Annotated in this window: 34 protein-coding genes and 2 pseudogenes (2 of these 36 cut by a window edge); 18 read left to right on the top strand and 18 right to left on the bottom strand. The window is 71.2% G+C overall.

Going from position 1 to position 57,671, the window contains the following annotated elements; translation table 11 throughout:
- The 8 genes and pseudogenes from IF55_RS36060 to IF55_RS23390 all read left to right on the top strand — a co-directional run.
- Positions 1-1,411, top strand: partial view of a hypothetical protein gene (locus tag IF55_RS36060; RefSeq protein WP_030884214.1) — the 3' end only. Its footprint begins 2,411 nt before the window's first position; only the last 1,411 of its 3,822 coding nucleotides appear in the window; its start codon lies off the left edge, out of view; its stop codon occupies positions 1,409-1,411.
- Positions 1,412-1,562: 151 nt separating this feature from the next.
- A complete protein-coding gene (locus IF55_RS23415) occupies positions 1,563-2,003 on the top strand; it encodes a YbaB/EbfC family nucleoid-associated protein (protein WP_030884211.1) in 441 nt (146 codons plus the stop codon).
- A complete protein-coding gene (locus IF55_RS23410) occupies positions 2,000-2,341 on the top strand; it encodes a hypothetical protein (RefSeq protein ID WP_030884207.1) in 342 nt (113 codons plus the stop codon). The genes IF55_RS23415 and IF55_RS23410 overlap by 4 nt, the downstream gene beginning before the upstream one ends.
- A 3-nt stretch (positions 2,342-2,344) precedes the next feature.
- Positions 2,345-3,208 carry a type VII secretion system-associated protein gene (locus IF55_RS23405; RefSeq protein ID WP_051776169.1) on the top strand — a complete coding sequence of 288 codons (864 nt, stop codon included), beginning with the start codon at positions 2,345-2,347 and terminating at the stop codon, positions 3,206-3,208.
- Positions 3,209-3,290: 82 nt separating this feature from the next.
- Positions 3,291-11,819, top strand: a complete 8,529-nt coding sequence (locus IF55_RS23400) for a WXG100-like domain-containing protein (protein ID WP_483855348.1) — start codon at positions 3,291-3,293, stop codon at positions 11,817-11,819.
- Positions 11,816-14,944 carry a hypothetical protein gene (locus tag IF55_RS23395; RefSeq protein WP_157857236.1) on the top strand — a complete coding sequence of 1,043 codons (3,129 nt, stop codon included), beginning with the start codon at positions 11,816-11,818 and terminating at the stop codon, positions 14,942-14,944. The genes IF55_RS23400 and IF55_RS23395 overlap by 4 nt, the downstream gene beginning before the upstream one ends.
- A gap of 91 nt (positions 14,945-15,035) precedes the next feature.
- Positions 15,036-15,770: pseudogene (locus IF55_RS41515) on the top strand (scabin-related ADP-ribosyltransferase); the annotation flags it as partial.
- A gap of 354 nt (positions 15,771-16,124) precedes the next feature.
- Positions 16,125-26,441 (top strand): hypothetical protein, encoded by a 10,317-nt coding sequence (locus IF55_RS23390; RefSeq protein ID WP_157854390.1) that lies wholly within the window; start codon positions 16,125-16,127, stop codon positions 26,439-26,441.
- A gap of 223 nt (positions 26,442-26,664) precedes the next feature.
- On the opposite strand, the pseudogene IF55_RS41510 reads toward IF55_RS23390, so the two are convergent.
- A pseudogene (locus IF55_RS41510) lies at positions 26,665-26,805 on the bottom strand (DUF6193 family natural product biosynthesis protein); the annotation flags it as partial.
- 143 nt (positions 26,806-26,948) lie between these two features.
- On the opposite strand from IF55_RS41510, the gene IF55_RS23385 reads away from it, so the two are divergent.
- The 6 genes from IF55_RS23385 to IF55_RS23360 all read left to right on the top strand — a co-directional run bounded on the left by IF55_RS23385 (position 26,949) and on the right by IF55_RS23360 (position 33,286).
- Positions 26,949-27,827 (top strand): SCO4651 family lipoprotein, encoded by an 879-nt coding sequence (locus tag IF55_RS23385; RefSeq protein ID WP_030884196.1) that lies wholly within the window; start codon positions 26,949-26,951, stop codon positions 27,825-27,827.
- Positions 27,828-28,506: 679 nt separating this feature from the next.
- Positions 28,507-29,364 carry a helix-turn-helix domain-containing protein gene (locus IF55_RS39505; RefSeq protein WP_037965564.1) on the top strand — a complete coding sequence of 286 codons (858 nt, stop codon included), beginning with the start codon at positions 28,507-28,509 and terminating at the stop codon, positions 29,362-29,364.
- 182 nt (positions 29,365-29,546) lie between these two features.
- Positions 29,547-29,756 (top strand): hypothetical protein, encoded by a 210-nt coding sequence (locus tag IF55_RS37530; protein WP_078645039.1) that lies wholly within the window; start codon positions 29,547-29,549, stop codon positions 29,754-29,756.
- A gap of 99 nt (positions 29,757-29,855) precedes the next feature.
- Positions 29,856-30,533, top strand: a complete 678-nt coding sequence (locus tag IF55_RS37525) for a MauE/DoxX family redox-associated membrane protein (protein ID WP_078645037.1) — start codon at positions 29,856-29,858, stop codon at positions 30,531-30,533.
- 429 nt (positions 30,534-30,962) lie between these two features.
- Positions 30,963-32,849, top strand: a complete 1,887-nt coding sequence (locus tag IF55_RS23365; RefSeq protein WP_078645032.1) for an ABC transporter ATP-binding protein — start codon at positions 30,963-30,965, stop codon at positions 32,847-32,849.
- The gene (locus IF55_RS23360; RefSeq protein WP_048832344.1) at positions 32,846-33,286 is read left to right on the top strand and encodes a S26 family signal peptidase; all 441 of its coding nucleotides are present in this window, start codon (positions 32,846-32,848) and stop codon (positions 33,284-33,286) included. Before IF55_RS23365 ends, IF55_RS23360 begins: the two co-directional genes overlap by 4 nt.
- 194 nt (positions 33,287-33,480) lie before the next feature.
- On the opposite strand, the gene IF55_RS23355 is transcribed toward IF55_RS23360, so the two are convergent.
- From IF55_RS23355 to IF55_RS23320, 8 genes are all read right to left on the bottom strand, one after another.
- Positions 33,481-34,299, bottom strand: a complete 819-nt coding sequence (locus IF55_RS23355) for a GNAT family N-acetyltransferase (protein ID WP_030884178.1) — start codon at positions 34,297-34,299, stop codon at positions 33,481-33,483.
- Positions 34,296-34,862 (bottom strand): amino acid permease, encoded by a 567-nt coding sequence (locus IF55_RS23350; RefSeq protein ID WP_030884175.1) that lies wholly within the window; start codon positions 34,860-34,862, stop codon positions 34,296-34,298. The genes IF55_RS23355 and IF55_RS23350 overlap by 4 nt, the downstream gene beginning before the upstream one ends.
- A 437-nt stretch (positions 34,863-35,299) precedes the next feature.
- Complete coding sequence (locus IF55_RS23345; protein ID WP_030884172.1) at positions 35,300-36,151, bottom strand: class II fructose-bisphosphate aldolase; 852 nt, start codon at positions 36,149-36,151, stop codon at positions 35,300-35,302.
- A 137-nt stretch (positions 36,152-36,288) separates the two neighbouring features.
- Complete coding sequence (locus IF55_RS23340) at positions 36,289-37,257, bottom strand: DMT family transporter (protein WP_030884168.1); 969 nt, start codon at positions 37,255-37,257, stop codon at positions 36,289-36,291.
- Positions 37,254-38,246: a BadF/BadG/BcrA/BcrD ATPase family protein gene (locus tag IF55_RS23335; protein ID WP_030884165.1), complete on the bottom strand. Its 993-nt coding sequence runs from the start codon at positions 38,244-38,246 to the stop codon at positions 37,254-37,256. Before IF55_RS23335 ends, IF55_RS23340 begins: the two co-directional genes overlap by 4 nt.
- 48 nt (positions 38,247-38,294) lie before the next feature.
- Positions 38,295-39,452: an SIS domain-containing protein gene (locus IF55_RS23330; RefSeq protein ID WP_030884163.1), complete on the bottom strand. Its 1,158-nt coding sequence runs from the start codon at positions 39,450-39,452 to the stop codon at positions 38,295-38,297.
- Complete coding sequence (locus tag IF55_RS23325) at positions 39,449-40,744, bottom strand: D-tagatose-bisphosphate aldolase, class II, non-catalytic subunit (protein ID WP_030884161.1); 1,296 nt, start codon at positions 40,742-40,744, stop codon at positions 39,449-39,451. Before IF55_RS23325 ends, IF55_RS23330 begins: the two co-directional genes overlap by 4 nt.
- Positions 40,745-40,951: 207 nt before the next feature.
- On the bottom strand, positions 40,952-41,743 hold the full coding sequence (locus IF55_RS23320) for a GntR family transcriptional regulator (protein WP_030884158.1): 792 nt from the start codon (positions 41,741-41,743) through the stop codon (positions 40,952-40,954).
- Between the two features lie 449 nt (positions 41,744-42,192).
- Between IF55_RS23320 and IF55_RS23315 the strand changes: the two genes are divergently transcribed.
- Positions 42,193-44,265 (top strand): glycoside hydrolase family 36 protein, encoded by a 2,073-nt coding sequence (locus IF55_RS23315; RefSeq protein WP_030884155.1) that lies wholly within the window; start codon positions 42,193-42,195, stop codon positions 44,263-44,265.
- A 171-nt stretch (positions 44,266-44,436) separates the two neighbouring features.
- On the opposite strand, the gene IF55_RS23310 is transcribed toward IF55_RS23315, so the two are convergent.
- The 3 genes from IF55_RS23310 to IF55_RS23300 form a co-directional block, all read right to left on the bottom strand.
- Entirely contained in the window at positions 44,437-45,252 is an 816-nt protein-coding gene (locus IF55_RS23310; protein ID WP_030884152.1) for an SDR family NAD(P)-dependent oxidoreductase, read from the bottom strand.
- Positions 45,253-45,379: 127 nt separating this feature from the next.
- A complete protein-coding gene (locus IF55_RS23305; RefSeq protein WP_030884147.1) occupies positions 45,380-46,816 on the bottom strand; it encodes an MFS transporter in 1,437 nt (478 codons plus the stop codon).
- Positions 46,817-46,909: 93 nt separating this feature from the next.
- Complete coding sequence (locus IF55_RS23300) at positions 46,910-47,197, bottom strand: Atu4866 domain-containing protein (RefSeq protein ID WP_030884144.1); 288 nt, start codon at positions 47,195-47,197, stop codon at positions 46,910-46,912.
- Positions 47,198-47,335: 138 nt separating this feature from the next.
- Here IF55_RS23300 and IF55_RS23295 point away from each other — a divergent pair, with 138 nt between their 5' ends.
- Positions 47,336-48,190: a helix-turn-helix transcriptional regulator gene (locus IF55_RS23295; RefSeq protein WP_030884142.1), complete on the top strand. Its 855-nt coding sequence runs from the start codon at positions 47,336-47,338 to the stop codon at positions 48,188-48,190.
- Between the two features lie 129 nt (positions 48,191-48,319).
- On the opposite strand, the gene IF55_RS23290 is transcribed toward IF55_RS23295, so the two are convergent.
- Positions 48,320-48,697, bottom strand: coding sequence for a nuclear transport factor 2 family protein (locus IF55_RS23290; protein WP_245661348.1), 378 nt, complete (start codon positions 48,695-48,697; stop codon positions 48,320-48,322).
- Complete coding sequence (locus IF55_RS23285) at positions 48,694-50,064, bottom strand: FAD-dependent oxidoreductase (RefSeq protein WP_245661347.1); 1,371 nt, start codon at positions 50,062-50,064, stop codon at positions 48,694-48,696. The genes IF55_RS23290 and IF55_RS23285 overlap by 4 nt, the downstream gene beginning before the upstream one ends.
- 520 nt (positions 50,065-50,584) lie before the next feature.
- Here IF55_RS23285 and IF55_RS23280 point away from each other — a divergent pair.
- Positions 50,585-51,556: a helix-turn-helix transcriptional regulator gene (locus IF55_RS23280; RefSeq protein WP_030884135.1), complete on the top strand. Its 972-nt coding sequence runs from the start codon at positions 50,585-50,587 to the stop codon at positions 51,554-51,556.
- Between the two features lie 50 nt (positions 51,557-51,606).
- Here the strand turns inward: IF55_RS23280 and IF55_RS23275 are convergent, their stop codons facing one another.
- The 4 genes from IF55_RS23275 to IF55_RS23260 form a co-directional block, all read right to left on the bottom strand.
- Entirely contained in the window at positions 51,607-53,127 is a 1,521-nt protein-coding gene (locus IF55_RS23275; RefSeq protein WP_030884131.1) for a carotenoid oxygenase family protein, read from the bottom strand.
- A gap of 524 nt (positions 53,128-53,651) precedes the next feature.
- Complete coding sequence (locus IF55_RS23270) at positions 53,652-54,317, bottom strand: hypothetical protein (protein ID WP_037965484.1); 666 nt, start codon at positions 54,315-54,317, stop codon at positions 53,652-53,654.
- A 48-nt stretch (positions 54,318-54,365) separates the two neighbouring features.
- Entirely contained in the window at positions 54,366-55,286 is a 921-nt protein-coding gene (locus IF55_RS23265; protein WP_030884125.1) for a 5'-methylthioadenosine/S-adenosylhomocysteine nucleosidase family protein, read from the bottom strand.
- Positions 55,283-57,061 carry a hypothetical protein gene (locus IF55_RS23260; protein WP_030884123.1) on the bottom strand — a complete coding sequence of 593 codons (1,779 nt, stop codon included), beginning with the start codon at positions 57,059-57,061 and terminating at the stop codon, positions 55,283-55,285. Before IF55_RS23260 ends, IF55_RS23265 begins: the two co-directional genes overlap by 4 nt.
- Positions 57,062-57,146: 85 nt before the next feature.
- Here IF55_RS23260 and IF55_RS23255 point away from each other — a divergent pair, with 85 nt between their 5' ends.
- Positions 57,147-57,671: the 5' portion of an NUDIX hydrolase gene (locus IF55_RS23255; protein WP_030884120.1), read on the top strand. It continues 195 nt past the right edge of the window; only the first 525 of its 720 coding nucleotides appear in the window; it begins with the start codon at positions 57,147-57,149; its stop codon lies beyond the right edge, outside the window.

The raw sequence follows: 57,671 nt of genomic DNA, 5'->3' as shown, positions 1-57,671 counted from the left end.
CGCCCCCGTGGGCTCGCCGACCGGCGCGCCGCAGGGCGGCGCCGGCCTCAGCCTGGACGGTACCGACCTCGTCGGGCAGCCGGCCCAGGCCGACGGCGCGGACGCCTCGGCGGAGCCGGCGACGGCGGCGCCCGGGACGAGCGCCCAGGCGGCCGCGGACACCGGGGCGTTCGGCGACGGCGTGCTGAACGGCCTGCCGTTCCTGGCATCGGCATGGGGCGCCGCCATGGTGGGTCAGGCCGCGCAGGCCGCCGGCTCCTGGGGTGCCGCGGGACAGCCGGCCGCGCCGACGTCGCGGACCGGCGTCGCGACCGGCGCCCACGCCGCCACCACCGGCCCCGCCGCGACGCCGTCCGGGGTTCCTCAGGCGGATCAGAGCACAGCCCCGGCGCCGCAGGCCGCGCCGGGCGTTCCTGCGACAGCGGCGGCCTCCGCCCCACAGGCCGCGCCCAACCAGGCCGCGTCGTCGACGCAGAGCCCGCCGACGCCCGCGCAGACGCAGACGAGCCGCGAGGCGCCGGAGGCCGTTCACCAGCCGGAGCCCTCTCCGACCGTCGCACCCGTCCAGCAGGCGTCGGCGGCTCCGGCCCAGACGCCCGCCGTGTCCCCCGCCACGTCCCCCTCCGCTCAGCGGGCGGCGGCCCAGTCGGCGTCCGTCCCCTCGCGCGCCCCGGCGGCCGGCACCGAACCGGCGGCGGCCTCCGCCGCGTCGGCACCAGCACCAGCACCAGCACCAGCTTCGGCTTCGGCTTCGATGCCTTCGCTGTCGTCCGTCTCGGCACCGGCTTCCGCGTCCGTACCAGCCACGGCGCCTGCAGCCGTACCGGCGCCGGCACCGGTGTCTCCGTTCGCGTCCGCCCCGGCGGCGCGCGCCTCGACGGCCTCGACCTCGACGCAGGGGCACCCGACAGCGGACACGGCGGACTCCCGGAGCACGCCCTCCGCCGCGTCCCAGACGGCCGGTGAGGCCGGTGAGGCCGGTGAGTCCGACGAGGCCGAAGCGTGGGACGCCTCGCTCCTTCCGCTGCTCGGGGGGAAGGGGAGCAGGTCGGACGGGGCGTCCGACGCGGATGCCGGGCTCCTTCGCGAGGAGCAGGTGGGCGCTGCCGGTGTGGTCGGCGCGAGTGCGTACATGACCGCTCGTGGTGCCGGCGCGGACCAGGCGTTCGCCGAGCCGACCCGGCCCGCCTGGCGTCCCAAGCCCGCCGCCGAGGGGGCCCTGCCGCGCCCCGAGTTCGCCTGCTCGGGGGCCGAGCCGGAGAAGCGGTCCGCCGCCGACCCCGCGGACACCGACGCCGAGAAGGACGACACAGCTCGGGGCAGGGGCAAGGGCAGGTCCAAGAAGCGCGACGAGGAGGGCGGGAGCAGCGTCGCCGACCTGCTGCGGCAGAGCGAGGACATCTGGGGGTGACGGTTGGAGGCTGGCCAAATAGGCAGAATCGCCTGTCCGCGCAGTCAAGATCATGTGCTCTGCGGCCGGTCCGGCACGTCACCCACGGTTGGCTGGTCGGCGGGACCGGCCGTCTGGGCGCAGTGCACAGCGTTGAGTTGAAGGGAATGGAATGTCGACTCCGTACGATCAGCAGATCGAGGATCTGCTGGCCGAGTACCGCGACGCGCGTGAGCAGGCAGTCGACACGCGCCGGCAGATCAACGAGATTCAGGCCACGGTGACCGCGCCCCGGCAGGTGGTGAAGGCGACGGTGGGCGCGCAGGGCCAGGTACTGGCGCTGGACTTCCCCACCGGCGCCTACCGCAACATGGCGCCGAAGGACCTGTCCAGGGTCATTCGCGCCACCCTCGACCAGGCCAGGGCCAAGGCGTTGGCGCAGGTGATGGAGGTGGCCGTGGAGCGGCTGCCCGAAGGCATGACGCCGGTCGACATGGTGCGGGGCAACTTCGACCCGCGGGACGTGATGCCGAAGGACATCCGGCTCCCGGACGCGGTGAAGGAGTACGTCGAGCACGGCTTCGGCCCGAAGCGCGGAGGAGTCCGGTCATGAGCGGATCGAGCGAGCCGGTGCGGGTCGACACGGAGAAGCTGCGGGCGGCGGAGCGCAAGTTGCTGGAGCTGACCAACCACGTGCGGTCGGCCGCCGAGAGATTCCAGTCGGACAGCGAGTCGTACGGCGACGTGATCGGTGACGACAAGAACGGCAAGAAGTTCCACGGTCAGTTCGACGGCCCGCACCAGGACGCCGTCAGCGCCGGGCTGGACGCCGCCAAGCTGGCGGAACGGACCACCGGCGAGGTGGGACAACTGGTCCGGGCGCTGGAGAACGTCGAACAGCACTCGACCGAGACCGGTCGGCGGCTGACCGCGCGAAACTCCGACGGGTAGCCGATGAGCGGCGCATCCGAGGAGGCGGCGGCCGCACGGCCCGCCGCCTCCGCGGCCCTCTCCATGGTGCCGGTCGCGGCGGAGGACAGCGGCCCCGCCGCGGGCTCCGGAGGGCGTGCGTCCCGGGACGCACGCGGCGCGTCCGCCGGTGCGGTGGACGGCGCGAGCGCCGATGGCGGGATGCCTCCGGTTCCGGACCATGTGCGGGAGGCCGCCCGGTCGGCCCCGGACCACTGGTTCGGCATGATCGACCCGGCCTGGTCCGGCGCCGGCGCCCCGCCGGTGTGGGCCATGGCCGGCGAGTGGCGTTCGGACTCCCGGGGCGAGGTCGTCGAGTGGCGTGACAACGAGCAGTACCGCCCCTCGCCCGTCGCGCTCGGCTGGGCCGGCCCCACGGACCCGGTGGACGCCGCGCTGCAGTTGGCGGCGACCGGTTACGGCCGGGCCGACGCGGTGACGCGGGAGCTGGCGTCCGCGGAGGTGGCGGTGTTCGTCGCGCCCGGCGGCGGTCTGCTGTCCGCGGTGTCGCCGGACGACGAGTCCGCCGTCGTGCCGGTCTTCACCTCCCCGGACCACCTGCACAACGCCGGGCGGCTGTCCTTCCAGACCCTTCGGGCCGCCGAGCTGCTCGACCGGTTGCCGGAGGACCATGTCATCTACCTCAATGCCTCCGGTCCGGTGAGCATGACCGTGGAGCCGGGGATGCTGCGGGAGGCGGTCGAGGCCGTCGGCACGGTGAACGAGGAGGACGGCTGGCTGGGAGCGCTGGACGACATCCTGCCGGTCGTGCGGCCGGAGACCCCGACGGACGGCGGGGCTCCGGTGGACGGCGGGACGCCGCGGCGTTCCGCGGAGGAGCTTTCCTGACCATGTTCGGTCCGGTCCTGGCGCCCTCGGGGCTTGTGCCGTCGCGTGCCCTGCCGAGGGGAGGCGCGTCGGCGTGAGCATCATGATGCCGAGCGGGCTGAAGTGGGTCGCCGACCTCGCGGGCGGCGAGTGGCCCGAGGCCGACGAGGACAAGTGCTGGGAGCTCTCCCAGCGGCACAAGGACTACGCCGCGGACATGCGCAGTGCCGCGGCGTCGGCCAGGGAGGCGCTGGCGGACTTCAAGGCCGGTGTCACCGGTGGTACGGCGCAGCAGTTCGCGGCGTTCCTTGAGAAGATGGCCGCCAATTACGAGCAGGTCGCGGACTCGGCGGACGAACTGGGCGACAACCTGGACGAGTTCGCGCTGAACGTGCAGTACTCCAAGATGATGATCTTGGCGATGCTGGGGTGGATGGCGGCCGAGATCGCCTTCTTCGCCTGGTGGGCCCCGGAGGCCCTGCCGGAGATCTACGCCCAGGGCCGGCTGGCGATCGGCATGATCATGCGCCGCCTGTTGATGGCGACCGGGGTCAACGCGGCGGTCGGTGCGGGACTGTCGCTGGGAATCCAGGGCATCCAGTTCGCTCTGCACCGGCGCCACTCGCTGGACTGGAAGGAAGTGGGCGTCGCCGCGGGGGCCGGGGCGATCAGCGGTGCGATCACGGGCGGCCTCTTCGCCGGGGCGGGCCTCAGCAGGATCGGGCAGAAGACCATCAGCACGCTGCTGGGCAAGATGCTCGTGGGCGGCGCCGGCGGCGCGGCGTCCATGGCGGCCACCAACGCGGCGTTCGACATGGACGGTTCACCCCTGCTGGGTTTCCTGGCGGGTGCGGTGGGCGGTGCGATCGGCCACATCCCGACGGCTAAGGCCAACTTCAACGCCAAGTACGGCGGTTTCCGTTCGTACTTCGGCAACTTCAGGAACCCCCCGGCGCTCGACCTGCCCGATCTGGGGGCCGGGTCGGGCAAGGGCGGATTCAAGGACATCGGATTGGTCAACCGCGGTCCGAAGGTCCGCAACGGCTACTGGGAGCTGGGCAGCGACGGCGGGTCGGTGCGTGAGGGCCGATCGGGGCCGCCCGGGGAGGACGGTCGTCCGTACAGCTCGTCGGGGCTCTCCGGCGACAGCCGGACCCTCCTGCCGGGCCGGAACGGCGGCGCGACCGACGGCCTCTCCGTGGACGCGCCCACCTCGTCACGTGGTTCCGGGTACAGCCCGGCGGTGTTCTCCGGGTTCTCCGGTGACAGCCGGACGCCGCTGCTGCGGGGCGCCGGGGACGGCTTCTCCACTGAGGCGCCCCCCTCGTCGCGCGGTACGAGCTCGGAGTCGTCTTCCGGTCCGGCCACATCGGTCGGCTACCCGGCGACCAGGGACGGGTCTTCCTCGACGTCGAGCGGCTCTTCCTCGGGCGGCCAGGGGGGCCGGGGCGGTCCGGGTGGTCGGCGAGGGGCCGGGGGGCGCGAGGACCACGCGAGCGGGTCGGGCGTCTCGTCCCTTTCGGGCAGGAGCGGTGTCGACGGCCTCTCGGAGGTGTCGAGGCCCGACGGCGACGACGGGACGCCGAACGTCCGGGAAGCGCCCGGCAGGTCCGGCATCGACGCGCCGTCGGAGAGCGGCCGTGTCTCCGCGGGGACGCCGTTGACCCCGGACAACCTGGCCGGGGTCCCCGGCCCTCGGAGCGGACGGTTGGACTCGTGGCTGGACGGCGCCGAGCACGCCGAGGCGCCGCGGAGCGAGGCGCCGCAAGGCGAGCACGGCCTGCCGAACTTCGAGGGGCCGGCCCGGCAGTTCGGACAGGAGGGCCTGGCCGGGTTCGACAGGCCCTCGCACCACCCGTCCGCGCCGGAGCAGCACGTCGTCACGGGCGACGGCCGGGGCCCCGGGGCGCCGCGGCCCTCGCACGAGGTGAGCGAGCAGGGCCACCACGGGGCGGGGAAGGGCGTCGCCTCCGGGAGTGTGGACCGTGGTGGGCCGGGCCCGAGTGCCGTGGAACCGGTGCGGTCCTCACACCAGGACGTACCGGCCGAGGGCGGGCCGCAGGGCGCGCGGCCGGTCGAGGAGACGGGCCAGGGCGGCTCGCAGACGGCGCACGGCGGGCCTGACGAGGGTGTGCGCCAGGTCCACGACGCGCCGGGTCAGGGCGTGGCGGACCGGTCTTCGCGCTCCGAGGGGCAGGGCACGGGGCAGGAGGGAGGCGGCGTCTCCGGCGGGCTCACGGGCGCGCCCGTGAGCACCGGGGCCTCCTCGCGTCCCGCCGAGACGGCGCCGAGGGGAACCGGGCCGACCGCCCGGGAGCGTCAGGCAGAGCAGGTGGAGCGCGTAGAGGACGTCACCGACGCGGCTGGTGGACACCAGGTCGAGCGCTACCCCGGCTTCGATGAGTCGAACGGCCCGTGGCAGCCGGTCGCGTCGCCGGTGGAGCGGGGCGGCGGCCTGTCGGCCTCCGGGCCGAGCGGTCCCCGGTCCGCTGACGCCCCGAGCGCGTCGGCGGGCGGACCGCCCTCGAACGGCGCGCGGGGGGCCGCGACTGGTCCCGGCGGCGCGCAGCTCCCCGGGCAGGGCCTGGTGCGGGAGGCGCCCGGCGGCCCGTCCGGAGGCGCCGGCACGTCGCGTCCGGTGACAGGGCCCGGGGCGCTCAGCCTGTCGTCGGACCGGCCGTCGGTGAGTTCCGAGGGCCCGGCACAGGGCTCCACGAGGTCCGGTGCGTCCGGTGCGTCCGAGGCGGGCACGGGGGACTCCACCGGTCAGCGTCCGGCGACCGGCGGGACCGAGCGGACGCGGCAGACCCGTCCGGCGGCCGGCCCTGAGGCCCGCTGGTCGCAGGATGACGAGACGTTGGCGGGCTCCGAGAGCGCCGAGAGCATGGCGCCGAGTTCCTCGGAGTCGAGCGTGTTCGGCGACGCGGATTCCGCCGGGCGGCGAGCGGGATCGGCGGCGACCTCGGTCGCCGGGGATACATCGCACGAGGAGTTCAGGGCCCCCGACGCGCCGACTCATGATCCCGGCGAGAGCAATCCGATGCGGGACGCGCCCGACGCGCCCAACACCCCATTGACGGGTATGGCGGAGATGGGGGAGGGGCTGGCGCAGCGGTCGGATGCCTTGGACCAGGTGGCCCGGGAGTCCGGGATGGGCCGCGGCATACGTCGCGGGTTCACCGACGACATCGACGAGGCGATCGCCCGCAGGCAGTGGACCTCGGCGGTTGATCACCTGTCCGCGTTCCGGCAGGCGACCGGCGCGTACGTGCTCGACCAGCGCCTGAGGGCCTTCGACAGCCATATCGAGCACGGCTTCGACCGCTTCGAAAAGCTCGGTGCGGACCGTGCGGAGTGGCAGGCCAAGGTCAACGCCGTCCAGGAGGCGCAGCGCGGCGACGACCTGGACCGGACGGACGCGGCCCTGCGTGACTACACCAACTTCGTCGAGCAGCAGCTGCCGGCCGAGGTGCTGATCGGCAGGGACGCGGCGCAGCCGTACGACGCCGTACTTGAGGACCTGCGGCGTGAGCTGGCGCAGACCTCGGACCCCCGTCGGGCACGGGACATCGGATCCGAGCTGAACGAGCTCCTGGACACCGCCGAGATGCGGGACCGGCTCGACCAGCTCCGCCAGGACCGCACCGATGAGGTGGAGACGGCACTGCTGCGCCGGATCGAGAACGCCGCTACCCAGGAGCAGGCGGCGCGAGCGATGGAGCAGCTTGAGCAGCACCGCGCAGATCGGGAGTGGCAGGACCGCCTGGACAGCATCTTCGCCGACGAGGCGGAGGAGGCCGGTACCGGAAGCGGTCGTACGCCGGTTTCCGATGACGACCTGCGAGCACGTTTCGACATGCTGAAGGGTGACCAGGACGATCACGCGCGGGGGCTTCAGGCCCGAGTGGACGGGGACGACGCGCAGGACGCGGCCCGCGCGTTGGAGGAGCTGCGCGAGTACCGGGTCGATCAGGGCCTCCAGGAGCGGCTGGAGCGCCTGAAGCTCGGCGCGGAGCGCGAAGCGCCGCCGAGTGAGGAGGAACTGACCGGGCGTCTGCATGCCCTCGGCGAGGGGCAGGACGACCGGCGCACGGCACAGCTGCGCCAGGAGCTGCGGGACGCGTCGGACAGTGCGGCGGCGGAGCGCAGGTATGACGCGCTGCAAAAGCACCTGGGCCGCCTGGAGAGGGGCCGACTGAAGAATATCGATCAACTGCGGGGAAAAATAGAGGAGTTGCAGGCCCAGCGGAACGATGCGCTGGTGAACGCCATGCCGCGAGACCCGGGCGCGGACACGGAGGGCGTCGGCGCCGGGCGCGGCATCGGTGAGCCGCCGGAGCGGCGGCCGGACCCCGAGTCCGGGACGGTCGCCGAGCTGCAGAGCCGCATCGACGGGCTGCGGGAACAGCTTGATGCCGCTCTCACCCAACGGGAGCACCGGCAGGCGCTCGACGAGGAGTTGAGCCGACCCGTCGAGCGACCGGACGACGGCCGGCTGGACCGCATCGTCGACAAGGGCCTGGGACGGGACGAGGACCGTGGGGACGGCAGCCCCGATTCCTCCGGCGAAGCTGCTGTCTCACAGTTGCCGAGTCTTCATGACCTCCTCAAGGACGAGGGCCTGTCGGGTGCGGCTCGCGCCTCCTCCGAGGACGGTGACGGGCTGGGTTTGCCGAGTCTCGACGACTTCCTTGAGAACAAGAACCTCTCGGGTTCGCCCGGCGGTCGTTCCGACGACGATGCCCCTTCGGAGGCGCCGGGGGGCGCGGGGCTCGCGGAACCCGTCGGGGGCTCGCGCCCGGCGGACGACCCGACCGGATCAGGGGCCCGCGCGGGCGACGGCGTGCCCGCCGGGAGCAGCCGCGAACCGGAAGGCCCCGCGACGAGGGACGAGCCCGGTGACACCGTTCCCGGCGAGCAGCTCATGATGGCTGAGCGGACACCCGAACTGCCTCGGGAGCGTCCCCAGGAGCTTCCTCAGGGGCCGGCCGCCACCAGCAGCCGGGCCGCCTACGAGGCGCTCGCCAACGAGGCGCGGCAGAAGGCGGAGGCGCTGTCGGGCGCCGCCGGCGAGGCGCCCGTCGCAGAGGGCGCTTCCGCGCCGGGCGACCGGCGGGGTCACCGGCCGCCGACGCTGGAGGACGCTCCGGAGGAGCCCGCGGACCGGACGGAGTCGCCCGCGCCCGCCGGACACACGTCCGACGTGACGCGGGAACACGAGACGGCGGGGTCCGGGACGGGCGAGCCGGAGGCCGTACCCGTCGCCGCCCGGACGCACGCCGACGAGCCCGCTGCGGACTTCGGGGGGGAGCGGGAACGAGGACAGGAACAGGAACGAGGACAGGAACAGGGCTCCTCGCCCGTTCGGACCGGGACCGCGACCGCGCTGGACGACATGCGTGCGTCCGCCGCCCGGCGGGACGAGGCGTACCGCGCGTTCGACGCATTCCTGGCAACCCGCCCCGACCTCGCCGGCCCGGCCGGCCCGGTGGACAAGGTCCGCGAGTGGTTCGCCGACGCCTCGATGGAACAGGGGCGGGGCACCGGCTTCGACGAGCTGACGCCGCAGATCGACGACCAGCTCAAGGCAGCGCAGCGGGAACGGTTGGCCCATGAGGCGGCCCAGAAGGTTTTCGAGGATTACGTCGAGCCGGTGACGCGGTCGGGGCCTTCCTTCCGCGGACGGTGGTTCTCGGAGACCCCTCAGGCCCAGGAAATTGAGGACGCGTTCATGGCCGCCGCGGTGCCACGGGTCGCCGAGGCCGGGACGCGGCAGGAAGCCGGGAACGGCGGCCGGCTGGACGTGGAGAACGGCCCGCTGCGCGACGTCGTCGCGGACTTCCGCACGCGCTTCGAGCAGGCGTACCAGGACTGGAGCGCCGACCACGCGGCGAAGACGGCGTTCGATTCGGCCACCTGGCTGCACGGCAAAGACGGCGCCTCGGACCTCGCCCTGGGCACCGCGCGGGGGGACTACCAGGCCATCGACTGGTACCGGCACCAAGTGGGCCGGATGGAGCAGGACTTCATCGAGGGCTGGAACGCGGCGGGGCGGGACGCCGCCGACGTACGGCAGCCCGGCATCGAGCAGACGGCCCACGAGGACGCTCAGGGACAGGAACGGCAGGAGCAGACCCAGGCCGCGAACGATGCCGCGCGGCGGGTCGAGGAGGAGCGGGACCGCCTCGCCCAGGACCTCCGGCGCAACGCACTGGACCTCATGGCGCAGGCTCGCACCGGCGGCCACTTCGACCAGCAGCTGAAGCAGATCGCGGACTCCGCCTCTCCGGGCGACTGGCACCCGCAGGTCTTCGGCTGGTACAGGAAGGAGCGCCAGGCCCTCCTTGAGGAGTTCACCGAGGACTTGCGCGGGATGGGGCCGCGCGCCTGGGACGGACTGTCCGCGGACTTCGAACAGCGGCTCGCCGCCTTGCAGAAGGCCGGTCGCGACCGCGACCTCGCCTACCAGGAATTCGCCACTCTCGTGGGCGAGTCGGCGGCGGCCGGGACGGCCCCGGAGCGGCCCGACACGCACCAGTGGATGGCGGACCGGACCGACGAGCTGCGTGACGCCTACGTAACGGACCGGCTGGCGGAGAAGGCCGCGGAGCAGGCGGAGGCATGGCGGAGCCAGGACACCACCGGCCGGCGGCCCGAGCTCGTACCGGCCCCCTCGCACATCGGCGCGGACGACTGGCGGAACGCCGCGTGGCAGGACGAGCAGATCCGGATCTACGGCAAGTACGACGCCGAAGTGGAGCAGGCGGCCGAGGACTTCGGCGCTGAGCAGCAGTCCGCCGAGCGGATCGCCGCCGAGGACGGGGTGGTGGAGCAGACGGCGCCGCGGGAAGGCCCGTTCGCGCTCTCCGACGAGCAGCGGCTCGCCTTCGACGCCGCCTACGTCGCCTGGGCGGCGGGGCCCGAAGGGCACCTGGTCCCCGAGGGCCTCCGGGACCAGGTGCGCCGAAGCACTCTCGACGGCCGTGCCAGGGAGGTCTTCACCGGGGCCGACGACACCCGGGATGTGCCGGGGAGACTGGCCGACACGTTCACCCGTGAGGGGGTGCGGCAGACGGTCCTGGACCGCGCGCGCCGGACCTTCGACGCCATCCTGGGCGACGCGCAGGAGGCTCTCGACAAGATCAGTGCCCCCGATATGGGGCAGTACCTGGCCGACGCGTTCCTCCGCGAGGGTGCGCGGCAGAAGGCGCTGGGCGCCGACGACGCGCTGACCGCGTCCGGGCAGCACGGCGAGGAGCGGGACCCGGCCTTCGAGGCGGCGGCGGCCCATGTGTGGCCCCTGCTCGAAGAACGTCTCTCCAGCGCCGTGGAGGAGACCCTGCCCACCGGCCCCGGTCTCCGCGACAACCTGCGGGACACCCTGGACCTCGGCACACGGAAGTGGCGCCAGGAGCTCGGGTGGGCGAAGCAGGCGCTGGCCGCGCGCGTCGTCTACGAACAGGCGCGGGAGCGCGTCGAGCAACGTCTGAGGGACATCGCGGAGCAGCCCCAGGAGCACCTCGACGCCGACGGTCACGCCCAGTTCGCCGCGTTCGAGGCCGAGGCGCGCGAGGCGGTGGCGGCCGGTCCCGGTGCGGTGGGACGTTCGCGGTTCTACGCGAGCGGCCTGCACCTCGCCCCGGAGAGCTGGGACGCGCTGCGGGCCGAGGCGCGGAACACGCTGGACGAGGCGTTCCGCGGCACGTTCGACGACATCTCCGTCGGCGACAGCACCCGGACGCGGACCGGGCGTCTGACCGCCTGGCACGAGCAGGCCGACAGGGTGCTCGGCGGACTGCCGGAGCGCGCCGCCCATCAGGCGATCCGTGAACACCTCGTGCACGACGCCATGGAGCGGTCCGGCGAGGCACTGGAATCCTGGCAGGAGCAGCACGGCGGGAACGCGATGTCCTCTCCGCGCCTCGGCGATCTCACCGGTGCCCCCCTGACCCCTGGCGTCCGCGACAGCGTGCGGGCGGGCCTGACCCGTGACGTCCTCGGCCTGTACGACGACCACTTCGACGGCGCCGAGTTCGGTTCCGATGGCCGCGGCGGCCGGATGAGGGCCTTCCACGAGGCCCTGCGGAAGCTGACCGGGCAGGAGGAGCTGAGCGCGCGCATCCTCCGCGAGTCCACCTGGCAGGCGGCCAGGGAACAGGGCGAGCGCGTCTTCAGTGACACGCTGGCCGGCTGGCAGGAGGCCCACCCGTCCCGCGTGCTCACCGCGGACGAGATCGCGCGGGCTCGCGAGGGGCACGAGGAGCGCGTACAGGCCGCCTTCGGCTCCGTCATCGGCCAGGGGCTCTTTCCGCCGGGGGAACTGTCGGCCAAGACCGGGCCGTGGAGCGCCGCACTGCGCGACATGGCCGGCCTCCTCCCCGGTCACCTCGCCTTCGAGGCCGAGGAGGGGGCCGCGCTGCACGCGGCGGGACGGGCGTTCACGACGCTGCGGGGCGACCGTGCCATGGCGGCGGACCGTCTGAAGGACATCGCCGACAACTTCCGCGACGACTGGATCAACGCTCGCAAGCTGTGGGCGCCCCGCACCCTTTCCGACACGTGGGGGCAGCGGGAGGCGGCCGGCACCGACGCCTTCTCGGCGGGCCGGGCCGCCGGTTGTGGCATGCGGTGAAGGAGGAGTTGAAGCGCCTGCACCATGAGCATCTGGATCCGCCCGCGGTGGAGGATTTGCGGGACCTGCTCGCCGACCGGCCTATCGGGTTCAAGAACGCCGACAGCCGGGAGCTGGGTGCGTATGTCGCGCTCGGCATGGTCCAGGACGGGATCGCGGCTCGCGCCGGCGCGGCTCGGCCGTGGTTCTCGGGGCTGCTGCGGGGCGGGGGTTCCGGGCGGGAGAAGGAATTCACCTTCCCGATGGCCAAGGACGGCGTCTCTGAAATCGGCGAATTCATGAAGGATGTCGTGGCGGTGGGGCCCGACGGGGACACGTCCAAGCTGACCATCGAGATGAAGGACGTGTACACAGGGCCGGACGGTGAATATCACCGGACGGTCGCGAGTGCGATCGAGGCCCGGCAGAAAGCGGGCCAGCCGATTCCGGATGATGCGGACCCGGAGGAGATCGATGGCTTCGTGCAGCAGGTCGCCATCGCTGAACCGATCTTCGGTGTGGCCAGCACGCTGCCGGGTGAGAATTACGCCGACCGGCAGGAATTGTACCGCCACGAACTCCAGTTGGAGGAGGCGTTCGAGGGAATATCCGGTGCGGCGGGAAGTGCTCCGAGTATTCCCCTCCAGAAATTCCTTCCGGAAGGCTGGACGATCACGGAGGAGGGCCAAGGCTGGAAGATCGGGCCGCGGCCGATCGGGGACTGGCCGGGCTCGCACGACCACTTCAACGAGGGCGTGCGTCCGAGTGTGGGGCATTCCTTCCTGCGGTATGTGTACGAGAACACCTGGCGGGATCAGAGCCATGGCTACTACACGAAGGATCATCTGGGCGACGCGCTGAAGTTCGCCGATCTCGGTGCCGCCAGGCAGCTTGTCCGGGAAGCTCGCGGCGAGGACTTCGGTCATGAGGAGGTCGCGGACGCCATCGGGATGCTGGACGGCCTTCCCGATGCCGCTGTGCAGGCCCGCCGGTTCCATGACGCCGTCGTGTATGTGACGGCGGCCATGATGGTCAGCGGCCGTCTCGGAAACGCGCTTTGGAAGGCTCATGCCGCGGTGCTTCCGCGGCATGAGCTCTATGAACTCTTCGACGCGCTTCCGGAGCGTACGCAAAATGACTTGAAGGACTCCGCCGAGGAGCGGCTGGAGGACTTCGACCGGAGCATCCAGGCCAGGATTCCGGACGCGGCGGACATCTATTACAAGCGCATGGGGCTGCGGAAGCCTGAACCGGAGGAGGCCGTCCAACCGCTGGATTACAATCTGCCGGATTTCGAGGGCACCGTGGAGGATCTGCTCCTCACCGGATTCGGAGTTGCGGATGACTTCGTCATTCTGGAAGAACAGCTTGGTCTGACCATGCTTCCGGATCTGGACGAGGGAAAGGCCGTGCTGGAACTGCGCTCCGTCGGTAAGCGGCACGTCACGGCGAAAGAGTCGCAGGGCTACGACCTGGGGCTGTCGGGGAAGGTCCGGGAGCTGGAGCCTTGGGCGGAGCGTTTGGCGCATCCGTCCCGCGAGGATCTGGCCCTGAACGAGAAGGCGCGTGAATGGCTGCGGCTACCGGCCGAGGACCGGCGGAGCACCCCGTGGGCGGGTGCGGGGTCTCGTGACGGATTCGCGGCCACAATGCCCCCGTCGCAGCGGCCGGAGGGCCTGCGGCTGGGCAGCGGACCACTGCGGGGCGGGGCTTCCGGTTCTCAGGGGGGCGCTGGCCTTCCGCCGTTGCCCAGGGGGGATGAAGACGGAAAACTTGCTGATTTGTTTGAGACGGCGGCGAATGGCGATTACCGGGAGGTGGAGTGGGGCGATGTCCAGCGGATGGGCTGGTATCGGGATCTGCATCCGGATCACCGGGAGCGCCTGGGGGCGGCCGGTTTCGCGGCTATCGGGGAGTTCTTGGAGGAGAGCCGTAATACGGTTGTCGCCGCTGTGGATGGTTCTGCGGGTTGGGAGGAAGCGAAGTTTTTGGCGGATGCGCTGAGGCTGAGGGAGAACCTCAGCGCGTATGACCCGGCGATGGTGTCTTTCCTCGGGGGGCATGTGCGGGCGGCTGAGGGTGAGACGCTTGCGCTGGTCCGGGGGCCGGTCAGTGAGTTTGGTCGGCATGTGCCGTTTACCGAAATGCTGGTTCCGCATCCGGGGCCGTGGGCCATGATGGAGGGTCCTGGTGGGCTGGCGGGTTCCATTGAGCATGTTCTGGGTCCTCTTAGCCGGGCGTTGATTCTCACGGATAATGAGATGGCCGTGGGGAGTCAGGCGGCGGGTCTTGTCAGGAACATCGAGGCCGTCAATGCGGCCCTTGATGGTGAGCCCGGTTATATTCCGCTTGAGGTGGAAACTGTCGATGCGCGTTCTGCGATATCGCCGTCTGCGGACCAGCCGGGCAAGGAACAGATCCTGCTGGGTGAGGTGCCGTTGTTGCTCCGGCATTCGGGTCCGTTCAAGTTGGTCACCGTCACCCGGGGGGCCGGTGACTGGAATGTGCGCGTCGAGCCGTCGTCGGGGCAGGGGCTGAGTGGGGGTGCGGTCGTGCGGGAGGCCGGCCGGCGTACTGAGGTTCATGTGAGCGGTGGGCGCGAGGGCCGGGGGGCCGGGCGTCTCGTCGTCACGCAGACGTCGGTTTCGGGGTCGGGGGAACCGTCGGCTTCCCGGCCGGTGGTGCAGAGGTATGAGATTGCCGCGGACGGCGCTGTGACGCGGCCTGACGGGCAGGTGCTGTATGGGCAGGGGTGGTTGAGGCAGGGGCTGGATTTCGTTCACGATCTGGGTGGTGCGCTGCGTGTGGGCAGCGGCGTGTTCGATTTCTCCGTGCCCGCGGCGGGTGATGAGCCGTTGTCGGTGGATCTGGCTGGGCCGTCGTATACGTTGCGTGTGGTTCCGCCGCGCTATGAGCAGATCAATGGCGGGGTTCAGCAGGCTGGTCTGGAGATGGTGCCGCAGGGGTCGGCCTCCGGGGTGGCTCCGGTGCGGATTCCGTGGCGTGTGGTGTGGGACGCGCCGGTCGGCGAGGGGATCACGGAGCCCGGCCCCGGCAGCCGGGCGGAGTCCGTGGAGAACCCCGTCACGGCTTGGTCCGAAGTTGTGGCATGCGGTGAAGGAGGAGTTGAAGCGCCTGCACCATGAGCATCTGGATCCGCCCGCGGTGGAGGATTTGCGGGACCTGCTCGCCGACCGGCCCTTCGGGTTCAAGAACGCCGACAGCCGGGAGCTGGGCATGCATGTCGCGCTCGGCATGGTCCAGGACGGGATAGCGGCTCGCGCCGATGTGGCTCGGCCGTGGTTTCCGGGGCTGCTGCGGGGTGGGGCGTCCGGTGGACCGTGGGGTGCGGGCGGGCCGGGGCGTCCCGAGTTTTCTCGTCCTCCGTCGGTGTCGAGTGAGTGGTACTCGTCGGATGACGACAATGTGCTGGGCGAGGAGTATTTCCGGGAGGAGTATCAGCGGTACGCCCGGGAGACTTCATTTGTTCCGCAGCCTACAGTTGGTTTTGGTGACAGCGTTTACGGACCGCAGCCGGAGGATTTGCCGGTCGCGCGGATCGGGGAGCTCGCAGGAGGGGATTTTCGGGTTGCTTATCGTACGGATGTGGAGCCGTTGTTCCGGTGGGATACGCGCCCGCCGGAAGTGATTTTTGACGAAGGTTTCCGTCCGCACAATGACAAGCGTCCGGTGAGCCTTCGATTCTATCAGGTCGATCGTATTGAAACGGCGTTGGTGAGTACGTCGCGTGATGGTGCGTTCGCGGAGGAGGGGGCTATTCCTGATTGGGTGGCGCAGAATGGCGTTGCGTATCGGTATCATGTCGATGCGCCGGGTGGATACGATTTCATGGCGAGTCTTCCTCGGCATGCGTATCCGTCGCAGCAGGAGGTTGCTTTCTGGAAGGGTATTCGGTCGGAGTTCATTTCCAGGGTGACTATTTTCGATGGTGATGGAAATGTGCTGGGGGTTCAGTGGAATCCGCGTGCGTCTGCTGCGGCCGAGGTTATGCGGATGCGTCGGGGCCCGGGTCTCCGGCTGGATTCCGGTTCTGGTTCGGGCGGTGTGCCGGCGGGTGAGCTGAGCCGGGAGGATCTTGGGTTTTTGGTGCCGGAGGTTCGGCGGGAATTGGGCCGGTTGATACCGGGGGCCCGGTACCAGCCCTCGCCGGATGAGGTGGCGTGGTTCCATGCTGGGCTGGACGGCTGGACTCTTCGGCAGCCGATGCGGGTTCGGGGTGAGGCGATCGCGCAGACCATCGTGGTCGGTCAGCCGGTGCGGTTGCCTGGCGGGGCGTCCGGCGGGCCGCGGGGGGCGGTGGCCGAGATGCCTGTCGGACTGGTGCCCGAGGCGCGGCAGGGAATGCCGGCAGGGCCGTTCGTGGTGGAGCAGCCGGCGGAGCCGGGTTCGGGTCAGCGGTCGGCGCCGGTGCGCTATGCGATAGGCGCTGACGGCGATATCACCCACCCCGACGGGCGCGTGCTGCGCGCGCAGGGGTGGAACAGGCAGGGCCTGGACTTCGTGCACGACACCGGGGCGCGGTTGCGCGCGGACACCGGTGAGATCGACTTCACCGAGGCTCCGATCACGGACGACGTGCCGGCGCGGGACGCCGAAGCGCCGTCGTACGTACTGCGCGCCGTGCCCCCCATGCCGGCGGTGGGCGACGAGCCCGCCGAGGCGGGGGGACTGTTCCTGGTGCCGGTGAAGGCGGACCTGGTCACACCGGACCCGGCTGCGCCGGCGGTGCGCCTGCCGTGGCCCGGCCTTCGGGCGGAGCCCGCGGACAACCCCGGCGGCCTCACGGACGCCATCGACACCGTCTTCTCCGGCTCCGGCACCGACCCCATCACCCGCCAGCCGCGCGACAACGGCCCGGAACCGACGCCCGCGCAACAGATCGCACAGACGCGGTCGACCGAGGAGCCGGCCGGCCGCGGTGACGCGTCCACGGCCTCGACCGGAACCTCGGTGAAGCAGACGGTGCGCTTAGCCGTTCCGCCCCACACGGACCGTTCCGAGGAGACCGGCCGGGATGAGGAGACCGGCCGTGACGAGGATTCCGGCCGGGAACTGGACCAGGACGACCCGCTCGTACGCGACCTCTTCACCGCCATGGACCGCGCTCTGCGAGAGGGCGCGGCCCAGGAGATCACTCTCGACGAGGGCCGGCTCCGGGGGCTCATCGACGGCGCGCGGGATGCGCGGGAGCCCGTCGGCATCGGCGCGCTCTCGGCACGCGTGCAGGCTCTGGAGGATGCCCGTACCCGGAAGCGGCGCGAGCTCAACCGACCTGATCCCGTGCTCCCGGGGACGCGGGAGCAGGGATACCCCGTGCTCCCCGCCACCGGCGGCCAGGCGCCGGAGCAGTCCGGGCAGAAGCCATCCGAGCAGTCCGGGCAGCAGGCTCCGCGGCAGTCCGGCGACCAGGCTCCGCAGCGGACCGAGCCGCAGCGGACCGAGCCGCGGGCACTGACCGCCGACGAGCAGCGGAAGTGGGCCTCGCACATCGGGTGGCTGGCGCGGCAGGCCGCGCTGGAGGCGGCCGCGCCCGGGCCGCTCCCGTCGGAGCACCCCGCCTTGGACGAGGGCCGCCGGAGCAATCAGGCGCTGGACTATCTGCGCGATCTCCACCGCGAGGTGCTGACCGCACCCCGGGAGGACGACGGCGCGCCCCCGGAGAACGTCGACGGCGGCCAGGTCACGATGCCGATCGCGCTTCTCGCGTCGGACAGCGTCACGAACGTCTACCGCATCACCCCGGGGGGCGAGGAGGACCCCTCCTTCACCGAGGGCGACCTCCAGACCTTCCCCGACGGGAGCAGCCTGGCCAGGCACGCCGTCACGACCGGCGGCACGGAACTGGCGTTCCAGCAGACCGGGCGGGTGGCCGACGCCGTCGTCGACTCGCTGGACGTCCATCCCAGGGACGAGGCGGACTTCCGCGCCGCCCTGCTGAGGAAGCTCCAGGAGTTCCCCGAGGACTTCGTCTCCGCCATCCCGGAGCCGCACGCGCTGGAGGACAGCACCGAGCCGGGCGCCGTCGGCAGCGGTGTGGCGTTGAACTACCGGGGCGCGGACGGCGTCTGGCGCATGGCGGTCATCCGGGCCCGCAACGCCGGTGACTACTCCCGCTACCAGGACGCCTACGACATCAAGGTCGAGCGGCGTCAGCGGTTCGGCCTGAAGGAGTCCGATTCCCATCAGCTGACCTCCAACCGCAGGTTCACCCTGCCCATCAGTATGTGGCCCGGCATGGGCCAGACCGGCACCGTCACGCTGCGGCTCTCCGGCAGCTACAACCAGGTGAGCTTCGGGATCTCCCGTACCCGCGGCGGGCTGCGGATCGAGCGGGTGAAGGGCCCCGCCGACAGCCATCTGTACGTCAACGACGCCGTCTTCGACGTCAAGTCGTACGTGCAGGGCGAGGACCACGGCGGGCTGCTCCCCGCCGGCGATTCGCCGCACGTGCTGCGGCTCGGGGTCCGCAACGGCTTCCACTGGCGGGTTCCCACGAGCATGACGCGGAAGGTGCCGCCGGGTCCGCTGGGGCTGCCGCGCGAGATCCGCGTCCCGGAGCGGGTACGGCCCGAGCAGGTGACGGTCGACGCCTTCGCGCCGCCCGCGGGCCTGATCGACTGGGCGCTGGGCGTGGCCCACAAGTACGCCGGGCTCACGCTGGACAAGGAGGGCGCGCGGCAGATTCTTGAGGCGTTCCAGTCCAGCGCCCTGCGCAGGAGCGCGACGAGCGCGACGCTCGACGAGATCAGGACGCCCGCGATCGACGTGGGCGGCGGCGCGGTGGGGTACTTCAGCTACCGCGTCCACTACGACCACGAGGCGACCGCGGCTCTCGACCGCCCCTTCTACGAGGAGGTCATCCGCATCGACGGGGAGTTGAGCGACGCGGCGGCCCTGGAACGGGCCGTCAACAAGAACGCGTCCATCGCCCTGTCCGGCGGCTGGGTGGCCAACCTCACGGCGCTCCGCGCGAGCGTCACGGCGGAAGCGGGCCTCAACACCGCCCGGAACGACAACACGACCCGGTCCAGTTCCTCGACCATCGTCACCTCGCGGATGGACAGCGCCTCGGGGAGCGGGCCGCGTGAGCTGCCGAGGCCGCACGGCTCCTACCGCGTCCCGGTGAAGCTGCGGGTCGCCTTCCACTCGCCGGACGACATCACCGGCTTCGGCCCCCCGCCCCACCTGAGGCGGCGCGGCATCGACGAGGCCGAGCAGCACGTCACGTTCGACGCCAACACCATGATGCGCATCACCAACGGTGACGCGCGGGAGTGGGGCGGCTGGGACACCGGCCGTACGCACCAGCGCGACAGGGGGGTCCCCGACCCGCAGCTCCCCTCGCTGGGAGGCGACAACCCCTTCGCGGCCCTGGAGAGCAGCCGGTTCCGCGGATTCGAGCGGCTCAGCGGTCCGTTGCGGCTGCCCGAGCAGGGGAGCCGCGCCCGGCTCTTCGGAGCCCGCAGGAGCCCGCGTCTCTCCGGCTCCGGGCTCCTGCCGTCACCGAGGGCGCGCGAGGCGGCGCGGGCGCGGCGGCCCGAGGCGCCGGGCCCGGCGCCGTCCTCCCGCCCCGCCCGCGGCGGAAGCCGCTCCGGGGCGGGAGGCAAGGGATTCCCGCTGGACCGGCTCCGGCGCTCCGCCTCGCGCGGGCCGGGTTCACCCGGGCCGGGTTCGCGCGGCGATGGCGGCCGGCCCGATGAGCGGCCACGGGCGGGCGATGTCGCGCCGGGCAACTCCACGCCCCTCCCCGATGGGCGCCCACTCGGCGACGGACTGGGGCCCGAGGCGAAGGGCGCGCTGCGGCGCAACCCGCTGACGCGTACGTTCGTACAGGCCGCTCCGTCGAAGACGCGGCGGCTCGCCAACCGCGCCCACCACGCGGTCGCGCCCTATACACGCGGGGCGCGGGTCGCGGTGCGCAACGCCCGGCGGTCCGCCTGGCCCCGGCTGAGCGGGCGCCCCCTGCCGGTGCGTGAGAAGAGCCGGCCGCTCTGGAACGCCATGTGGTCCGGGTCCGGCAGCTCGATGCGCAACGACTACCGGTTGCCGGCGGGGTTCGCCCCGGTGGCGCTCGACCCGCGCATACCGGATTTGCGGGCCGGCCAGGTCCACCACGTCGTCCTCACCAGGACCGGCCGGACGCGGCGGTACGGCGTCGCCCTGAGGGTCCGCGGCGCGTACTGGGGCCCGGCCCGCTGGCAGGGCCTGCGGTCGGGGCAGGAACTCGGGGCGGGGCTGAACAACCTCTCCGGATTCAGCCAGAGTTCGCAGACCTCGCAGGGCAAGAGCGTGAGCGGTTCCGTGGACGCGGGGCCGAAGGTCCCCGGCACGGGTGACCGCGCCCTGTGGGGCCTCACCCTCGGCCGCAGCCGGACCGCGTCCCGCATGGCGAAGGCCGGCAGCGCGGGCGGCAGCGAGTACGTGCTGTGGGCCGCGCCGCGGGTGCAGGCGTGGGACCAGGACGTGGTGCTCCTCGTCGACGCGCAGGTGGTGCGCGCTCCCCGCTCGCTCCTGCGGCTGGCCACGGGCTCGGCGTTCCGCCGCGGCCCCCTGCGCGCCGACCTGGGCGGCCCGCTTGAGGCGCCGGCCCCCGTACCGCTGGGCCCGGAGGCCGACGGCGCGCTGGTCATGAAGGCCCGGGCGCGGACCTACTTCCCCGACATATCGGGGAACCTGCGCGAGCTGTGGAAGGAGCGGGGCCGGGATTCCCGGCAGGACCACGCCGCCCCCGCGGCCCGCAAGCCCCTCCAACTGCCCCCGGGCGAGACGCGGGAGCTGCTGCGGGACCTGCACAACCGGCCGATCCAGCACGCGGACCACGGCAACCACACGCACCTGCGCAGCGGCCACGCCAAGCCGCTCGCGGCGGTCATCTCGGGCGTCCTGCGGAAGACGGCCCCCTCCGTGCTGAAGTGGCACTTCACCGATCGGGAGGGCGAGCCGAACTACGGGAGCGCCGAGCACCGGACCATCGAGTACCTCGTGGCGGACGGCGCCCTGGACACCAAGGTCGACGCCATGCTGGGAGCCGGCTGGAACCTTTCGCGGGGGGTCTACGCCTACGGGCGGGGGCTCCGGCACACGTTCGCGATCAAGGTACGCGCGCTGCCCGGCAGCCACGGCGCGCGGAGCGTCGTGGACAGGGGACTGTCCAGCGAACACTCCTTCATGCACTACACGCAGCCCGGCGGCGGCACCGGCAAGCAGGACACCCTGGACCTGTCGCTGCGCCTGTCCGGCGCCAAGAACTGGAACACCGCGGCCCCCGGCGCGGAGCCCGGCCTCCTGGTGCCCGGCGGCTCCGTGACGCTGTACAACAAGACCAGGAGCGAGAGCCAGGGGGCGGGCCTGTCCTTCGGGCGCGTGGCGGGCGAGCAGCGCACGGGCCGCCAGGTGCTGATCGTGCACGAGAACACCACCTACCTCGTGGAGGTGACCCGCAAGTCCCGTGCGGTCGGCGCCCCCTTGCACCATGAGGCCGTCGCGGTGGAGATGGGGGACCGGCAGGAGCTGGCCAGTTGGCAGGAGGCCGAGGAGCGCGGCCTGGTCACCAACGGCCTGGAGAAGACGCGCCCGAGCATCCGTATGCGCCCGCTGCTGGACGTCCCGGTCGGGTACGGCGTGCAGGGGACGATCGACCCGCGCCCGGCGCTGCTGGAGTTCCAGCGGGCACTGCGCGCCCAGGGCATGGGACGCGCCCTCCCGGACTCCGCCGTCGGGGATCTCGGCGGGCTGCGCGAGGCGTTGGAGAGCCTCTTCGACCCCGACTCCGTCCGGGGCGCCGTCGACGAGCTGACCATGCCGGGAGTCTGGTCCTTCCGCCACTTCGACAACCAGACCGTCGGCTCGCACGGGTTCGGCCCGTTGACCGGCGAGGTCCTGGTCAGCCTCGTGCGCCGCGGTCCGCTCAGGGACCGCGGCACGCCGGTCTTCGGTACGGATCTGTACATCCAGCTCTCGAAGTCCGAACAGGACGACAGCTCCGCCGGCCTCACCCGGGTGACCACCGCGGGCGCCACCGCGCTCGGGCTCCCGGGCACCGAGCCGAACGCCCTCGACGGCTCGACGCAGGGGGAGATGCTCGCCCTCGGCACCGCGGCGGGGGTCTCGATGCCCTCCTCGGCGACGAGCGCGCGGCTGAAGGACTCCTCCAGCTACCCGATGTTCATCTCCGGAGGCCGCCACGACGAGTTCGACGGCGACTACGACCTCAAGCTCAGCTACATCCGGGATGACGGGACGACCGTCACGGTGCGGAAGCCCGCGGGCAGCCTGCGCCGGATGGTGGGGGAGTGGGCGCTCGTCCCGGAGCTCCCGGACCCGGCGTCCGCGCAACGCCGGTCGGAGAACGGCGCGACGGAGCCCGCCGGCGGCGCCGGAGCGGAGCGGAGCGCACCGGAGGAGCGGGCCGCCGACGACCCGATCACCGTCGTGCCCGTCGTTCCCGGCCGGCGGTGGGGAGCCGGGAAGCACGAGCGGCTCGGCGAGATGCTCACGCACGACGATGTGATGCTCCTCAACGCTCCCGACACCCAGCGGCTGTTCCAGCGGGCGGTCGCGGTGCTCGACCACGCCGCCGCGTGGGTGGAGCCCGGGGCCGTACCCACGCCGGACGCCCCCGCCTCCGGGGCCTCCGCTGCCGGCGCCGCTCCGGACACCGCCGGTACCGGCGCCGTCTCCACAGCCCGTTCGGCGCGGGCGATGTTCGCGAAGCTGCGCGGCCACCGGCGGGGGCGCGCGCACACCGGGCTCACCCGGCCGGGCCAGGCCGGGCGCCAGCAGCTCCGCCAGTCCATCGGGCAGCGGGCCATGATCCTGTCGGGCAAGGAGGCCCTGGGAAAGAAGGGCTATACACCGGGCGACATCCACGACGGTTCCGCCGTCGGCCGCTCCACCGGCCGGGTCACCGTGTTCCTGCGACCGGCCGAGAGCGCGTCGGCGCGGGTGATCGGCGTGACGGACAACGCCCTGTTCTACGACGAGAAGCGCGTCACCGACCAGACGTCGGTCGGCGCGGGCCGCTCGGGCATGACCATGAACCTCGCGGCCGCCCCCTATCCCGCCTTCTACACCGGCGGCCTGTCCACGGTGGCCGGGGACGCCCTCCCGGCGTTCCACGCCGCGGAGTCCGACGCCGGCCAGTACGCGGTGCACCAGGCGCACCAGGTGCGCCGCGTGCCGCAGGGCCGCATGCTGATCTTCGAGATGTCTCTTGAGGGGCGGGTGGAGGGCTCGGTCGTCCAGAGCCGGTCGGCAGCGGCCATCAGCGCCCTGCGCCGGTTCCTCCGGGGCCGTTCGAAGCCCGTCGACGAGACGGACGGCAAGGCGTTCCCGACGGGGCAGGTCTTCGCGTCCACCTTCGTCACCGGTGAGAAGCTGTACGGCCTGGTGCAGAAGGACGTGGCACGCGAGTACGGGCTGATCGACGACGACACCTTCCCGGCCGAGGTGGACACCGCCTTCGACCGGGCCGGGGAGCTGAACGGCAAGGTCGAGGCCAACCGGCAGGCGCGGCTGGACACCGAGATCCGGCTGGAGCGCGGCTACGAGCACCTGTACACGCTGCTGGCCGAGGCGGACGGTATCGGCGACGAGGCGACGGCGGCCGCCCGGCTGCCCGAGCGCTACCAGCAGGCCGTCGGGCGGCTGGCCGAGGACCTCGTGGACCACGCCGTGCAGCGGGACGCGGACCGGCGGCTGTCCGAGCAGTACGCCCGGGCCAAGCAGAACGCCCTGTCCTTGCTCGCCTGGCACCAGCGGACCCCGGCCGAGCGCGGCGACACCCCCAAGCCCGAGCCGTACGAGCCGAACGAGCAGCACGAGCCGTATGGGGTGGAGACCTCTCCGGAGACGGTCCGGCACCCGGTCGCCGACATCGGAGACGGCCTGCTGACGCCCACACCGGACGAGGCCCAGCCCGCCCTTCCCCGCTATCTGGACGCGGACCTGCGGAAGCTGGCCGTCAACGCCGCGTCGTTCGGCGGTGCCTGGGCCGGCGGACGCGTACCGCCGCAGCACCAGTTGCTGCGGGAGTTGTTCAAGGCCGATGCCCTGCGGGAGAAGCTGTCCGTCAGGCGGCAGGAGTGGGACGCCGCCCGGCGGGCCGGCGACGAGGATCTGGCCGCCCTGCGAGGCGGTCAGATCGCCTACCTCCAGCAGGCGCTGGAGGACACCGTCACATCGGCCGGCGCGACGCTCCGGGAGTTCAACCGGCGCGTCGACGCGCTGCTGGAGATGGCCGACAACCCCGCGCCCCAGGACGGCGACGCGGCCGGAATGGCCCGGGACACCGTGCGGCACCTGCTCGACGGCGGCGACCTGAGCGTCCTCGCGGGTGAGGTCGCCGACCGCCGTCAGGCGCACGAGCGGGCCCGGAACAACCTGCCGGCGGACGACGGCTCCACCGAAGCGGGCCTGCTGCTGGACCGTGGGCACCGCCTCGCCCACGACCTGCGCCCCGCCCGGGTGCGCGATGCCGCGATGCGGGTCGCCGAGCAGCTACCGGAGCCCTCCGCCCTGCCTCCGACCCGGTCGACCGCGGAGCTGACCGAGCCCCAGCGACGTGCCGCGCACCAACTGGAGAACCCGCCCCAGGGCGCCCTCCACCACGATGAGAAGACCAAGGCGCCCACCCACTACGAGGACGCCGACGGGAACGGCTATGACGTCCACGACCCCCACGACACGGAGCACCCCGAGCTGACGAAGGGGGAGGGCCTACCGCTCTCCCTCGCCGCGGGGCTCGACGCCCTGCACGCCTCCGGCGACTGGCACGGACGACCGTACGCGGACGGCACTGAGCCACAGACTGCGCCACAGATCGCCGCGCACGTGCGTGAGGCGATGTCCGATCAGGCCCTCCGGGAACCGGAGCTGGCAGCGACCTGGTACGGGCCGGAGCTCGGCGACACATTCACCCCCGAGGACCTGGACGCCGCCGGGCTGACGGGCCGGCTGGACGACCGCCACCAGCGTGAGTTCGCGCAGGACGGCGTCCTGCACGGTGATCTCAGGCTCGCCCCCCGCGCGAGCGGCGACGCGCGGCACGCGCCCGACCGCGGCGGCTACCGGGTGCCGCTCCTACCGGACGAGAAGGCCGCGCTGCTCTCCCGGCAACTGCTCCGCGGCGGCGATGCCGAGATCGGCGGGCTCGCCGAGGCCGGCTATGACAACGCCGCGTCCGACTACGTCCCGCAGCTCTTCGCCAACCGCCACGCTGTGAACGTGCGCGTGGTCATCCCGGGCCAGGGCGACCTGGTCTACCGGCCGTGGCGCCCGGACGCCGCCCCCGACGCCGGGCCCGGCCGCCCTACCGTGCATCTCCTGCTGGACGACGGCGCCTTCAAGGCCCTCATCCCGCGTTCGCCCCGGGGACTGCCGGAAGAGACCGATCCGCGGCACTCGCCGAATGGCGTCCCCGAGCGGGAGAACGCAGGGCCGCCCAGGGACCAAGCCCCCGTGGCGACGCCGTCCCGGACGAAGGCGGAGAACCCTGCCTCGCCTACACAGGACGCCACGCCGGGGACGCCCGGCGGCGACGCGGGGCTGGTCTCGCAGCGCCGGGCCGACCGCCTGGCGGCGGGGCAGGAGCGGCAGGACGACGGCTTCCTGGACGCGTACGCCTCCCGGCGGGCGGCGACCGACGACATCGCGGGCCCGGCGGACGGCCGGACCGGGGCGTACGTGGTGGACGACGACCGGGGCCGGCCTCACCACGCGGCGTTCTACTCCACGGAGGACTACCGGCGCACCTACAGCCCCGCCGGGCCGGTGGGGGAGGCATCGGCGCCGGGGTCGCAGGAGCGGGTCGAGCGGGGCGAGGACGAATACCCCGACGAGCGATATGTGAACACGGACAGCACGGTCGGCCCGCGGTCGTCCGACGCCCGCGCGCCGCTCCATTCGGACCTCTACGCCGACCCCGCGTTCGCGGCTGTGTCTTCGGCGTCTCCGGCGTCTCCGGCCTCGGGGACGCATCCGCGACTGGTCGAGGCGGAGGACGTCAGGCCGTTGCCCGACGCGGTGTGGGAGCGGGAGGTCACCTTCCGGGCCATCGTGGACCCCGGCAGTGACGACGTGATCGGGTACGCCACCGGCGACGCCCACGACGGGTGGTCCAAGGACCGGCAGCGCACGAACGAATCGTTCCGGCACGCCACGGACCACTGGCCGGTCGACGGTCGGGCCACCCCCGCCGGCCTGCGATTCCGTACGCGGTGGAACCCGGACACGACGACGGAGTACACCGGCCACGGCGACGGGCGCTTCTTCCGCGCCGGTGGGCGCCCTGGCTCCCCGGCCGAGGGCGGGCCCGGAACGGGCCGCCACCTCCTTCAGGAGATGGCGCGCGCGAAGACGGCCCCGAAGCGGGGCGCGCTCGCGGTCATCCCGTGTGCCGCGGCTGCCGAGCGCCCCGACGGCCCTGCGCCATTGCCCCGGACCCTCGCCGACCGCGTGCTCCTCGAAAGCCACGCTCCCAACGCCTCGACGGCCTTCTCTCGGGAAGGGGGCGCACGACCCCGGGCCGAGGCCGCCGTCGCCGCCGAACCGCGTGGTGCGCCGCGTGACACCGCCGAGTGGGCGCCGTCGCCGCGGGGGCTGTACGGCACCCCCGAGCACTAGACGAGCAGTTCCGATGTGGCTCAGCGGTCGTAGGCGATCAATGACCTGGTGACGGGGGCGCCGATGGCTCGGTTGTGCCAGATGGCGCAGGTCATCGCGAGGATTCGGCACCTGCCGTTCGTCGATCTTCGGACCGGCCAGGGCCCAGGTGACCGGGAGACCCACGGGGGTGCACACCAGGTGCAGTTTCAGGCCCAGGAGCGTCAACAACGTCATGACCCGCAACAGCTAGGCAGCCGGTCCACGGGAACAGGTGCCGCAGGCAGGGTTCGCCGTAGGCGGCTTCGAGCAGTAGCGGGCAGACCCGCCCGTCGTCACGGACCTTCTGCCACCCCGCCTCGACCCGAGCCCCGCCCTCACCCACTGGGACACCCGGCAGCCACAGCCACGAACCAATGCAGCGGCATAGCTGACCTGCTGATAGGCGGAAAGCCCTTCGAGGCAGATACGGCGGAAGGGATAGTATTCCTCTGTTTGTTCGAGAACCGACAAAGGACTTCAAAAGCCGTGAAGGTGATCCGTAAGAGCGTCACGGCGGCCATCAGTGCCGCTCTGGTCATGGGCCTGGCGGCCTGTGGCGGCCACGACACGACGGCGTCGGAGGCCAAGAGCGGCTCCTCCGCCCGTCCCGGCGGCGCAGTGGCGGACGAGCGCGCCCCCGCGCCCGTCGTGCTGAAGGCCGCTTTGGCGAAGATGGCTCGGCAGAACTCCTACCGGACCGTCGAGACCGCCAAGACCGGCGGTGAGCCGGAGTCCCGTACCGAGATGGCCTTCCGGAACGAGCCCGAGGCGACCGAGATCAAGTCGGCGGAGGTCCACCTGCTGTCCGTGGGCGGCACCTCGTATATGGCCACCAAGGACGTTCCGGGCAAGTCCTGGTTCACGATGGACGAGCCGGACTCCGGGACGAAGAAGCAGGCGACCGCCTCGCCGTCGACGCCGCTCAAGGAGAACGCCGGGCGGCGCGTCGGGGGCTCCGTGAAGAAGTGGGTCGGCGCCCTGCTGGCCGCCTCCAAGGACCTCAAGGACGTCGGCCGCGAAACGACGGGCGGCCGGGCCACCGACCACTATCGCGGCACGGTTGTTCTCGCCGACCTGAAGAACTACGAGGGTCCGGCCATGACGAAGGACTACCGCGACCTGTACCTCCTGCAAAGCGGCACAGCCGGCAGGAAGAAGGCCGAGATCGACGTCTGGGTCGACGAGAACGGGTTCATCGCCAAGGAAGAGGAGAAGGGCACGACGGCCAAGGGCGACGAGCGGATCACCGAAACGTTCTCGGACTACGGCGCCGACCCGAAGATCGAGGCGCCGGACCCGAAGGACGTCGCCACGTGGTCGCAATACGTGGCAGCGAGCGGCAAGAGATACCGCACCCACGGCTGACTATGCGGGTGCGCACCCAATGCCGGCCCCGGCCGGCGGGAGAACGGCTGGTTCCCCCTCGCCGACCTCGCCATCAGCGCCGCCACCGACGGGCAGTACATCCACCCGCACACGACGCGGCCACCGTAACGCTCCGCCGCGCCGCTCCCTTTGCGAGCTCCGTCCTGCACGACACCATCGAGGCGGCCGTGGGCCCACTACACGATCACGGTCAGCGCGGTCCGAGGTGGCACCATGTGGAGTGCGTGGCGATCCTCAAACCTGCCGCTCGGACCGGGCCCTCAGCACGGTGGGACTCTGTTCTTCGAGTTCATTCGCCTTCTGTGTTCCTGCGTGCTGGGCGAGGCCGAGGCCGGCCATGTGCGCGAGGGACTTGGCCCGTGCGATGAAAATCTGCGGTCAACTTCCGCTGGAACATGCGCTCCGGCATGCGTGGATGGCAAGCACGTCGGACTGCCATAAGCTCCCTTTCGGTCAATATGTGCGGTTCCCTCTGCCCTCGCGCGGCCCGCCCCTGCTTGCATGTACACGACCAGCTCGCGGGGGCTCAGCGGTGCGGCACACCCGGCTGAGAGGGGGAGCGGGTCACGTACTCCGGGCCCCGGGGAGCATCGCCACGCTCAAGGGAGATCACGTGACCCAAGCCATCTTGACCCGCCGCGAGGGACCCACTCGACTCATGAGCAGCCTTGACGGCGGTTGGGAGTACGCCGTGGCGCAGCCGCGTCTCTCTCTGGGGCCGGGGGTGCTGAGCTATCGGGGATTCCGCTTCGCTTCGTGTCCGCTCCGCCGTCGCCTGGAGATTCCCTGCGGCCTGGCAACACTGATCATCGGGTTCGGTCAGTCGCTGCGGATAGCCCACCACGGCTCACCCGACCGATCCCGCTCGGTGGTCTCCCTGCTCAGCCCGCCCGGCACCGGCTCGGCGACGGGCGAGCACACCGGCGGGCTCCAAGGCGTGGAGGTGATGCTCACCCCGTGGGCGGCGTTCGAACTCTTCGGCGTGGCCTTGGACGAACTGGGTCTCGGCCTGGACCCCGCCGAGATCGTGGGAGACCGGTTCGACGACCTGACGCGGGAGCTGGACAGAACGCCCTGTTGGACCGAACGCTTCGCGCTGGTCGATCAGTTCCTGCTGCGCTGTCGGTCGACGGGCCGCACCGCGTCGGACCGCGTGATCTCCGCGTGGCACCAACTAGAGGCCGCACGGGGCATGTTAGGGCCGACAGTACTGGCGGAACGCCTGGACTGCAGCCAGCGGCAGCTTGAGCGCCGCTGCGGGGAGCAGCTCGGCCTGACCCCCAAACGGCTGGCCCGGGTTCTGCGGCTGCAGCATGCCGCCACCTTGCTCGCCTCGGACATCAGGCCCGGGGAGGTGGCCGCCCGCTGCGGTTTCTACGACCAGGCACATCTGACTCGGGAGTTCACCGCGATGACGAGCCGACCACCGTTGCGTTTCGCCGCCGAACACCGGACAGGGGGAGCGGGCGTCAACCGGGCGCCCGGCCGTATCACCAGTATCTTGCTCGACGGGTAACGGGAATTCGCGGAACCCGGTACCTTGCCACAACTGAGACGGTCCGCTATGCAACCGCGTGTCTGCCACGGCACGTCGAAAAAATCCAATGTCGCTTTCTTCCAATACTGACTGTTCGGCGCAATGGGAGAGTGCCTCGTCCGACATCAGCCGGGACACTCCGCAGACGAGAGGAGAGCGACATGTTGCGCAAGCTGGAATCCGCGGGACAGGCCCTGCTCGAACGCTTCGTACCCAAGATTTCGGCCTCTGCCCAGGCCGGGCCGATGGCCTGCTGGAACCAATGCTGGCAGTGCAACCGGAGCAATAAGTACGGCTGCGTCGATCAGTGGTGCAGCTACAACGCCGGGTGCTGCGAGACGTCCTCCAAGTGCTACCGCTGTTACTGCTGACGCAGGCGCGGGCCCGGGGCTTTCGCGCCGGGCCCGTCTGTCCGGCGGCAGACACCGGCCCGCGAGCGCTGTCCGATATGACCGGATGAGGAGGCCGAGATGGAGCAGTATCTCGCTATGTGGGTCAGGTGCCTGATCGGCCTGGTCTTCCTGGTCTCCGCGGTGAGCAAGGTCTCCGGGCGCCGGTCCTTCACCGAGTTCGCCGAAGCAGTCGGCGTCCTCGCCCCTGTGCCCGGAGCCCGTCGACTGCTGGCTCCGGCCGTGGTGGCGCTGGAGTTCGCGGTAGCGGTGCTCCTGGCGCTGCCCGTTCCCATCGCCTTCCGGGTCGGCGCGTGGCTCGCCACCGCCCTGCTGCTCGCCTTCGCCCTCGGCGTCGCGCTCGCCGTACGACGGGGGGCCGAAACGGCCTGTCGCTGCTTCGGCCGCTCCACGTCGCGGATCAAGGGCTGGCAGGCGGTGCGCAATCTGGCCCTGGCCGTGCCCGCCGCACTGGCGGCGACGCTCGGCCCCGGCTCGCGGGGCACCGCCGCCGGGCTCGCGCTGACCGCGGTGATGGGCCTGACGTGCGGGGCGGTGGTCATCGCGCTCGACGACATCGTAGAACTCTTCCGTCCGGCCACCGCAAAGACCGTCGAATTCCGACAGGAGATACCCCATGCCCGTCGTGATCGTAGCTCTCGTCTTCGTCGGGGCGCTGTGCCTGCTGAATCTCGTCCTGAACGTCGGAATCATCAAACGCCTGCGCGACCAGGCCGAAATCCTCAACCGCAACGGTAATTCCGGCCCGGGCGCGACCCTTGGCATGAATGAAGAGGTCGGGACGTTCTCCACGATCACGGAGGACGGCGAACTGGTCGACCACGCAAGCCTTTACCAGGGCGACACCCTGGTCGCTTTCTTCTCACCGACCTGCAGCCCCTGCCGGGCGAAGCTGCCTCATTTCGTGGAATTCGCCGCCACGTTCCCCGGCGGTCGGGAGAAGGTACTGGCGACGGTCGTCGGAGAAGCCGCGGACACGGCCGACATGGTGGAGCGGCTGCGCCCGGTGGCCAGGGTGGTACGGGAGGACAGCAACAAGGGCGCGGTCAGTACGGCCTTCGCTCTTCAGGCGTTTCCGGCCATCCTCGTCGTCTCCCCCAGCAACGAGCACGGGCGGCCCATCATCACCGCTGACAATCTCGACCGCGATCTTCCGGTGCCCGCCACGTGAGCCCTCGCTTCCCCCGACCGCGTGGACGCGGCGAGCGGAAGGAGACCGTCCACTCCACGTACCGACGCATCGTCACGGCGTTCGCCCTGTGCGTCAGGGCGGCTCCGGCGGCGTCGGCCGGCTATGCGGTGATCACGCTGTCGTCCGGGCTGACGCCGGTGGCGGTGGCGTGGATGACCAAGCTGATGCTCGACGGCCTCACCCGGGGAGCGGACGCCGGGGACTTGGCGGTCCCGGCGCTCGGTTACGTCCTCATCGCGACCGTGGTCGGTCTCGGCCCGCTGTTCGGCCGGTACCTCCGAGGCGTCGTGGACCGCAAGGTGGGGCTGCTGACACAGGACCGGCTGCTGACGGCCGTGGGCCGGCATCCGGGCCTGGGCCGGCTGGAGGACGCCGTGTTCCTGGACCGGCTGCGGGTGGCCCAGGACGTCGGCCGCACCGTCGCGGGTCAGCTCGCCGACGGGGTACTGACGATGGCCAAGTCGGTGCTGACGGTGGGCGGGTTCCTCATCTCGCTGGTCGCGATCAGCCCGCTGATGGCGCTGCTGGTGCTGGCCGCGGGGGTGCCGTCGCTGGCGGCCCAGCTCTCACTCTCCCGGCACTACGCCCGCGCCGTGTTCGCCGTGGGACGGATCGAGCGGCGTGAGGACTTCTACACGGGTCTGATCGCCTCCGCGACCGCGGCCAAGGAGATCCGGCTCTTCGGCATCGGCGACTTCCTGCGCGGGCGGGTACTGGCGGAGCGCCGGGCGGCCAACGCCGTCACCCAAGCGGTCGAGGCGCGGCAGACCAAGGTGCAGAGCGGGCTGGAGCTGCTGACCTCGCTGGTCTCGGGGGCGGGGCTGATGTGGGCGGTGTTCGCGGCCACCCGGGGAGAGCTCTCCGTCGGCGGGGTGACGATGTTCGTGGCCGCGGTGGACGGAGTACAAGCCTCACTCGGCGCGCTGCTGCTGCAGATCGCGGCCTCGCAGCGGACGCTGCTGATGTTCGACCACTACCTGGAGGTGGTGGAGACCGAGCCCGACCTCCCGGTGGCCGCCGACCCGGTGCCGCTGCCGCGGCTGGAGCGCGGGATCGAGCTGCGTGACGTCTGGTTCCGCTATACCGATGATCAGGAGTGGGTGTTGCGCGGACTGGATCTGTTCATCCCCTGCGGACAGTCACTGGCCCTGGTGGGGCTGAACGGCGCGGGCAAGTCCACGTTGGTGAAGCTGCTCTGCCGGTTCTACGACCCCACGCGCGGAGCGGTCCTCTGGGACGGTGTCGATGTGCGCGATGTCGACCCCGCAGAGCTGCGCGAACGCATCTCCACCCTGTTCCAGGACTTCCAGCACTACGACATGACGGCGGCCGAGAACATCGGCCTGGGCGATCTGCGGCTGTTCGACCGGCGTGACCGCATCGAGGCGGCGGCAGGCAAGGCGGGCCTGCACTCCAAACTCGCCTCGCTGCCGGACGGGTACGACACCATGCTCTCGCGCTCCTTCATCCCGGACGGCACCTCCGGCCCTGGCACCCTGCTGTCCGGGGGGCAGCACCAGCGGCTGGCCCTGGCGCGCGCCTTCCTGCGCGAGGAGCGCGACCTGATGATCCTCGACGAGCCCTCGGCAGGACTCGACGCGGAGGCGGAGCACGAGATCCACCTGACCATCGGCCGACACCGTGCGGGCCGCACCAGCCTGTTGATCTCGCATCGGCTCAGTGCGGTCCGCGACGCCCACCGAATCGCCGTACTCGACGGCGGACGGGTGGTGGAACAGGGCGCGCACGGCGAACTGCTGCGCGTCGGCGGTGTGTACGCGCGGCTCTTCGCTCTCCAAGCCGACGGCTACCAGGACACTGACGCGGCGGGCGGCCCGGTGACATCGGTGGCCGCGTCATGATCGCGGAAAAGACATTGATCGCTACAGCCGCTCTCACCCGCCGACTGGTGTCCGTCACCGTCGAAGGGGTGAGCATGGAGCCGGCTTTCCAGGACCGTGATCAAGTGCTGGTGATACGGCGGCGCAGGCCCAGACCGGGCCAGGTGGTCGTCGTCGAGTCCCCCTTCGGCAGACAGGGCTGGCGGGAGCCGCCGCTGCCGGCCAGGGCCGCGCCCCCCTTGGTAGCCGCGCGCCATTGGATGATCAAGCGGGTCGTGGCACTCCCCGGAGACGCGGTCCCCCGCGGACTGAGGCTTGCGAACGTATCCGACGAGCGGGTTCCGGCCGGCATGGCCGTGCTGCTCGGTGACAACCCCTCGTCGAGTTTCGACTCCAGGGAGTTCGGCTACTTCCCCCTGGTGCGCGTGCTGGGAGTCGTGAGGACGCCCGGGAGGTGACCGACCGGCACGCTCATCGCCCGCAACAACCGCCTATCCGCGCCAGGCACGGCATCAAGGCGACCCACCACGCGGAGTGGGTCGCCGTCTTTGAGCCCGTCGCAAAAGGGCCCCGCCCTGCGGCTCGGAATGTGACGGGGCTTGGCCGCCACGGGCGCGGTCAGGATGGGGGCCACGGCGCCGGCTTCCGGTGGTCAGGTTTTGAGGGTGTAGAAGCGGATCGGGGTGTTCGGCGTGAAACCGATGCGCGGGTACAGCGGCGCGCCGGCCTCGGTGGCGTGGAGGGTGGCGCGGGTGAGGCCGGTGGCCCTGGCTCCTTCGTGGAGGGCCTTGCGGGTGACGGCCTCTCCGTAGCCGCGGCGCTGCCACCGCGGGTCCGTGGCGACGAAGCAGACGAAGAGGCGGCCTTGGGCCGGGATGGTGGCGGCGCAGGACACCGGGGTGGTGCCGTGCAGGGCGAGGTAGGCGTGCATCCCGGTCATCCAGAGGCCGGCCCCGGTCAGGCCGTCACGGCACGCGTCGACGGGGAAGCCGTAGGCGCGCGCCTGGAGGTCCGCGTAGGCGCGCAAGTGGTCCTCGGTACTCACGCGTACGAACGCGAGGTCGGGGTCGGGGTGGTGCGGTTCGGGGAGCGGGAGGATGTCGCCGGCCATGCCCGTACCGCCCAAGGCGTATTGGAGGCCCGCCTGTTCGGCCGCCGCCGTGAGCGCGGTGCGGGCGTCGGCGTCGAGGAGGTCTTCGAAGACCCACAAGAAGCCCGAGTCCGAGTGTCTCTTGGCGCGGATGATGTCGGCCGCCTCATCCAGGCGTTGCCTCATGAGGTCCGCTGTCACCTGCTCCTCGGTCAGGGCGATGCAGTTCCAGAAGGCGAAGGGGGAGTCGGCCCAGCGGACCGCGAGGCCGGGCAGGTCGCGCACGTCGGCGCTCGGGGCGTGGTCGAGGACCATGGCCCGCCAGGCGACGGCGAGTTGGTGCAGCGATTCGACGGACTCCGTGAAGCCGGTGGATGTCATCGGATGATTCCTTCGGTCGTGTCGTCGTCGTGCGTCTGGTCTGCGGGGGCGTGGTGCTTGAGGTAGGCGCGGCGGCCGAAGCGCCACCACAGGGCGGCCAGGGTGAGGGCCACCGCTGTGGCGGCGAGCGTGTAGTTGGCGTTGGCGGCGGCGTTGGCGTTGGCGGGAACGCGGGTGCGGCGGGTGAGCTTTCGCCACCGTGGCCAGCCGGGCAGGGCGCCGCCCCGGGAGAACGCGTAGATCATGCGGCTGCAACTGGCGGTCACCGCGTACCCGCACAGGAACTGCGCCACGGTGATGATCAGCACCAGTGCCTTGGCGAAGGCGTGGCTGAGCGCGTCCAGGAAGATCTGCGCGATGGGCACGCCGGTGAGGCCGGCCAGGGTCCCGGCGGAGTCCTGGACGGCGAAGGTGAGGGCGGCCAGCAGGGTGCCGCCGGCGGCCCAGGAGGCCGCCACCGAGCGGGCGGTGCCACGGGCGGCGACGACGGAGGCCCGGCTGGTCTCTTCGCTGAGGTGGGCGGAGGTGTCATAGCCCGCCAAGGCGAAAAGGGGCAGCAGCATGCCCAGCAGGATGACCTATACGGGGCTCCCCAGCCCGTGTTATTGGTGAATTGGGTGAACGCGAAGGCGGCGGACTGGTGTTGGGAGGGGACGAGCGGCCAGGGCCGCTGCCAGGCACAGCGTACGACGCGACCCCGCGGTGCCGGATGCGCCCACGCCGGGTCGGCGGGGGCGCTCGCCGGCCACGCCCCGGCCGGAGCGGAGGCGGAGGTGCCTGCGGCGCCCTGGGCCTACGTGCGCTCCTGCCGCGGCGCGAAGGACCCTCCATCAAGCGGGGACCAGCTCGGCGCGAGTGCGCAGCGGTCTCTCTCGGCTCGATGCTCACCCGGCCGCCGCTGGGCCCGGGTGGCCCTCGCTCAGGTATGCGGAGAAGGGGTGCTAGCGGGCGGCGGAGGCCCCGTGTGTCGGATTCCGGGGCCCCTCAACCTCTCAGCGGCTCAGCCGCTCACCACGCCGAGCAGGACGCGGACCGTCTCCGCCATCGACTCGCGGCCCTGGGTGAGGTAGGGGCGGGGGTCGGTCAGGTCGGGGCGGTCGGCCAGTGTCTCGCGGACCGCGCCGGTGAACGCGATGTTGAGAGCGGTACCGATGTTGATCTTCACGATGCCCGCCTGGACGGCCCGTCGCAGGTCGTCGTCGCCGACGCCCGACGAACCGTGCAGCACCAGAGGTACGGGCACGGCCTCCCGAAGGCGTTCGATGAGCGCGTGGTCCAGGGTCGCGGAGCGTTCGGTCATCGCGTGGCTGCTGCCGACGGCGACGGCCAGGGCGTCCACGCCGGTGTCCGCGACATAGCGCGCCGCCTCCTGCGGGTCGGTGCGGACCCCGGCCGCGTGGGCGCTCGCGGGGGCGTCGGGCTTGCCGCCCACGTAGCCGAGTTCGGCCTCCAGCCACAGGCCCGCGCCGTGGGCCCACTCGGCCGCGGCGCGGGTGGCGGCGAGGTTCTCGGCGTACGGCTGCGCCCCGGCGTCGAACATCGCGGAGGAGAACCCCGCGTCGGCCGCCGTGCGCAGCAGCCGCATGTCCGTCACGTGGTCCATGTGCAGGGCGACGTCGACGTCACAGACCTTGCCGACCTCGGCCGCGGCCCGTGCGATCGGCTCGACGCGGCCGCCGTGGAACCGTACGGCGTTCTCGCTGATCTGGAGGATCACCCCCGGGGCGCCCGCGGCGGCCGCGCCGGCGGTGATCGCCTCGGCGTGCTCCAGCGTGATCACGTTGAACGCCGCGACGGCCTGGCCCGCGGCGGCGGCCTGCGAGACGAGTTCGCGCGTGGGAACCAGGGGCATGAGGGTGTCCCCTCGCTTTCATGTCGGTTCGGTGGGTACGGGCCGGTGGGTACGGGGTCCGTGGATACGGGCCGCAGGGTACGGGCCGGTGTCGGCCCGTACCCTACGTGAGTCGCCCGGTACGGATACGCGGGCGATCAGGTCTTCTGCGGCGCCGGAGTCACGTCTGCCGCGTCGGACGCCGCGCCCAGGGCCGCGGAGTTCTCGCCGTTCTCGCCGTTCTCGCCGCTCTTCTCGTCGCTGTAGACCATCAGGGTCGAGCCCCCGAGGGCCAGCACGATGCCGAGGGCGCCCCACACGCTCGGGAGCGTCTGGTAGACCGCCAGGGACAGCACGATCGTCAGCACCGGGGCCAGCGCGTTGGTGATGGGGGCGACGACCGTGGCCTTGCCCCGGCTGAACGCCATGACCAGGAACAGCGCGCCGACCGCGTTGAGCACCTGCGTCACCGCGGTGAGCGTCGGCGCCTGCCACGGAGCGCCGGACGGGAAATCGCCCATCATCACGAACGCCACCGGAATCAGCAGCAGTCCGCTGATGGTCATCCAGCCGAAGGTCGTCGCGTCGTTGACCCCGACCACCGCGGCCTTGCGCATGCAGAACGCCTGCACGCCCCAGGCGACACAGATCAGGATGGCCATCAGCAGCCACGGGCCGTGCGAGTTCGAGTCGTCCTTGCTGCTGGGAATGGAGAGCAGCACGATCGCCGCCAGCGCCGCGACGACGCCGACCAGGGCGAGCCGGTTGATCCGCTCCTTCAGCAGCGCCATCGCCAGGAGGACGGTGACCACGGGGGAGAGCGACACCAGGGGGAAGATCAGGTACGCCGGGCCGTTGGCGAGCGCCTTGAACAGCAGGAGCTGGCCGCCGGCGCCGGTCAGTCCCGCGATCAGTCCGTACACGGCGGCGATCGGCCGGCGGTCGAACTTGTTGCCGCGCAGCGCGAAGAACGCGGGGATGAGCATGGTGCAGGCCCAGATGATGTAGATCATCTCGTTGGGGTAGTCGTACCTGCTGTTCGGCTCGCTGGAGAAGGCGCCCCACACACCCCAGAACAGGACCAGCAGCGACGCGTACAGAATCCAGCTCTTCTTGCCTGTGTTCATCGGTTCTCTCCTCCTGGGGCGGTGATCCCGGAGGCCATGCGCAGCGCGTCGAGCGCGGGCTGGTCGAGCGGGGTTCCGGCGATTTTCGCCGCGTACAGGGCGGCGCCTACGACGGGCTCGTACAGCGGGTGTCGCAGTTCGTAGTGGGTGAAACGACTCTTCAGTCCGGTGGCGAACGCCTCCAGAACCGGGTCCGCGCCGAAGGTGCCGCCCGAGTAGGAGACCGGTACGGTCTCGTCCGGGCCGAACTCCAGCCGCTCGCGGGTGACGTCGACGAGCAGGGCGAGCTCCCGGCCCGCCTCGGCGAGGATCGCCGAGGCGGCCTCGTCGCCCAGACCGGCGGCCTCGGCCACCGAGCGGCTGAGCGCCGCGATCCGGCCGCGGTCGCCCTGCCACTGGTTGTGGACGACGTCGATCACGTCCAGATCGGACGCGAGATCCAGGTGGCGCCGGAACACCTTCGACAGGGGGCCCTCGGGAATCCGGCCGTCGGCCATCCGCGAGAAGGCGTTGAGGCCGCGGACCGCGATCCAGTGCGCCGATCCCTCATCGCCGAACATCTCGCTCCAGCCGCCGACGCGCACGCCGCGGCCCTGCCGCTCGCCGTAGGTCATGGAGCCGGTGCCGCTGATGACGTTGATGCCGTCGACCGCGCCCAGCGAGCCGGCCCAGCCGCAGACCATGTCGTTGTCGCAGGCGTAGCGGTCGTGTCCGAGCACGGCTCGCGGGGTCGCGTTCAGGACGGGCAGATCGCGGGCCGCCTCCCCGTAACCGGGCAAGCCGAAAAAGGCGTACTCGATGTCGGCGGGGGACAGCTCGGCCGCCGCACAGACAGCGTCGACCCCTTCCCCCAGCACGCGCTCGACGAGCTCGATGCCGTGGGAGAAGTAGTACGAACTTGCCGCCTGCGCTCGCGCCACGACTTGTCCGCCCCGGTCGACCAGGCAGAAGGCGGTTTTCGTACCGCCGCCGTCGACACCTAGGAACATCGTTGTACCTCCGTCCGGCGCCCTGGAACCGCGCCGTTGTGCCTTTGATCAGTTGTGCAGGGAGTGCAGAGTCACGCCCTGCACGACGCGGTTGACCTCACCCGAGGGGAACGGGTTGTCGGCCCGCAGCCCCCGGGCCTGGGCGGCGCGCAGGGCGATGAGCTGCGCGTACACCACAGCGGACAGCGCCAGGGCGACGTCCTCGACTCCGTCGAGGCCCGGCAGCGGCCAGGCGTCGCCGCCGTCCGCTTCCACGCCGGGTCCCGCGGAGACGGTGACGACGCTGCCCGCGGGGAGATTTCCGCGCAGTTCCGCGGAGATGTCCTGGTCGTACTTGCGGGTGTAGGGGTCGTTCGACATGTACACCACGGCGACCGTACGGTCGTTGAGCACCGCCTTGGGGCCGTGCCGGAATCCCAGCGAGGTCTCCGCGACGGCCATCAGCGTCCCACCGGTGAGTTCGAGCACCTTCAGCGCCGACTCCGAGGCGAGGCCCTTCAACGGGCCGCTGCCCAGGAAGACGATGCGCTCGGGCGCGCGGGCCACGAGGGCGCCGACGGTACGGTCCACGGCGTCGCTCTCGCAGATCGTCTCGACCGCCGCGGCCAGGCGCTCGGCGACCCCGTCGTAGGCGCTGCCGCCGAGAGCGAGCAGCGCCGCGAGCGTCATGCACGTGAAGCTCGACGTCATGGCGAAACCGCGGTCGTTGGACGCGGCCGGCATCAGCAGCACGTGGGAATTCGGCAGCTCCGCGTGCTCGCGGGCCAGGCGGCCCTGCTCGTTGCAGGTGATCACGAGGTGGTGCACCTCGGAGAGGACCTGGTCGGCCAGGGCGGTGGCCGCCACGGACTCCGGGCTGTCGCCCGAGCGCGCGAAGGAGACCAGCAGCGTGGGAACGTCCTCGGCGAGCGTGCCGCGGGGGTCGGCGACGAGGTCCGTGGTGGGCACCGCGTCGACACGGCGGCCCAGGCGCCGGGCCAGGGCGGTCTGGAGCACCTGGCCGGCGAACGCGGAGGTGCCGGCGCCGGTGAGTACGACGCGCAGGTGGGCGCGGGCGACGAGCGGACGCACGAAGGCGTCCAGCGACTCCCGGGAGGCCGCGATGATCCGGTCGACCTCGCGCCACAGGGCGGGCTGCTGGGCGATCTCGCGGATGGTGTGGGCGGCGCCCTCGTCGAGGGACAGGGTGCCGGAGGGCGTGGTCACACGTGCTCCATCAGGTGGGGGTGGGAGGCGCGGTCGTAGTCGCGCAGAACGTCGCGGACGTGGTCGACGGCCAGGTCGCGCGGCCGGGCGGCGAGCTCGCCGTGACGGACGCGGGCGTACTGGAGGGGGAGGTGGGCGCTGAGCAGCGGCAGCGGGATGTCCACGGCCGAGAGGTTGGCCATCAGTCGGGCCTGGGCCTTCTCGATCTCAGGGTCGGGCCAGTAGTAGCGCATCCGGTCGCTGTAGCTGTAGCGGCGTGCGAGGCGCTGCTCGGCGGCGCTGCCCGGGTAGTAGCCCTCCCACTTGGCGGGCTCGGCGAGCATCCGCTCCTCGACGACCTCGGGAAGGCGCGACCGCTCGGCGGCCGGTACCAGCTCGTCCTCGATCGCGGCGAGGGCGAACAGCGCCTCGCGCAGGGCGAAGGTCAGCCCGGGGCCCACCTTGAGGACCGCCCAGTGGTCCTCGACCAGCGCGGTGAGCGCCTCGGCGGTCTGGTAGTCGGTCGAGTGGGCCTCGTAGACCATGGTGGGCTCGTCGTCGAGGACCTTGCGCAGCTCCTCGGTCAGCTCGCGCCGGTAGTCGACGACCTGCACATGGTCGAACTCGACGGCCGGCTGGACCACGAGGGCCATGACGCGCGGCCAGACCTCGTCGATGCCGTGCTGGGCGAACGCCTTGCGGTGCTGCTCCAGGGTGGCGCGCGCCGCCTCGGGCGTGGTGGGGAGGAGCGCGTCGAGCGTCTCGTGCGCGCCGCCGGGTGTGGGCACCTCGGTACCGATCACATACCGGATCCGCTCGGCGCGCTCGGGGCCGGCCGTCTCCTCGGCCACCCGGATCAGCCGCGCGGCGCGTTCGGCGACCAGGTCGTCGGTCAGCGGTACGGGGTCGCCGGCGCAGGCGAAGCTGCAGTCCAGGTGGATCTTGGTGAAGTCCGCGGCCACATAGGCGGCGACCAGGGCGTCGGCCTGCTCCATCGCCTCGTCGGGCGTCAGGGACTGCCACCGGTTCGGTCCGAGGTGGTCGCCGCCGAGAATCACTCGGTCCAGTGGCAGACCACTTTCGGTCGCGATGCCGTACACGAGGTCGCGGAAGTCCGCGGGCCGCATGCCCGTGTAACCGCCGTACTGGTCGACCTGGTTCGAGGTCGCCTCCACCAGTACGTGACCGCCGGTCTCCCGTGCCTGCACCATGGCCGCCTCGATGACCAGCGGATGAGCCGAACACACCGAGGTGATGCCCTGCGGCTGCCCGGCCTTGTGACGCCGGACCACCTCGCTCAATGGGCTCTGCATTGCCAACCCCTTACTCAACGTGCATTTCAAGCCAAATGTGCCGTCATGGCCCGCGGCTCATTCCGGACAGTACTGGTCTTATTTGGGGTCGTCAATAGTCTTATACTGGTATGCAACTGGTCTGCATGGCTGGACCGGCGGATCTGTGGTGATCCTCAAGGCCGAGTGGCGATCGCTGGGGACCGTTCACATCTGCTTGGCGACTATTTACGTCTGGTTGGTGATGGAGGCCCGGAACCGGTAGCGGTCCCCCCGGTAGACCTGGACGGTCAGTTCGATCGGACGCGAGTCCTGGTTCGACGTCAGTTGGGTCGCGACGAGCATCGGCATGGTCTCGGCGATCTCGAACAGCTCGATCTCCCGGGGCGTCGGGTGGCGGGCCTCGACCGAATAGTCGGCGCTGCGGGGGAGCTGCGGCGGGTCGGCGGCGCGCAGGGTGGCGTAGAGCGAGGCCGTGGTGAAGTCGGTCTCGGCGAGGGCGGGGCAGGCCGCCAGCGGAAGCCGGTTGTGTTCGAGCACGACGAGCAGACCGTCGAGGAAGCGCAGCCGGTGGAGGTCGAAGAGGTCCGCGCCCGGCGCGACCCGGAGCTGCTCGGCCTCGGACAGCGTGGCCGGGCGAACGGTGGCGGAGAGCACCTTGCCGGCCGTCGTCAAGCCGTTGACCTGTGCGTAGTCGGCGAATCCCTGGACCTGCGGGGTCGCCGAGGCGGGCGTGGTCGTCGCCGCGTCGGGGAGCGGACCGAGCTCGGCGACGAACCACCCGCGCGACGAGGACGGCCGTACGATGCCCCGCGACTCCAATTGCGCGAGGGCCGCTCGCAGCGTCACGCGCGACACGGCGTACCGGTCGACCAGGGCCCGCTCGGAGGGCAGCCGGTCGCCGGGGCGGGCGGCGGCGGTGCGCAGGTCGTCGAGCAACTGCCTGGCTGTGCGCTCGTACAACGGGAGGACGTCGTCACCGAACAGGCCTTTGGGCATCGACGTGCTCGCATCTGTCATACCAGAAGCGTACCAATGCGATCGACCGCCCGGACCCTTATTCAGGGGCTCCAACCCTTTGACATGCCAGTCGAATACCGCTTACGTTCTCGAAGCAGACCACCCGATGATGAAGGAGTCGCCCGTGAGCGACCTTCCGTTTCGCCGTGTCCTGAGCGCCCGCCGGTGATCGAGGCAGCGTAGTCGCAGGTCACCGAGGTACCCGCCCGCTCACCGCCGGAGGCTGCCTCGTACTGGCTCGTACTGGCTCGTACGGGGGCGCCCCGTTCGGACATGCGCCGTCCCCGGCCCCAGCCGACCCGCTGCGAAAACCGGTAGCAGACCAGGCATCGACCAGCCTTACGGACGGTCCCTTCGTCGCGAGCGTGCGGCCCGACTTCGACGGTCCACAACGACGGACACCAGGCGGCTGCCCCAGTCGGGCACGCACGACCGAAAGAGAGTTCGACATGACGGGCATGAACCGGCGAAGCGTACTGAAGGTGGCGCTGGGGGGTGCCGGCCTGGCCGCCTTCCCCGCGGCCATGGGCGCCTCGCCCGCGGCCGCGGCACCGAACTCGGGTCCTGACCTCGTCGGAGTCGGCGACACCTCCATCACCTTGGAGTTCGACGACCGACTGCGCAGCCGGGTGGCGCTCAAGGGCGTCGACCTCACCCGCTTCGACGCCGGCGAAGCCCTGCTGGTGGGCGGCAAGGCCATCGAGGCGTTCGCCCACCGCGGGCACCGGACCCGTCCCACCTGGCACCCCCGCCACGGCGCGGGCGTCCAGGTGACGATCGAGGGCATGTCCGAGGAAGGCGTGCAGAAGACGGTCGAGCTGACCTCCTTCAAGCGCCTCACCGGCATGATCGTGATGAAGGTGACCTACACCAACAGGTCCTCCACCACGCTGAACGTCACCGGGTGGCGCAACGGAGCCCACGAACTCCTGGAGGCTCCCGGCGGCTTCTACACCTTCTCCGGCACCACGTACACGGACCGCCGCGACTGGGTGATGCCGGTCAAGGACGGCTACGTCCAGGAGAACTCGCTGGGGATGGACTCCTCCGACTACGGCGGCGGCACCCCGCTGGCGACCGTCTGGCGCCGTGGCGCGGGCCTCTCCGTCGGACATGTCGAGCCCGTGGCGACGATCCTGCGCATGCCGGTCCGCAAGACGGCCGCCGGAGCGAGCATCGCCATCCAGGACGACACCGCCCGCACCCTGAAGCCGGGCCGCCGGCTCAGCACCGACACCACGTTCCTGACCGCCCTCCCGGGCGACCACTTCGTGCCGCTCCTGCGCTACCGCGACTACATGAGCGACATCGGCCAGCGCGCCCCCAAGGTCCCCGCCTCGGCCTTCGAGCCCATCTGGTGCGCCTGGGGCTACGAGCGCGACTTCGCCACCGAGCAGGTCATCGGAGCGCTGCCGAAGGCGCACGAGGTCGGTCTGCGCTGGGCCGCGCTCGACGACGGCTGGCAGAACAACGTGGGCGACTGGGACATCGACAGGAAGAAGTTCCCGCGCGGCGAAGCGGACATGCGGGCCTTCAACAAGAAGGTGCGGGCCGCCGGTCTGCGGCCGCGCCTGTGGTGGGCCCCGCTGGCGGCGCACCCCGACAGCAACCTGTTCCGGGACCGCTCCGACATGCTGCTGCTGGATCGTGACGGCAAGAAGCAGTACGTGACCTGGTGGGACTCCTACACCCTCTGCCCGGCCTACCAGCCGACGGTGGACTACTTCGTCGAGCAGGCGAAGCGGTTCATCGGCGAATGGGGCTATGAGGGGCTCAAGATCGACGGCCAGCACCTCAACGGCGTCGCGCCCTGCTACAACCCGAAGCACCGGCACGCCCGCCCCGAGGAATCCACCGAGGCCGTGGCCACGTTCTGGAAGGCCATCCACGAGGCCGCGCACAAGGCGAACCGCGACGCCCTCGTCGAGCTCTGCCCCTGCGGCACCGCCTTCGCCTTCCACAACCTGCCCTACGTCGACCAGTACCCCAGCTCGGACCCGGAGTCCTCCTACCAGGTCCGCAGCAAGGGCAAGACGATGAAGGCGCTGATGGGCGCGGGCAGCAGCTACGCCGGCGACCACGTCGAACTGAGCGACGGCGGGAACGATTTCGCGTCCTCCTACGGCATCGGAGCCGTCCTGTCGACCAAGTTCACCATCCCCGGCACCGGAGCCCCGGACAAGGCCACCGACCTCACCCCGGAGAAGGAGGTCCTGTGGCGCAAGTGGGTGGCCCTGTACGAGAAGAACATGCTGGCCACCGGCGAGTACCGCGGTGAGCTGTACGACATCGGCTTCGACAAGCCCGAGACGCACGTCGTGGCCAAGAAGCGGACCCTCCACTACGCCTTCTACGCCGACCACTGGGATGGAAAGGTCGAACTGCGCGGCCTCGGCCGCACGCGCTACCGCCTCACCGACCCCTTCACCGGCAAGTCCCTCGGCACCGCCACCGCCCGGCACAACACCGTGAAACTGACCTTCGACCGCTTCCAACTCATCGTGGCCGAGCCGATCGGCTGATCGGCGGGGGCAGCGGGGCGGGCCGGCCGGCCTGGTCCGGGCGGCCGGTCCCGGCCGGGGCGGTCGGGGGCGGCCGCCCGGCCGGGCTCGCGCCGTGATGGGTGACGGGCGAAGGGTGACGGAGCCCGGCGGTGCGGCCGTACGGGCGGCCGGCTTGTGGTGGGGGGTGGGTCAGGCGGCGGTGAAGCCTCCGTCCGCGGGGAGTATGGCGCCGGTGACGAAGGCGGATCGCGGGGAGGCCAGGAAGCACAGGACTTCCGCGATCTCGCGGGGCTGCGCCACTCTGCCCAGGGGGTGTACGTGCGCGAAGGAGGCGAGGTAGGCGCGGCTGTCGGGGCGGAAGGTGCCGAGGAAGTCGGTCTCGACGACGCCCGCGGCGACGAGGTTCGCGCGGATGCCCAGGGGGCCGCCCTCCAGCGCCAGCACCTTGGTGAGCTGGGCGAGGGCTCCCTTCGACGCGCTGTAGGCGGCTCCTTCGGGGAGGCCGACCGTGGACGCGTACGAGCCGGTGCTGACGATGGCGCCGCCGCCGCGCCCCTCCATGGCCCGGAAGGCTTCGCGGGCGAAGAGGAAGGCGCCGCGGGCGTTGACGTCCATGACGCTGTCCCAGTCCTGCGCGGTGGTCTGCGTGACGGGCTTGTTCAGGGTGCGTCCCGCGTTGTTGACCAGGATGTCCAGTCCGCCGAACGCGTCGACGGCGGCCCCGACCGCCCGGCTGGCGGTCTCCTCCGCGGTGACGTCGCCCGTCATCGTCACCACCCCGGGCAGCTCTTCGGCCAGCAGGGCGACCTCGGGACGTGCGTCGAGGGCGACGACGCGTGCGCCGCGGGTGTGGAGGAGGGTGACGGTCTCCTTGCCGATGCCGCGTGCGGCCCCGGTGACTAGCGCCGTCTTCCCGGCGAACTCGCCGGACTCGGCGCAATCGGCGAATGCGGTGGACGCGTCGAACTCGGCGGCTTCGGTGGTGGGTGGGGGCGTGGATGTCATTGGGGTGTTCTCCGGAGGGATCGGGCGGGGTCGGGCGGGTCGTACGTGTCCCCGGATGGATGCGTGGCCGGGGGCTTTGTCAGTGGTTCAGGGATTCAACGGCTCAGTGGTTCAGCGGCTCAGTCGTTCAGCGGTTCCCGCTGTCGGGCCGGTGCCGGATGAGGAGGGTGGCGCCCAGGCCGGCGAGCACGGTGGCGACGATGACGGCGGTACCGACGGCGTACCCCGCCAGAGGGTCGCCTCCGTCCGCCCGCTGCCCGGCTTCGGCGACCGCGGTGACCAGGGCGAGGACGACGGCACCGCCGATTTGCATGAAGGTGTTGAGCAGGGCCCCCGCCAGCCCCTGGTCCCGGTCGGGCACCCCGGCCACCGCGCTCATGTTCAGAGCGGGAAACGTCGCCGCGGTGCCGATCCCGTTGACGACCATGACGGGCAGGATCACCGTGAGGAAGGAGCTGTCGGGGCCGATGCGGAAGAACAGCGCGTAGGACAGCGCGAGGAGCAGCATCCCGGCCGTGATCATCCGGTGCGCGCCGAAGCGGGCGGCGAGCCGCCCCGCCAGCGGTGCCAGCGCGCCGTTGGCGAGGCCCAGCGGGACGAAGGCGCCGGCGGTCCGCAACGGCGACCAGCCCAGCACGTTCTGCAGGTAGAGCGTGGTGAGGAACGCGAACGAGGTGTAGGCGCCCCACATGGCGAAGATCGTCAGGTTGGTGCGGGCGGTCGCGCGCCGGGTGAGGAAGGCCGGCGGGACCAGGGGCCTGCGGGCGCGCGACTCGACACGTACGAACAGGACGAGCAGACCGGCCGCGGCGAAGGCGAGGACGAGGGTACGGGCGGACAGCCAACCGTGCGACGGAGCCTGAGTGAGGGCGTAGACCAGGAGCACCAGGGCTCCGGTGGCCGTCAGAGCCCCGGGTACATCGATCTTCTCGCGCGTGCCGCCCCGCGGGTCCGCCGGGAGCAGGCGCCGCCCCGCGAGCAGCGCGACTATGGCGATGGGCACCGGGAGCGCGAAGACCAGCCGCCACGACAGTTCGGTCAGTACGCCGCCGAGCACGAGACCGCCGACGAAGCCGCAGGCGCCGGCGGTCGCGTACCAGCCGAGAGCCCGGCCGCGCCGCGGGCCTTCCGGCCAGTTGGTGGTGATCAGGGAGAGGGCCGCCGGGGCCAGGAAGCCCGCGGCGATCCCCTTCACCAGCCGCGCCGCGATCAGCAGGCCGCCGGTCGGCGCGAGCGCTCCCAGCACGCTCACCACGCCGAAGACGGCGACCGCGGCCAGGAAGGCCCGTCGCCGGCCGAACAGATCGGCCACCCGGCCGCCCAGGAGGAGGAACCCGCCGTAGCCAAGCGCGTACGCGGAGACGACCCACTGCAAGGAGCCCGAAGCCATGCCCAGGCCGTGCTGGATCGCGGGCAGGGCCACGCCCACGTCGGACAGGTCGACGGCGTCCATGAAATGGGCCGCGCACAGCACCAGCAGGGCCGCGGTGCCGGGGGAGCGGGAGACCTCCGCGACGGCCCCGGGACGTTCGGCGCCCGTGGCGGTCTCACCGATGCGCCGCATCGCTCCGCCTCCCTTCGGCGACGGGCCGGCGGCCAGGGCCCCCGGCCGCGCCGGGCTCCACGGGCGTGGGAACGAGTGCGCCGACGCGCCCCCTCATGACGGCTTCTCCGCCCGGTCCTCGCGGTAGAGCACCAGGTGTTCGTGGAAGAGCACGCCATCCCGGATGTCGCCCGTGGCCGTGAAACCGGTGTCGTCGACGTAGTCGAGATGGTCGCCGGTCACCGTGTACCGGCCGGTGTACGCGCTGCGCCGGCCTCCCCGGGCCTCGTCGTAGCGCCCGTCCGGCAAGAGCTCCTGGCGGATGTGACCGTCCGCGGTCACCCACATGCCGACCACGTCGGCGTTCTCCGGATCGCGGTCGCTCCGCGCATCGCCTGTCATCGGGATTCCCTTCCTCGGTACGGCACAGATGTCATGCCCGACCGAGTCTGCGCAGGTCAGCGCGGGTGTACCAGGGGGTTCTCCGGCTGGGTGCGGCACACCCAGGCAGCGCGCGCGGTCACTGCCTAGCCTGGAGGTATGGACGACAACCACCTCGGCGAGTTCCTGCGCGCGTGCCGCTCCCGCCTGCTGCCGGAAGACGTCAACATGGCGAGCCACGGTGTGCGCAGGGTCGCCGGACTGCGCCGCGAGGAGGTCGCCGTCCTGGCCGGCGTCAACGCCGACTACTACACCCGGCTGGAACAGGGCAGAGAACGCCACCCCTCACCACAGGTGCTGGACGCGCTCAGCCGCGCCCTGCTGCTCGACACGGACGCCCGCGACCACCTGCACCGCCTCGCGGGGGTGGCACCGGACGACCGGGGCTCCCTCCACACCACCGAGCAGGTCGGCCCCGCGCTGCGTCAACTGATGGACGGCTACCCGCACACTCCGGCGTTCGTGATGAACCGCACCCTCGACCTCCTCGCCGCCAACGCCCTGGCCGACGCGCTGTACGCCCCCTTCGCCCCCGCGGACAATCTGGCCCGCATGACCTTCCTCGACCCGGCCGGACGGCAGTTCTTCCAGGACTGGGACCGGGCCGCGCAGGCCGCCGTCGCCAACCTGCGCCAGGCGAGCGGCTTCGACCCCGAGCACCCGCGCCTGCGCCGCCTCGTGGACACGCTGACCGAACACAGCCCCGAGTTCCGGCGGCTGTGGGCGCGGCACAGCGTGCGCGGCAAGACCCGGGACGCCAAGCGGCTCCTCCACCCGGACGTCGGGCCTCTCTCCCTGACCTACCAGTCCTTCGACGTCCGCGACGCACCCGGTCAGCAACTCGTCATCTACCACGCCGAACTGGGCAGTCCCTCCGCCCAGGCCCTGGCCCTTCTCGGCTCCCTGTACGCCGACGGCGGCAGGCGGGCTCCGTCCCGTTCCGCCGGGCAGTGACCCCCGCGCTGAAACTCTGCGCCGGGGCTCTGCGTAGGGAGCACCCGTTCGCCGTTCCGGTCCCGTACGGACACGGGTACGGACACGGGTACGGGCGCGGGTACGGGCACGGGTACGGGCACGGGAAGGTCAGCCGGGGAGCCGGGTGAACTCGTTGCGCAGGTCGGTGATGAGGCCGTCGTCGGTCCGCGCGTGCTCCACGCCGGCCACGGTCATGAGCCCGCCGTCCTTGGTACGGGCCACGGCTGCCCATTCGGCGCGCAGCGTCCCGTCGTCGAGCACCGTGGTGTTCCAGTAGTGCCGGGAGTCGGCGAAGGCGGCGAGGTGGGCACGGTAGAAGGCCGCGATGGCCTCATGGCCGCGGACTGGTTCCGGGCCGAGCCGCACGGTCGCGTCAGGGGCGAACAGCGTCAGCATTTCCTCGATCGCCGACTCGTCGTGCACCGCCCGGTCCGACAGCGCGATGTACCGGTCGAGCAGGGTGTCCGTCATCTCGCTGTCCGTCATTTCGCCGAGGCTCCTGCGCCGGCGGCCCCGGACTCTACGGACTCTACGGACTCCACGGCCTTTACGGCCTTTACGGCCTTTTTCAAGAGTTCCGGATCTGCCAGCGTGCCGGGGTGGCGCAGCATGAAGGAGACGTAGTTGAAGGCCCGTGCCACGTCCGCGTCGACCAGCATGGCGCCGATGATCTGAGCCATGGCCTGGCGCTGCTGCCGCGTCTCCTCCGGCACCTCGGTGCCCCTCTCGGCGTCGAGGCGGGCGGCGTCACCTCCCGCGGACACGGCCCAGGCCGCGTCGACGACCACCTGCTGAAGGCGGAAGAACTCGGTGGCGGGCGCGTCGAGGTCGGCGCCGCTGCCGAGGTAGGAGGCCAGGCACGAGGCGTGCAGAGCGGCAGAGCTCATCCCCTGGCCGTACACCGGATTGAAGGACGCCACGGCGTCGCCCGCGCTGACCAGGCGCGCCGGCAGGCGGCCGGCCTCGGCGAAATGGCGCCGCCTGCTCTCCGCCTGGCGGTACGTCCGCACGTCACGGGTGATGGCGCCGCTGGTGGCTTCCTTGAAGATCGCGGGCAGTTCGGCGCAGCGCGCGCGGAACTCCTCGATCGTCCTGCCCGGCCGGTGGTCGCCGAACCCCGTCAGCATGACGAGCCACTGCTGCCCTTCGATCGCGTTCGCCGCCGCGATGGAGACCCCGCCCGACGGGTACCGCGGTGTGAACTGCTGTAGTACGGTCCCCGCTTCCAGCTCGGCGATCTTCTCCGTACGCTCGAAAAAGGCGGTCGCGTAGTTGACCGGGGCTTCGAGCCGTTCGAGCCGGGGCTGGTCGTAACCGTCCTGCTTGAGCCAGTTCGACAGCCTGCTGGAGCGCCCCATCGCGTCCACGACGAAGTCCGCGGCTATGACCTCCTCCGCCCGCTCCTGGTCTCCCGCGCCGGGCCCGGTGACGCGTACGCCGACGACGGCACCGTCGGCGTACCGCAGTCCGGTCGCCTGCCCGCGCAGCACCGAGACATTGGGCAGGGCGGTGACCCGCGACCGGACGAGAGCTTCCAGCAGCGGACGCCCGAGCGCGAGGAGATGGTGGTCCACGCCGTCCGGTGCCATCCGGACCCCGTCGTAGGTGACGAGTGTCTGGTCGGGACCGCAGAGGGAGGCGCCCCGCTCCTGCGCCTCCTGGGTGACGCCGGGGAGCCACCGCTCGATCCACAGCCGGCCCGCCGGCAGCAGGGTGTGCACCTGCTGGTCCTGGGGCACCCCGGAGCGCGTCCCGGTCTCCGCCGAGATGTCGTCGGGCTCGACGATCACGACTTCGCGCGCGCGATCGGAGAGCACCCGTGCCGCGAGGAGCCCCGCGATACTCCCGCCCATCACGCACGCCGTGTCGAACAGAACGGACGCGTCGTGCGGCGGCTCAGCGCCAACGAGACTCTCGAAGAGAGTCACCACGGATTCGGACACCGGATACTCCAGTTGGTGAAGGCGGTAGATGTGACCAGGCGGACCAGCGCTCAGACAGCCGGGGCCACGGCCGGGGCCGTAACCAGGACCCGAAGGACTGCCCAAGGGCCCCGAAGGTCGGCCGAAGGTCCGCCGACACCTGCTCGTCCCGGGAGAAGATCTGCTCGTACCGGGAGGAGAACGTGCTCGTGCCGGGAAGGAGAATCTGCCCGCGCCGGGGGGAGAGCAGGCGCCCCGCCATGATCACAAGGCTCGGCCGCCGGTGGCTTGTACCCATCGGCCCTGTGCGTTGTACTTCCGTGCCACCTGTGCCACCTGCGGTCCGGGGCGGTGGGGGGGCCGTACGACTCCCCATACCGCACAGCGAGTGAGCCCGGCCGGGCGGTGACCAGGCCGGACCGGTGACCAGGGCGGGGCATATCTTTTCCGGATGAGTACCGAAGGCGGCGTGTCTCCTTGGCGGATCGGGAACCCCTCCGCGCCAGTGGTCGACATCACCGTGCCGTACGCGAACGAGAACCGGAACCGTGTGCTGCACAAGGAGTGGCGGCATCAGGGGGGCGAGAGGGTGCCGGTTCCACCCATCCGGCTGCCGCGGCGCAGCGAAGGGGCGTACCGCGTTCGCATCTGCAAGCAATACATGCTCGATCTGTCCCTTGAGGACCAGTACAGCGACGCGGTCGCGGGGACCACCGGCGGTCCGGGCGGGCACCTGGAGGACCAGATCGTGACAAGTGTGACGCTCAATGGTGCGTGGCGCTTCACCGCGGGGGGCCGGCGGACCACGGCGGGGGCCGGAACGCTGTGCGCCCGCAGGAACGAGGAGCCGTGGGCGTTCGAGGTCGCCCGGGGCACGCGGGCGGTGGCCCTGACCGTTCCCGCGAGCGAGGTCCGCTTCCCGGCGAACACGCGAGCGGTCACCGCGGCACAGTCGTCGCCCGCCGCGGCGCTTCTGCTCGCCCAGCTCCGTCTCTGGACGGAACTGTCGGACGGACTCGGTGCCGCAGCCGTCGCGGCCGCCCGTAACGCGACGCTGGAACTGTTCCGAGGGCTGATGAACGACCAGGTCATCGATGACGCGGAGGTCGCGCCCGCGCTCCGCGGAGCGGCGATGGACCACATAGAGTCCCGGCTGCTCGCCGACCCCGACCTCGACCCCCGGGGGATCGCGGCGGCCCTGAACGTATCCGTCCGCACCCTCTACCGCGCCTTCGGCCAAGGGGCCGGGCCGTCGGTCATGGGTTACGTCCGCGAACGCCGTCTCGAACGCGCCAGGGCGGAGCTGGCGTCGACCCGCCTGACCGTGTCCGAGATCGCCGCCCGCTGGCACTTCGCCGACAGCAGCCATTTCATCAAGGCGTACAAGAAGCGGTTCGCCGAGACCCCCGCCGCGCGCCGGTAGCCGGCGCCGGCCTCCGCCTCCGCTAGCGCTGCCCCCCGCCGCCGCGAAGGCTAGGCGTCCGGAACCCAACTGCCGTGGAAGCCCAGCGGGACCCGGCCGGGGAGGTGGATACGGGCGAGTGGGCGGCCGCCGAAGTCCTGGGCCGAGAGGATGACCAGGTCGGTCGCGCCGCGCTCGGGGTCGTTCACGTACGACAGCACGTAACCGTCGTCCTCGTCGCGCGCCCCGCGCCGCGGTACGAACACCGGCTCGCTGACCGCCGCGCCGCCGGGGAAGCGGGTGAGCTGCCTGCTGCCGCGCAGCATGTCGTGCTTGATCAGGTAGTTGGTGAACTTCTCGTCCGGCGGTACGCCGTCGATGGTCTCGTACGCGCGCCACATCTCGGCCGCGCTCGCGGTGTAGGCGTAGCGGTGGCGGCGTGAGACGAGGGCTTCGTTGATGCGGGGGAACTCCTGGGGCCGGTCGTCCAGGCGGTCGCTCCGTACCCGGCCCGCGCGCCGATCGATGGTCCAGCGGTCCAGCGTCGGCGACCCGGTGGCACAGGGCCCGCCCATGCCGCGGCCGGCGGCGTAGAACGGCGCGGGGAACCCGATGTACTCCATCACGACCGTGTCGCCCTGGTCGTACGCGTTGAGCGTGTGCGAGTAGTACACCGGGTCGATCTCGAACCAGCGCGTGACGCCGCCGGTGCGCGGCAACAGCCCTATACGCATGGGGTGTTTGTCGTTCCATACGTACGGCACGATCGCGCCCGCCTCCGCGGCGGCAGCGTCGAAGGTGATCGGCAGGTCGACGATCACCACGTACTTCTCGGTGAGCGCGAAGTCGTGCATCATCGGCGCGTCCGCGACGGGCACCCGCGTGGTCCGCGCCACCCGGCCGGTCCGGTCGATCATGATGTGCCGCACATGGTCCCAGGTGGGGTAGTACGTGATCGCGTGCAGCTCGTCGGCCGCCGCGTCGTACTTGGTGTGCGCGGTGAACGTGCCCTTGAGCGTGGAGCGGAAGTCGTACGGGCGCACGGTGTTCAGCTCGCCGTCCAGTTCGTACGGCAGCGGCCCGCTCTCCTGCATCGCCAGGACGCGGCCCTTGTACGGGATCACGTGCGTGTTGCACGCGAAGTCGTCGGGCGGTACCGGGCCGGGGTACTTCTCGCCCAGCTTCGCCGCCACCTGCGAGGAGCGCACCCAGCGGTTGCGGTACCACTCCGCGCGCCCGCCGCGCAGCCGGACCCCGTGCACCATTCCGTCGCCGAGCATCCAGTGGTGGGCGCGGACATCCTCCAGGCCCAGGGCGTTCGGTCCGTTGCGCAGGTAGCGGCCGTCCAAGTCCCGCGGAATACGGCCGGTCACCTTGAGATCAAACGCGGTCAACTCCTCGGTGGCCGGCGCGAAGGCCCCCTCCAAAAACGGCCTCGCGCCGCTACCCCCCGATACGCCCTTCTTCCCCGACGCAGCGCTCGCCTGCGCCGCGGCCGCGAAGAACCCGGACCCGAGCCCGCTCCCGACCACACCGCCCGCCGCCGCGACCGCGGCGCCCTTGAGAATCCTCCGCCGTGTATGACTGGCCATCACGTCTCCCCGTCCTGTCACCAACACCCGCTTCATCAACCGCACTTGCGGCGACAGCAGTAACCCTCCTCCCCGGCCACCCATGAAGCAGTCGGCCCAAGCCCCGAATCGGGGGTGGTGCTGGCACCACTGAGCCGCATTCCGGTTGGCCCGAACCCCAATACGAACGCGGTGCGTTGACCTGCCGCAGCCTCAAGGCCCCGGGGCCGGGGGGCCGGTGGGCCAGAGCCGTCACACGAGCGGTGGGTTGAGGCGGGCGCCTTCCGATGCGATCGGTGCCGAGCCGGCGCGCAGGGCCGCGTCGACCGAGGCGATCAGCCGGGACCGCGAAGTTCCCCCGTCGCGCGGCCCGCCGCCGGTCGGCAGCCCGGACTTGGTCGAGATCAACACCTGGTTCCGATGCTTCTCGACGAGTCGGCCGCCGACCAGGCCGCACAGGCCGCGGCGACCGCGGCCCGCGCGGGCGTCTACGCCATCGAGTCCTGACCACCTCGCTCACCCCTGCCTCCGCCCCTGCCCCCGGCTCAGGGGAGCGTTGCCGGGAGGGCGGGGGAGCTGTTGGTCCAGGCTGTGTCGAACTGCTGCAGGGCTATGGAGTACAGGAGGCCGGGGGCGCGGGCGTACAGGCAGGGGGAGTTCCTGCCGTGGGCGGTGCTGCTGTAGAAGGTGAGGTAGGCGACCCGGTCCGTGGCGATCACGCGGCAGGTGTTGGGGAGGTTGAAGCTGCGGAGCTCGAAGTCGCGGGGTGGGCGGGCCGCCCGGGACAGGTAGGCCATGTTGGCCCGTACCTGGTTCCTCAGCAGGTCCGGGGTGTAGCCGGGGTCGAATCGGCGCACGTCGTGTGAGCGCCGGTCGAGCCACGAGTCGTCTCGCGGGCGCGGGTCGGGCAGCAGGACGTGGACGGACTCCGGGGACAGCTCTCCCGACCACAGGGGAGCGAAGACCTCGCTGGTGAGTATGTTTCCGCGTCCTGCCAGAACCTTGATCCAGCGCGCGCGGCCGAGGTCGTGGGCGATGTCCTGCTCGGCGGAGGACTGATGGCGGTAGACGCGGCTGATTCCGGTGCCGGACAGCCAGGAGCAGGCGGTGACCAGCCACCACAGGGGGCGTGAGCCGCGCAGGAGGCCGAGGACGAGCACGATCGCGCTGGCCGCCAGCGAGCTGACGATTCCTAAAAGAAATGCGGTCATACGAGCCATCTCCCTGTGATTGAGGGATCTCGATGTTCGGCTTCGCGGTCAGCAGAGGTACGGCAGAAGGCGCCGCAGAATCTGCGCGGCGTTCCTGGCCGCGCGCTCGTGGTGTCCGTGGCCCTTTTTCTCGTCGGCGTTGTCGGATACGCCGCGGATGACGATCCAACCGGGGTTGGCCGGGCCGTGGACGGAGTTCTCCTGCCAGTACTGGCTCAGGCCACCGGCTTCCATGTCCACTGCCAGTACCTTCTCGTGATAGCCGGTGAGGTAGTCACGGATATCGCTCTCGCGGTCGGCGATGACGGCCTCACCCGAGCCGATCACCCCCGGATAGACCTCGAACTCCTCCATGGCGGGCGCGGGGGGCTGAGGGCCCACGCGTGCGGGGGTTCCGTGTTCGGCGAAAAAGGCGTTCACGCCGTGGACGACCGCTGCCGGCGCCTGCCGGTGCTCCCCGCGGCGACGGACGTTCCCACGCGGATTGATCTTGCGATTCTCGTAGTAGACGACATCGGTGGAGACGATGACGTTGCCGATGCGGGCGTGCTCGTCATGGATTCCGCCTCCCACGCCGACCAGCGCCCAGAGCCGCGGATCGTAATGGCGGCGCAGGTTCTCCAAGGCGGCCATCGCGGATCGCTGCCCCTGACTCTGGGTCTGGGTGGCCACGATGCGCAGCGTCGATTCCGGCGTGGTGTGCTCACCCTGATAGAAATAGAGCCCACCAGGTTTCTTGAAGCGCTTCAAACCCAACTCGTCCACCACGGACCGCAGTTCCTCGCTGAGGATCGTGACCACGCCGACGTCCCATGTGGCAGTCGGATCGGCCGCCTCGCCGTCGGTGGCGGCGGCCGTGTCCGTGCCGTACGAGGGGGCGGTCACGGATACGCGGGCGTGTTCTCCAACGGCGTTGTTGCTGAAGTTGTTGTTGTCGCCACGGCTGGCGATTCCTCGGTTGTTCTTCACTGGCTCTCTCCGCTGCTGTGGTGGGGTCCCGCCGGCTGGCTCGCGTCAGCGCCGACCTGAGCCGCGTTGCCCACGGCGTTGTTGTTGAAGCTGTTGTTGTCACCGAAGCTGAAGATGCCGCTGTTGATGATTTTGAGCGCGCGGGAGTTGAACTCGGATATGTCCACGTCCTTGGAGTACAGGAAGTCGCCCGCGGCATGCAGCAGCCGCTGCTCGATCGTCTTCATCCGGCCCAGGATGTCGCTCTTCTCCAACTGGATTTTCGACCAGGCCTGGGCCGACTTCTCCCGGACGCTCAGTCGGCTGCCGATCAGCACATTCCGGATCGGTGTGGAGGTGAGATCGCGGGGGAGTACGGCGGCCTTGCCCACGGTGTAGAGGTAGTGGGCGATCCGCCACGAGCGGTGGATCTCGGAGGGCAGGGCGACCAGTTCACGGAGCGCGGCCCAGAGAACGGCTATGGCTCCGTGGTGGCCGAATTCCGCGGTGCGCTGGAACGACCTCGGTGTGTGGGCGAGCACGCACGCCGCCGTGGAGATGCTCAGCGTTCGCCCCTGCAGGCTGACATGCAGCAGGACGGTCGCGACGAACTCCGCCCCCTCCGCAGGGGTGATCACTTCGAGGAAGTGGTGCTGCTTGGAGCCGGGCGTATCGATGATGGCCCGCAGCTCGGCCGCGCTGAATTCCGACGGAAGGAGGGCACGGTCCACCGCCACGTCGGTTTCCGCTATGTAGACGCGGTCGCGGACCTGGGCGGGGAGCCGTACGCCCTGCTCATCGGTGTCCAGTAGCTGAACCGCCTCGCGCAGGTAATCGACCAGTTCGTGGGCTTGGAAAGGCGGTACGGGGTGCTCGAGCTCGTGAAGCGGTGTGTCTTCCTCCTCACTGGGGCGGAGCAATTGGATGCTCATCGGCGGATTCCACTGGTAGACGAGTTCGCCGGCCCCGATGAACGGTGATTCTTCCCCGAAGAGCGTGAACCTGGTGAGGTCGTCCTCGTCGTCCTCGCTGTGACGAGGGCGGCGATATACGGCACATACATGCTCCTGCTGTATGTCCGCCGCGTGCTCCCGGCGGGACAGACGTACGGGGCGCAGCCTCGGCGTACACAGAATGCGGTTGAGGATGAGCTGGCGCGACGCTCCGACGGCGAGGCACAGAAGCGCGATTCCCATGGCCACGCGGAGGGCCGAAACGGCATGGCCCGGATGGAAGAGCGCGATGGTCAGAGCGGTGAGGGTGAGGGACAGGGCGATGGCACCGAGCCGTTTGCGCGCGCGTGCCTTCTCGGCCTTCCTCCGCAGTAGGAGCAGCGTCTGCGGTAGGAGCAGGGTGGCGAGGCGGGGCGGGCGGCGCCCCAGGGCCGGTCCCAGGCCGCGGCGTTCGGACTTCCGCCTGGAGGCCGGTTCCCGTTCCATCTCCCGCTCCATTTCCCGTACCAGTGTGGTCAGGTGGAGCAGCCACAGGAGGGCGAGGCCGCAGGCGATGAGAAGGGCGGCGGGCAGCGCACCGGCGAGCGCCGGGACGACTACTGCCCCCACCACGGCCATGCGGACGGACGCGGTCAGTGCCGCGGCCCGCCACGCGTGGCGCATGACGGGAACGATGTCGAACCCGTAGGACGGGGCGACCCTCCGGTGCGGTGTGGTGCAGACCTCTTTGATCACGAGGTCTCGGAATCGTTCGTCCACGTACACGCCGGTGCATAAGTGGCGGGTGGCGGCGGTGGGTTCACCAGTCGCCTCCTTGGCCGGTGGCGCATGGGAAGTGATCATGCTCTGCCCCTGCCTGGCGCAGTTAAGGTCTATGGGACCATAAGGCTCGGCGGTGTTTAAGTCAATATGACCTTTAGGGGTTCAAGTGGATGACTGGCTCAAAGACTCCACTGAGGTGGAGGCGTCATGGGTGACCGTGGATCTGGCGATCTTCACGGTCAGGGGCGACCAGTTGATGGTGCTGTTGATCGAGCGCGGAGTGGAACCCTTCCTCGGCCGCGCGGCGCTGCCCGGCGGTTACGTCCAGAAGGACGAGACCCTGCGCGACGGAGCGCTGCGCGAACTCTGGGAAGAGGCCCAGGTCGATGGCGGCCGGCTCCACCTGGAGCAGCTCGGGGCCTATGGAGACCCTTGGCGCGACCCGAGGGGACGGGTCGTCACGATCGCCTACCTCGCGCTGGGACCGGATCTGCCCACCCCCGTGGGCGGTACGGACGCCAGGCGCGCCTACTGGGCTCCGGTATCAGAAGTAATCAACGGGGTACGAGAGCTGGCATTCGACCACCCGGCCATTCTCGCGGACGCCCTGGAGGAGGTCCGCAGAAAACTGGAGTACACCGCTGTGGCCGCGGCCTTCTGCGGGGAGACCTTCACCCTGAGCGAGCTGCGG

It is taken from the genome of Streptomyces varsoviensis (assembly GCF_000718635.1).
Taxonomy (GTDB): domain Bacteria; phylum Actinomycetota; class Actinomycetes; order Streptomycetales; family Streptomycetaceae; genus Streptomyces; species Streptomyces varsoviensis.
This window is presented reverse-complemented; position numbering and strand designations above follow the sequence as displayed.

Excerpts from the sequence above, each read along its gene's own strand:
- IF55_RS23415 (WP_030884211.1), top strand. The coding sequence starts at position 1,563 with ATGTCGACTCCGTACGATCAGCAGATCGAGGATCTGCTGGCCGAGTAC.
- IF55_RS23410 (WP_030884207.1), top strand. The coding sequence starts at position 2,000 with ATGAGCGGATCGAGCGAGCCGGTGCGGGTCGACACGGAGAAGCTGCGG.
- IF55_RS23405 (WP_051776169.1), top strand. The coding sequence starts at position 2,345 with ATGAGCGGCGCATCCGAGGAGGCGGCGGCCGCACGGCCCGCCGCCTCC.
- IF55_RS23400 (WP_483855348.1), top strand. The coding sequence starts at position 3,291 with ATGATGCCGAGCGGGCTGAAGTGGGTCGCCGACCTCGCGGGCGGCGAG.
- IF55_RS23390 (WP_157854390.1), top strand. The coding sequence starts at position 16,125 with ATGCCTGTCGGACTGGTGCCCGAGGCGCGGCAGGGAATGCCGGCAGGG.
- IF55_RS39505 (WP_037965564.1), top strand. The coding sequence starts at position 28,507 with ATGAGCAGCCTTGACGGCGGTTGGGAGTACGCCGTGGCGCAGCCGCGT.
- IF55_RS37530 (WP_078645039.1), top strand. The coding sequence starts at position 29,547 with ATGTTGCGCAAGCTGGAATCCGCGGGACAGGCCCTGCTCGAACGCTTC.
- IF55_RS37525 (WP_078645037.1), top strand. The coding sequence starts at position 29,856 with ATGGAGCAGTATCTCGCTATGTGGGTCAGGTGCCTGATCGGCCTGGTC.
- IF55_RS23360 (WP_048832344.1), top strand. The coding sequence starts at position 32,846 with ATGATCGCGGAAAAGACATTGATCGCTACAGCCGCTCTCACCCGCCGA.
- IF55_RS23355 (WP_030884178.1), bottom strand. The coding sequence starts at position 34,299 with ATGACATCCACCGGCTTCACGGAGTCCGTCGAATCGCTGCACCAACTC.
- IF55_RS23350 (WP_030884175.1), bottom strand. The coding sequence starts at position 34,862 with ATGCTGCTGCCCCTTTTCGCCTTGGCGGGCTATGACACCTCCGCCCAC.
- IF55_RS23345 (WP_030884172.1), bottom strand. The coding sequence starts at position 36,151 with ATGCCCCTGGTTCCCACGCGCGAACTCGTCTCGCAGGCCGCCGCCGCG.
- IF55_RS23340 (WP_030884168.1), bottom strand. The coding sequence starts at position 37,257 with ATGAACACAGGCAAGAAGAGCTGGATTCTGTACGCGTCGCTGCTGGTC.
- IF55_RS23335 (WP_030884165.1), bottom strand. The coding sequence starts at position 38,246 with ATGTTCCTAGGTGTCGACGGCGGCGGTACGAAAACCGCCTTCTGCCTG.
- IF55_RS23325 (WP_030884161.1), bottom strand. The coding sequence starts at position 40,744 with ATGCAGAGCCCATTGAGCGAGGTGGTCCGGCGTCACAAGGCCGGGCAG.
- IF55_RS23320 (WP_030884158.1), bottom strand. The coding sequence starts at position 41,743 with ATGACAGATGCGAGCACGTCGATGCCCAAAGGCCTGTTCGGTGACGAC.
- IF55_RS23315 (WP_030884155.1), top strand. The coding sequence starts at position 42,193 with ATGACGGGCATGAACCGGCGAAGCGTACTGAAGGTGGCGCTGGGGGGT.
- IF55_RS23310 (WP_030884152.1), bottom strand. The coding sequence starts at position 45,252 with ATGACATCCACGCCCCCACCCACCACCGAAGCCGCCGAGTTCGACGCG.
- IF55_RS23305 (WP_030884147.1), bottom strand. The coding sequence starts at position 46,816 with ATGCGGCGCATCGGTGAGACCGCCACGGGCGCCGAACGTCCCGGGGCC.
- IF55_RS23300 (WP_030884144.1), bottom strand. The coding sequence starts at position 47,197 with ATGACAGGCGATGCGCGGAGCGACCGCGATCCGGAGAACGCCGACGTG.
- IF55_RS23295 (WP_030884142.1), top strand. The coding sequence starts at position 47,336 with ATGGACGACAACCACCTCGGCGAGTTCCTGCGCGCGTGCCGCTCCCGC.
- IF55_RS23290 (WP_245661348.1), bottom strand. The coding sequence starts at position 48,697 with ATGACGGACAGCGAGATGACGGACACCCTGCTCGACCGGTACATCGCG.
- IF55_RS23285 (WP_245661347.1), bottom strand. The coding sequence starts at position 50,064 with ATGGGCGGGAGTATCGCGGGGCTCCTCGCGGCACGGGTGCTCTCCGAT.
- IF55_RS23280 (WP_030884135.1), top strand. The coding sequence starts at position 50,585 with ATGAGTACCGAAGGCGGCGTGTCTCCTTGGCGGATCGGGAACCCCTCC.
- IF55_RS23275 (WP_030884131.1), bottom strand. The coding sequence starts at position 53,127 with ATGGCCAGTCATACACGGCGGAGGATTCTCAAGGGCGCCGCGGTCGCG.
- IF55_RS23270 (WP_037965484.1), bottom strand. The coding sequence starts at position 54,317 with ATGACCGCATTTCTTTTAGGAATCGTCAGCTCGCTGGCGGCCAGCGCG.
- IF55_RS23260 (WP_030884123.1), bottom strand. The coding sequence starts at position 57,061 with ATGATCACTTCCCATGCGCCACCGGCCAAGGAGGCGACTGGTGAACCC.